Source organism: Rhodococcus sp. 15-649-2-2, from assembly GCF_002258645.1.
Classification (GTDB): domain Bacteria; phylum Actinomycetota; class Actinomycetes; order Mycobacteriales; family Mycobacteriaceae; genus Rhodococcoides.
This window is the reverse complement of sequence record NZ_NPFM01000017.1, coordinates 1-56,172: the sequence shown is the minus strand read 5'-3', so window position 1 is coordinate 56,172 and position 56,172 is coordinate 1. Positions and strand designations below refer to the sequence as shown.

At 65.5% G+C, this 56,172-nt stretch carries 62 protein-coding genes and 1 riboswitch (1 of these 63 only partly in view); of the genes, 41 read left to right on the top strand and 21 right to left on the bottom strand.

Annotated features, from left to right (window positions below):
- Positions 1-995 carry the 3' portion of an NADP-dependent oxidoreductase gene (locus tag CH305_RS09635; protein WP_094703525.1) on the top strand. 37 nt of this gene lie to the left of the window's left edge, so the window shows 995 of its 1,032 coding nt (coding positions 38-1,032); its start codon lies beyond the left edge, outside the window; the stop codon is at positions 993-995.
- A gap of 55 nt (positions 996-1,050) precedes the next feature.
- A complete protein-coding gene (gene msrA / locus CH305_RS09630; protein WP_032381071.1) occupies positions 1,051-1,563 on the top strand; it encodes a peptide-methionine (S)-S-oxide reductase MsrA in 513 nt (170 codons plus the stop codon).
- A gap of 53 nt (positions 1,564-1,616) precedes the next feature.
- Here msrA and CH305_RS09625 read toward each other — a convergent pair whose 3' ends face one another.
- A complete protein-coding gene (locus CH305_RS09625) occupies positions 1,617-2,663 on the bottom strand; it encodes an NAD(P)-dependent alcohol dehydrogenase (protein WP_094703524.1) in 1,047 nt (348 codons plus the stop codon).
- 95 nt (positions 2,664-2,758) lie between these two features.
- Here CH305_RS09625 and CH305_RS09620 point away from each other — a divergent pair, with 95 nt between their 5' ends.
- The 5 genes from CH305_RS09620 (at position 2,759) to CH305_RS09600 (ending at position 7,747) form a co-directional block, all read left to right on the top strand.
- Positions 2,759-3,385, top strand: a complete 627-nt coding sequence (locus CH305_RS09620; protein ID WP_094703523.1) for a TetR family transcriptional regulator — start codon at positions 2,759-2,761, stop codon at positions 3,383-3,385.
- Positions 3,386-3,389: 4 nt separating this feature from the next.
- The gene (locus tag CH305_RS09615; RefSeq protein ID WP_371828290.1) at positions 3,390-4,688 is read left to right on the top strand and encodes a YhgE/Pip domain-containing protein; all 1,299 of its coding nucleotides are present in this window, start codon (positions 3,390-3,392) and stop codon (positions 4,686-4,688) included.
- A gap of 19 nt (positions 4,689-4,707) precedes the next feature.
- Positions 4,708-5,451 (top strand): CPBP family intramembrane glutamic endopeptidase, encoded by a 744-nt coding sequence (locus CH305_RS09610; RefSeq protein WP_037152802.1) that lies wholly within the window; start codon positions 4,708-4,710, stop codon positions 5,449-5,451.
- A gap of 5 nt (positions 5,452-5,456) precedes the next feature.
- Positions 5,457-6,059, top strand: coding sequence for a DinB family protein (locus CH305_RS09605; protein WP_094703522.1), 603 nt, complete (start codon positions 5,457-5,459; stop codon positions 6,057-6,059).
- A 341-nt stretch (positions 6,060-6,400) separates the two neighbouring features.
- Positions 6,401-7,747: an HNH endonuclease signature motif containing protein gene (locus CH305_RS09600; protein WP_094703521.1), complete on the top strand. Its 1,347-nt coding sequence runs from the start codon at positions 6,401-6,403 to the stop codon at positions 7,745-7,747.
- Positions 7,748-7,809: 62 nt separating this feature from the next.
- On the opposite strand, the gene CH305_RS29030 is transcribed toward CH305_RS09600, so the two are convergent.
- Positions 7,810-8,436, bottom strand: a complete 627-nt coding sequence (locus CH305_RS29030; RefSeq protein ID WP_179278246.1) for a hypothetical protein — start codon at positions 8,434-8,436, stop codon at positions 7,810-7,812.
- Between the two features lie 127 nt (positions 8,437-8,563).
- On the opposite strand from CH305_RS29030, the gene CH305_RS09585 reads away from it, so the two are divergent.
- A complete protein-coding gene (locus CH305_RS09585) occupies positions 8,564-9,247 on the top strand; it encodes a response regulator transcription factor (RefSeq protein WP_094703518.1) in 684 nt (227 codons plus the stop codon).
- Positions 9,244-10,698 (top strand): cell wall metabolism sensor histidine kinase WalK, encoded by a 1,455-nt coding sequence (locus CH305_RS09580; RefSeq protein ID WP_256983639.1) that lies wholly within the window; start codon positions 9,244-9,246, stop codon positions 10,696-10,698. Before CH305_RS09585 ends, CH305_RS09580 begins: the two co-directional genes overlap by 4 nt.
- Here CH305_RS09580 and CH305_RS09575 read toward each other — a convergent pair whose 3' ends face one another.
- Both CH305_RS09575 and CH305_RS09570 read right to left on the bottom strand, forming a co-directional pair.
- Complete coding sequence (locus CH305_RS09575; RefSeq protein ID WP_094609039.1) at positions 10,699-11,184, bottom strand: GNAT family N-acetyltransferase; 486 nt, start codon at positions 11,182-11,184, stop codon at positions 10,699-10,701.
- A gap of 9 nt (positions 11,185-11,193) precedes the next feature.
- A complete protein-coding gene (locus CH305_RS09570) occupies positions 11,194-11,934 on the bottom strand; it encodes a 1-acyl-sn-glycerol-3-phosphate acyltransferase (protein WP_037152791.1) in 741 nt (246 codons plus the stop codon).
- A 101-nt stretch (positions 11,935-12,035) separates the two neighbouring features.
- Here CH305_RS09570 and CH305_RS09565 point away from each other — a divergent pair, with 101 nt between their 5' ends.
- Positions 12,036-12,914 (top strand): hypothetical protein, encoded by an 879-nt coding sequence (locus CH305_RS09565; protein WP_094703516.1) that lies wholly within the window; start codon positions 12,036-12,038, stop codon positions 12,912-12,914.
- Between the two features lie 44 nt (positions 12,915-12,958).
- Here CH305_RS09565 and serS read toward each other — a convergent pair whose 3' ends face one another.
- The gene (gene serS, locus CH305_RS09560; RefSeq protein WP_032405417.1) at positions 12,959-14,212 is read right to left on the bottom strand and encodes a serine--tRNA ligase; all 1,254 of its coding nucleotides are present in this window, start codon (positions 14,210-14,212) and stop codon (positions 12,959-12,961) included.
- Between the two features lie 11 nt (positions 14,213-14,223).
- Entirely contained in the window at positions 14,224-14,616 is a 393-nt protein-coding gene (locus CH305_RS09555) for an ankyrin repeat domain-containing protein (protein ID WP_032381061.1), read from the bottom strand.
- Positions 14,617-14,640: 24 nt separating this feature from the next.
- Between CH305_RS09555 and CH305_RS09550 the strand changes: the two genes are divergently transcribed.
- Together CH305_RS09550 and CH305_RS09545 are read left to right on the top strand one after the other, a co-directional pair.
- Entirely contained in the window at positions 14,641-15,732 is a 1,092-nt protein-coding gene (locus CH305_RS09550; protein ID WP_037175130.1) for a septum formation family protein, read from the top strand.
- 13 nt (positions 15,733-15,745) lie between these two features.
- The gene (locus tag CH305_RS09545) at positions 15,746-16,078 is read left to right on the top strand and encodes a metallopeptidase family protein (RefSeq protein WP_080734486.1); all 333 of its coding nucleotides are present in this window, start codon (positions 15,746-15,748) and stop codon (positions 16,076-16,078) included.
- A gap of 184 nt (positions 16,079-16,262) precedes the next feature.
- Here CH305_RS09545 and CH305_RS09540 read toward each other — a convergent pair whose 3' ends face one another.
- Positions 16,263-17,066 (bottom strand): CbtA family protein, encoded by an 804-nt coding sequence (locus CH305_RS09540; RefSeq protein WP_037152416.1) that lies wholly within the window; start codon positions 17,064-17,066, stop codon positions 16,263-16,265.
- The gene (locus CH305_RS09535) at positions 17,057-17,251 is read right to left on the bottom strand and encodes a CbtB domain-containing protein (RefSeq protein ID WP_032381168.1); all 195 of its coding nucleotides are present in this window, start codon (positions 17,249-17,251) and stop codon (positions 17,057-17,059) included. The genes CH305_RS09540 and CH305_RS09535 overlap by 10 nt, the downstream gene beginning before the upstream one ends.
- 46 nt (positions 17,252-17,297) lie before the next feature.
- Positions 17,298-17,453: riboswitch (cobalamin riboswitch) on the bottom strand.
- Between the two features lie 80 nt (positions 17,454-17,533).
- On the opposite strand from CH305_RS09535, the gene CH305_RS09530 reads away from it, so the two are divergent.
- The 4 genes from CH305_RS09530 (at position 17,534) to CH305_RS09515 (ending at position 20,587) form a co-directional block, all read left to right on the top strand.
- On the top strand, positions 17,534-18,100 hold the full coding sequence (locus tag CH305_RS09530) for a histidine phosphatase family protein (protein ID WP_094703624.1): 567 nt from the start codon (positions 17,534-17,536) through the stop codon (positions 18,098-18,100).
- An 86-nt stretch (positions 18,101-18,186) separates the two neighbouring features.
- Positions 18,187-18,498 carry a PE family protein gene (locus CH305_RS09525; protein ID WP_032381057.1) on the top strand — a complete coding sequence of 104 codons (312 nt, stop codon included), beginning with the start codon at positions 18,187-18,189 and terminating at the stop codon, positions 18,496-18,498.
- A gap of 98 nt (positions 18,499-18,596) precedes the next feature.
- On the top strand, positions 18,597-19,766 hold the full coding sequence (locus CH305_RS09520; RefSeq protein WP_256983638.1) for a PPE family protein: 1,170 nt from the start codon (positions 18,597-18,599) through the stop codon (positions 19,764-19,766).
- Positions 19,763-20,587, top strand: a complete 825-nt coding sequence (locus CH305_RS09515; RefSeq protein ID WP_094703515.1) for an ESX secretion-associated protein EspG — start codon at positions 19,763-19,765, stop codon at positions 20,585-20,587. Before CH305_RS09520 ends, CH305_RS09515 begins: the two co-directional genes overlap by 4 nt.
- A gap of 37 nt (positions 20,588-20,624) precedes the next feature.
- Here CH305_RS09515 and CH305_RS09510 read toward each other — a convergent pair whose 3' ends face one another.
- Genes CH305_RS09510 through CH305_RS09500 form a run of 3 tightly spaced genes read right to left on the bottom strand, consistent with a single transcriptional unit; the run spans position 20,625 to position 22,951 of the window.
- Entirely contained in the window at positions 20,625-21,290 is a 666-nt protein-coding gene (locus CH305_RS09510; RefSeq protein ID WP_094703514.1) for a histidine phosphatase family protein, read from the bottom strand.
- Complete coding sequence (pheA, locus tag CH305_RS09505) at positions 21,287-22,219, bottom strand: prephenate dehydratase (RefSeq protein WP_037152403.1); 933 nt, start codon at positions 22,217-22,219, stop codon at positions 21,287-21,289. The genes CH305_RS09510 and pheA overlap by 4 nt, the downstream gene beginning before the upstream one ends.
- Before the next feature lie 9 nt (positions 22,220-22,228).
- Positions 22,229-22,951: a hypothetical protein gene (locus CH305_RS09500; protein WP_094703513.1), complete on the bottom strand. Its 723-nt coding sequence runs from the start codon at positions 22,949-22,951 to the stop codon at positions 22,229-22,231.
- A gap of 117 nt (positions 22,952-23,068) precedes the next feature.
- On the opposite strand from CH305_RS09500, the gene CH305_RS09495 reads away from it, so the two are divergent.
- From CH305_RS09495 to CH305_RS09475, 5 genes are all read left to right on the top strand, one after another.
- Positions 23,069-23,839, top strand: a complete 771-nt coding sequence (locus tag CH305_RS09495; RefSeq protein ID WP_032381051.1) for a DUF2470 domain-containing protein — start codon at positions 23,069-23,071, stop codon at positions 23,837-23,839.
- Between the two features lie 33 nt (positions 23,840-23,872).
- A complete protein-coding gene (locus tag CH305_RS09490; protein ID WP_037152398.1) occupies positions 23,873-24,682 on the top strand; it encodes a type II CAAX endopeptidase family protein in 810 nt (269 codons plus the stop codon).
- A gap of 642 nt (positions 24,683-25,324) precedes the next feature.
- The gene (locus tag CH305_RS09485) at positions 25,325-26,602 is read left to right on the top strand and encodes an LCP family protein (protein ID WP_256983666.1); all 1,278 of its coding nucleotides are present in this window, start codon (positions 25,325-25,327) and stop codon (positions 26,600-26,602) included.
- 61 nt (positions 26,603-26,663) lie between these two features.
- A complete protein-coding gene (locus CH305_RS09480; RefSeq protein ID WP_037152396.1) occupies positions 26,664-27,224 on the top strand; it encodes a ferritin in 561 nt (186 codons plus the stop codon).
- Between the two features lie 111 nt (positions 27,225-27,335).
- Positions 27,336-27,890 carry a ferritin gene (locus CH305_RS09475; RefSeq protein ID WP_094703621.1) on the top strand — a complete coding sequence of 185 codons (555 nt, stop codon included), beginning with the start codon at positions 27,336-27,338 and terminating at the stop codon, positions 27,888-27,890.
- A 121-nt stretch (positions 27,891-28,011) separates the two neighbouring features.
- Here CH305_RS09475 and CH305_RS09470 read toward each other — a convergent pair whose 3' ends face one another.
- From CH305_RS09470 to CH305_RS09455, 4 genes are read right to left on the bottom strand one after another with little or no spacing between them, the layout of a single operon-like run.
- Positions 28,012-28,923, bottom strand: coding sequence for a DUF5926 family protein (locus tag CH305_RS09470; RefSeq protein WP_179278245.1), 912 nt, complete (start codon positions 28,921-28,923; stop codon positions 28,012-28,014).
- Positions 28,924-28,933: 10 nt separating this feature from the next.
- A complete protein-coding gene (locus tag CH305_RS09465) occupies positions 28,934-29,707 on the bottom strand; it encodes a glycerophosphodiester phosphodiesterase (RefSeq protein WP_037174835.1) in 774 nt (257 codons plus the stop codon).
- A complete protein-coding gene (locus CH305_RS09460; protein WP_094703512.1) occupies positions 29,704-30,756 on the bottom strand; it encodes a DUF4328 domain-containing protein in 1,053 nt (350 codons plus the stop codon). Before CH305_RS09460 ends, CH305_RS09465 begins: the two co-directional genes overlap by 4 nt.
- Entirely contained in the window at positions 30,757-31,107 is a 351-nt protein-coding gene (locus CH305_RS09455; protein ID WP_032381046.1) for a rhodanese-like domain-containing protein, read from the bottom strand. It abuts the gene before it with no gap.
- Positions 31,108-31,384: 277 nt separating this feature from the next.
- Here CH305_RS09455 and CH305_RS09450 point away from each other — a divergent pair, with 277 nt between their 5' ends.
- Positions 31,385-32,356, top strand: coding sequence for an LLM class F420-dependent oxidoreductase (locus CH305_RS09450; protein WP_094703619.1), 972 nt, complete (start codon positions 31,385-31,387; stop codon positions 32,354-32,356).
- Between the two features lie 92 nt (positions 32,357-32,448).
- Here the strand turns inward: CH305_RS09450 and CH305_RS09445 are convergent, their stop codons facing one another.
- Positions 32,449-33,510 (bottom strand): acyltransferase, encoded by a 1,062-nt coding sequence (locus tag CH305_RS09445; protein WP_094703618.1) that lies wholly within the window; start codon positions 33,508-33,510, stop codon positions 32,449-32,451.
- Positions 33,511-33,847: 337 nt separating this feature from the next.
- Here CH305_RS09445 and CH305_RS09440 point away from each other — a divergent pair, with 337 nt between their 5' ends.
- Positions 33,848-34,471: a superoxide dismutase gene (locus tag CH305_RS09440; protein WP_032380929.1), complete on the top strand. Its 624-nt coding sequence runs from the start codon at positions 33,848-33,850 to the stop codon at positions 34,469-34,471.
- 79 nt (positions 34,472-34,550) lie between these two features.
- On the opposite strand, the gene CH305_RS09435 is transcribed toward CH305_RS09440, so the two are convergent.
- Positions 34,551-35,471, bottom strand: a complete 921-nt coding sequence (locus tag CH305_RS09435; protein WP_094703511.1) for a sucrase ferredoxin — start codon at positions 35,469-35,471, stop codon at positions 34,551-34,553.
- Position 35,472: 1 nt separating this feature from the next.
- Entirely contained in the window at positions 35,473-35,889 is a 417-nt protein-coding gene (locus tag CH305_RS09430) for a hypothetical protein (RefSeq protein ID WP_179278244.1), read from the bottom strand.
- Between the two features lie 200 nt (positions 35,890-36,089).
- Here CH305_RS09430 and CH305_RS09425 point away from each other — a divergent pair, with 200 nt between their 5' ends.
- The 8 genes from CH305_RS09425 (at position 36,090) to CH305_RS09390 (ending at position 43,782) form a co-directional block, all read left to right on the top strand.
- Positions 36,090-36,617, top strand: coding sequence for a hypothetical protein (locus CH305_RS09425; RefSeq protein ID WP_032401443.1), 528 nt, complete (start codon positions 36,090-36,092; stop codon positions 36,615-36,617).
- A 207-nt stretch (positions 36,618-36,824) separates the two neighbouring features.
- The gene (locus CH305_RS09420) at positions 36,825-37,547 is read left to right on the top strand and encodes a TMEM165/GDT1 family protein (protein WP_032380925.1); all 723 of its coding nucleotides are present in this window, start codon (positions 36,825-36,827) and stop codon (positions 37,545-37,547) included.
- A 32-nt stretch (positions 37,548-37,579) separates the two neighbouring features.
- Positions 37,580-38,764 (top strand): sensor histidine kinase, encoded by a 1,185-nt coding sequence (locus CH305_RS09415; RefSeq protein ID WP_094609028.1) that lies wholly within the window; start codon positions 37,580-37,582, stop codon positions 38,762-38,764.
- On the top strand, positions 38,761-39,777 hold the full coding sequence (locus CH305_RS09410) for a hypothetical protein (RefSeq protein WP_094703509.1): 1,017 nt from the start codon (positions 38,761-38,763) through the stop codon (positions 39,775-39,777). The genes CH305_RS09415 and CH305_RS09410 overlap by 4 nt, the downstream gene beginning before the upstream one ends.
- 87 nt (positions 39,778-39,864) lie before the next feature.
- Positions 39,865-41,160, top strand: coding sequence for an ABC transporter substrate-binding protein (locus tag CH305_RS09405; RefSeq protein ID WP_094703508.1), 1,296 nt, complete (start codon positions 39,865-39,867; stop codon positions 41,158-41,160).
- Positions 41,157-42,062, top strand: a complete 906-nt coding sequence (locus CH305_RS09400; protein ID WP_094703507.1) for a carbohydrate ABC transporter permease — start codon at positions 41,157-41,159, stop codon at positions 42,060-42,062. The genes CH305_RS09405 and CH305_RS09400 overlap by 4 nt, the downstream gene beginning before the upstream one ends.
- Entirely contained in the window at positions 42,059-42,898 is an 840-nt protein-coding gene (locus tag CH305_RS09395; protein ID WP_032401447.1) for a carbohydrate ABC transporter permease, read from the top strand. Before CH305_RS09400 ends, CH305_RS09395 begins: the two co-directional genes overlap by 4 nt.
- Before the next feature lie 116 nt (positions 42,899-43,014).
- Positions 43,015-43,782: an SDR family NAD(P)-dependent oxidoreductase gene (locus CH305_RS09390; protein ID WP_032380920.1), complete on the top strand. Its 768-nt coding sequence runs from the start codon at positions 43,015-43,017 to the stop codon at positions 43,780-43,782.
- 36 nt (positions 43,783-43,818) lie between these two features.
- Here the strand turns inward: CH305_RS09390 and CH305_RS09385 are convergent, their stop codons facing one another.
- The gene (locus tag CH305_RS09385) at positions 43,819-45,387 is read right to left on the bottom strand and encodes a TM0106 family RecB-like putative nuclease (RefSeq protein ID WP_094703617.1); all 1,569 of its coding nucleotides are present in this window, start codon (positions 45,385-45,387) and stop codon (positions 43,819-43,821) included.
- 162 nt (positions 45,388-45,549) lie between these two features.
- On the opposite strand from CH305_RS09385, the gene CH305_RS09380 reads away from it, so the two are divergent.
- The 9 genes from CH305_RS09380 to CH305_RS09340 all read left to right on the top strand — a co-directional run bounded on the left by CH305_RS09380 (position 45,550) and on the right by CH305_RS09340 (position 53,249).
- Positions 45,550-46,200 carry a DUF6474 family protein gene (locus tag CH305_RS09380; RefSeq protein ID WP_032401476.1) on the top strand — a complete coding sequence of 217 codons (651 nt, stop codon included), beginning with the start codon at positions 45,550-45,552 and terminating at the stop codon, positions 46,198-46,200.
- Between the two features lie 14 nt (positions 46,201-46,214).
- The gene (locus CH305_RS09375; protein WP_052058564.1) at positions 46,215-46,769 is read left to right on the top strand and encodes a hypothetical protein; all 555 of its coding nucleotides are present in this window, start codon (positions 46,215-46,217) and stop codon (positions 46,767-46,769) included.
- A 47-nt stretch (positions 46,770-46,816) separates the two neighbouring features.
- Positions 46,817-47,482 (top strand): YcnI family protein, encoded by a 666-nt coding sequence (locus CH305_RS09370; RefSeq protein WP_094703505.1) that lies wholly within the window; start codon positions 46,817-46,819, stop codon positions 47,480-47,482.
- Positions 47,479-48,036 carry an MprA protease, GlyGly-CTERM protein-sorting domain-containing form gene (mprA, locus tag CH305_RS09365; protein WP_094703504.1) on the top strand — a complete coding sequence of 186 codons (558 nt, stop codon included), beginning with the start codon at positions 47,479-47,481 and terminating at the stop codon, positions 48,034-48,036. Before CH305_RS09370 ends, mprA begins: the two co-directional genes overlap by 4 nt.
- 16 nt (positions 48,037-48,052) lie before the next feature.
- Positions 48,053-48,997, top strand: a complete 945-nt coding sequence (locus CH305_RS09360; protein WP_230592271.1) for a copper resistance D family protein — start codon at positions 48,053-48,055, stop codon at positions 48,995-48,997.
- A 100-nt stretch (positions 48,998-49,097) separates the two neighbouring features.
- Complete coding sequence (locus tag CH305_RS09355) at positions 49,098-50,291, top strand: DNA cytosine methyltransferase (RefSeq protein WP_256983637.1); 1,194 nt, start codon at positions 49,098-49,100, stop codon at positions 50,289-50,291.
- A complete protein-coding gene (locus CH305_RS09350) occupies positions 50,275-51,135 on the top strand; it encodes a GIY-YIG nuclease family protein (RefSeq protein WP_143545268.1) in 861 nt (286 codons plus the stop codon). The genes CH305_RS09355 and CH305_RS09350 overlap by 17 nt, the downstream gene beginning before the upstream one ends.
- Before the next feature lie 18 nt (positions 51,136-51,153).
- A complete protein-coding gene (locus tag CH305_RS09345; RefSeq protein ID WP_094703503.1) occupies positions 51,154-52,062 on the top strand; it encodes a LysR family transcriptional regulator in 909 nt (302 codons plus the stop codon).
- A 68-nt stretch (positions 52,063-52,130) separates the two neighbouring features.
- On the top strand, positions 52,131-53,249 hold the full coding sequence (locus tag CH305_RS09340; protein ID WP_094703502.1) for a TDT family transporter: 1,119 nt from the start codon (positions 52,131-52,133) through the stop codon (positions 53,247-53,249).
- A gap of 2 nt (positions 53,250-53,251) precedes the next feature.
- Here CH305_RS09340 and CH305_RS09335 read toward each other — a convergent pair whose 3' ends face one another.
- Complete coding sequence (locus tag CH305_RS09335; RefSeq protein WP_037152660.1) at positions 53,252-53,602, bottom strand: VOC family protein; 351 nt, start codon at positions 53,600-53,602, stop codon at positions 53,252-53,254.
- A gap of 61 nt (positions 53,603-53,663) precedes the next feature.
- Between CH305_RS09335 and CH305_RS09330 the strand changes: the two genes are divergently transcribed.
- Complete coding sequence (locus CH305_RS09330) at positions 53,664-54,962, top strand: plasmid pRiA4b ORF-3 family protein (RefSeq protein WP_179278243.1); 1,299 nt, start codon at positions 53,664-53,666, stop codon at positions 54,960-54,962.
- 30 nt (positions 54,963-54,992) lie between these two features.
- Here CH305_RS09330 and CH305_RS09325 read toward each other — a convergent pair whose 3' ends face one another.
- Entirely contained in the window at positions 54,993-55,889 is an 897-nt protein-coding gene (locus tag CH305_RS09325; protein WP_179278242.1) for a hypothetical protein, read from the bottom strand.
- Positions 55,890-56,172 lie beyond the last annotated feature (283 nt).

Sequence of the window (56,172 nt, the reverse complement as noted above, 5' to 3'; positions counted from 1 at the left end):
GCCCGGTGGGACGCCCCGACGACTCGACGTGGGACCTCACCGAGGAGCCGATTCCTACCCCGGGCGACGGCGAGTTCGTCGTCACCGTCGACTACGTCTCTCTCGACCCGGCCATGCGCGGCTGGCTCAACGATGCACGCTCGTACGTGCCGCCCGTCGGCATCGGCGAGGTGATGCGCGCGCATGCCGTGGGACGGGTGTTGGAATCGCATCACCCCGATTTTGCTGTCGGAGAGATCGTTTCGGGATCGTTCGGCGTCACCGAGCATGCTCTGTCGGACGGCACGGGAGTGCAGAAGGTCGACGAATCCGTCGCACCGGCACCCACGTGGCTCGGAGCCCTCGGCTTCCCCGGATTGACGGCATACTTCGGCCTGATGGACGTCGGCAAGCTGACCGAGGGCGATACCGTCGTCATCTCGGGAGCCGCGGGAGCCGTCGGCAGCATCGCGGGTCAGATCGCGAAAGCCAAGGGAGCCATCGTGATCGGCATCGCCGGCGGTCCCGAGAAGTGCGCATGGCTCACCGAAGAACTGGGTTTCGACGCGGCGATCGACTACAAGAACGAGTCGGTGTACAAGGGCCTGAAGGCCGCAGCACCGAAGGGCATCGACGTGTACTTCGACAACGTCGGCGGCGAGATCCTGGACGCGGCCCTCTCACGTCTACGCAAGGGCGCGCGAGTGGTGTTGTGCGGAGCCATCTCCGGCTACAACGCCACCGATCCCCAGCCCGGGCCTGCGCACTACCTGTCCCTGCTGATCAATCGCGCATCGATGACCGGCTTCATCATCTTCGACTACCTCGATCGGTACCAGGAAGGCATCGAGGCCCTGTCCGAACTGCTCACCAGCGGCAAGATGACCGCACGGGAGCAGATCGAGATCGGCGGCGTCGCCGCCTTCGGATCGACACTGAACCTGTTGTTCGACGGTGCAAACACCGGCAAACTGGTTCTCGAGGTCGGCGAACGCCCCCACGACTCGGAATTATGACGGCCGCTCGTTCGTTGGACACCATGTATCGACCGATAGAGCACAAGGAGTAACGATGTCTGCAGCCACCGAAACCGCCATCCTCGCCGGAGGGTGCTTCTGGGGAGCCGAGGAGCTCGTCCGCAAGCTTCCGGGAGTGGTCTCCACCCGCGTCGGATACACCGGCGGCGAGGTTCCCAACGCCACCTACCGCAACCACGGCAACCATGCCGAGGGCCTCGAGGTCGTCTACGACCCCACCCAGACGTCCTACCGCGATCTGCTGGAGTTCTTCTTCCAGATCCACGATCCGTCCACCAAGAACCGTCAGGGCAACGACATCGGTGCCAGCTACCGATCGGCGATCTTCTACCTGAACGACGAGCAGAAGCGCGTCGCCGAAGACACGATCGCCGACGTCGACGCGTCGGGACTGTGGCCGGGCAAGGTCGTCACCGAGGTGACTCCGGCAGGAGACTTCTGGGAGGCCGAGCCCGAGCACCAGGACTACCTGCAGAAGTACCCCGAGGGATACACCTGCCACTGGGTACGTCCGGACTGGAAGCTGCCGCGTCGGGCAACCGCCTAGGAGCGGCTGCGCCGCAGGTGAGTGGAACTTCGACCCCTGCTACGAAGTTCCGCTCACATAGGTTGGCCGCGTAGATCCGACATATCGAGTACGAATCTGTACCGAACGTCGTTGGCAGCCAACCGGTCGAAAGCGTTGTTCACCTGAGCGGACGGCATCGTCTCCACGTCGGCGACGATGCCGTATTCGCCGCAGAAGTCGAGTAGATCTTGGGTGTATCGGCGTCCACCACTGCCCGCCGACGCCAGACTCTTTCGGCCGATCAGTAAATCCAGGAAATCGACCGTCGTAGAGCCGAGATAGCCGACGGTGCACAGTGTTCCGTCGAGTGCGAGGCAGCGCAGGTACGGCGCGAGATCGTGCTCGACGGGCACGCAGTCGATGATCAGATCGAGACCACCTGCCAGTGCGTTCATCGCGGCATCGTCGGTCGAGACGACAGTGTGATGAGCCCCCAACTTCTGCGCATCGGCGACTTTGTTTGCGCTGGTGGTCAATACGGTGACCTCCGCCCCGAGTGCGCGACCCAGCTTGACCGCGAGATGGCCGAGGCCCCCGATCCCAGCTATCCCCAACCTGACGCCAGGGCCGACGTTCCAGCGACGCAACGGCTCCCACACGGTGATGCCGGCACACATCAGGGGTGCCACCGCCGCCGGGTCGAGGTTGTCCGGGCGGTGGTAGACGAACCGATCGCGAACCACGTACTCGTTGGAATACGCACCGCGAGTGGTAGTTCCGTCGTGTCGGTCGCGCCCACCGTAGGTCAGTGTCGGGAACTCTCGACAGAAATTTTCCTGACCCACCGTGCACATATCGCACCGACCGCACGAGTCGACGATGTTGCCGACGGCCACCGCATCGCCGACGGCAAAGTCCGTGACGCCGGAACCGATGTCGGTCACCTCCCCGACGAACTCGTGCCCGGGCACCACCGGAAAGTCACCGGGATTCCGCGTCGAGTGCAGATCGGTGTGGCACACCCCGCAGTACGTCACCCGAACGGCAACGTCGTCGTCGCGAAGATCCCGCCGGTCGAATGTCCACCGCTCGAGTGGCGCGGTCTCGTCGACAGCTCGATATCCGGTAACTGTTCGCATGTTCGCATCCCTTCAAAAGTAACCAACTGGTTGGAAACTGTAGCGTCCGGCGAGATAGTTTTCAACCAACCAGTTGGAAATGTATGGTTTTCCGCATGGGCAATTCGGCTGCTACCCGCGCTCGGCTGCTGGCCGCCGCCACCGAGGAATTTGCGACGCACGGCATCGCCGGAGCACGGGTGGACCGAATCGCGGCGGCGGCCGCGTCGAACAAATCGTTGATCTACAGCTATTTCGGCAACAAGGACACCCTGTTCGACGTCGTCTTCGACACGCGAGTCGACACCGATATCGAGAACATCGCCTTCACTCCCGAATACCTGCCCGGGTACGCGGTGAAGCTCTACGACATGTACCTCGGCGACCCCACGCTGGTACGCCTGCTGACGTGGGCCCGGCTGGAGCGAACCCCGGCCGGGCCGCTATTCGACCGCAGACCCGGACACGACGACGAGAAATTCGCCATGATCGCCGACGCCCAACGAGACGGACTGCTGGTGGACGACGTGGACGCCGCAGACATCTGGTCGATGCTGATCGCCTTGGCCGGCACGTGGGCCCAGGCGGCGATCATCCACACCGCCGACAGCAACGAGCCCGTCGCCGACCACGACCGACGACGGGCCGCCCTTGCCGCCACCGTCGGGCGGGCGTTCTGCCACTCCCCACATCCAGCAGAGGCAGAACTACCGCGCACAGCGGAGCCGAACTTGCGACACTGATCCGGTGACCTCCGACAGAACCCCTCGGTCGATGGCCGACGTCCTTCGTTCGCCGCGTTTCTGGCTCGCGCCCATTCTGGTGGTATCGGCACTGATGTCGTTCCTCGCGGCCCTGTATCTGGGCGGCGTTCTCGATCCGCGGGGCAACTTGCACGACCTGCCCATCGCGATCGTCAACCAGGACGAGGGCGACACCCTCGCGGGCGAGCAACGCAATATCGGCAATGACATCGTCGACGGCTTGATCCAGAACGTCGACTCCGAGAAGGTCGCTTTCCGCGAGGTCGGCCCGGCACAGGCCGAATCGCTGCTGTCCACTGCGGAGGTCTACGGCTCCATCGTCATCCCCAGTGATTTCACCAAGAGAATGGGAATCCTGGCGCAGGCGAGTGTGATTCCCGGCGATGTCGAGAAGCCGGTCATCACGGTGTACACCAATCCGCGGGCGGGCAGCTTCGGTATGTCGCTCGTGACCGGAGTGGCCACTCCTGCATTCGAGTCGGTGAATCAGACCGTGGGCCAACAGATATCCGATCAGGTTCGCCAGCAACTCGGCGACACTCCGCTGGCGGGCGCGAGCGCACTGACGTTGGCGCAGCCGATCAATGTGATTGTTGCCCAGCATGATCCACTGCCCGACGGTACCGGCGGTGGCCTGTCTGCGTTCTACTACGCGCTGCTGCTCGTCTTGGCGGGGTTCACCGGTGCCACCATTGTCAGCACCCTCGTCGACGGACTGCTGGGGTTCACCCCCACCGAGATCGGCCCGAAGTACATTCACCGCGGACCCACCCAGATCAGCCGGTTCCAGACCCTGCTGGTCAAGTGGCTGGTGATGTTCGTTCTCGCCATGCTCGTATCGGGCCTGTACTTGCTGATCAGCCATCTGCTGGGCATGCCCATCACCCATGCGTGGACCCTGTGGATGTACGGCGCGTTCGCGATCACCGCCGTCGGATTCACGGCGCTAGCGGTGATGTCGGCATTCGGCACAGCAGGGTTGCTGATCAACTTGGTCGTTTTCATCATCCTGGCACTGCCGTCCTCGGGCGGCACGATTCCCCTCGAGGCGAGCCCGCCGATCTTCACGTGGCTGGCACAGTTCGAGCCGATGCATCAAATCTTCCTCGGCACCCGCTCGATCCTGTACTTCAACGCCTCGCCTGACGCCGGCCTGCTGCATTCGGTGGGAATGACGTCTCTCGGGCTGCTCATCGGGCTCGTGTTCGGCCTGCTCTTCACCCTTCTCTACGACCGCAAGGGCCTCGACAGAAGCCTCGATTCTCCGGGCGTTATCAGCTGACGCCGGTACACTCGATCCAATGCTTGCTGTTGACCCGGCCGGAAGCGTGGCACCAAGACGTGCCTTCCACGCTTACCTCGACGTCGCCATCGTCGTGCTCGTACTCGTGGGCACCAACCTCATCGCGCACTTCACCACGGCGTGGGCCAGTATCGCGACGGTTCCTATCGCCGCAGTGCTGTTGGTCGTTCTCTCGAACCGCCGTGGCCTGGGCTGGGCCGAATTGGGCCTGTCACCGAAACAGTGGAAGACGGGTTCGCTGTACGCGCTGGGAGCCGTCGGAATCGTCCTCACGGTCGTCGCGATCGGCGCGTTGCTGCCGTTGACCCGCCCGTTCTTCATGGCCGATCGGTACGCGACCGTCTCGGCCGCGGTGGTCGCGTCGATGATCGTCATTCCACTGCAGACCGTAATCCCGGAAGAGCTCGCGTTCCGCGGGGTTCTGCACGGAACGCTGGGCCGGATCTACGGCGCACGGGGCGTGTTCGCGGCAGGATCGCTGCTGTTCGGACTGTGGCATATCGCGTCCTCGCTGGGCCTGACGGCGGGCAACGTCGGCCTCAGTGGGTTCCTCGGCGGTGGCCTGTTCGGGCAGATCGTCGGCATCGGACTGGCTGTCATTGCAACGGCCGCGGCCGGCGTGGTCTTCACGTGGCTGCGCAGCCGCAGCGGAAGTCTCATCGCACCCATTGCCCTGCACTGGTCGTTGAACGGACTCGGCGCATTGGCTGCCGCCCTCGTGTGGCACGCATCGATGAACTGATACCGATGAAAGACGATCTGCACCAGTACCTTCGCATCGCACGCCAGAACATGGTGTGGAAACTCGACGGCCTGACCGAATACCAGAAGCGTCGGCCGATGACGGCGACCGGAACGAATCTCTTGGGTCTCGTCAAACACCTGGCGATCGTCGAGTACGGCTACTTCGGCCTCACGTTCGGTCGCGAGTTCCCACCTCGTTTCGCGGAACTCGAGGCATCGGCCACGGCCCGCCTCAATGCAGACATGTGGGCCACGGCCGATGAGTCGTCCGAATCCATAATCGCCTTGTACCGCGAGGCCTGGACGTATGCCGACAAGACCATCGATTCACACGACCTGGACACAGTCGGACGCGTCCTGCACTGGCCGTTGGAGAAGCAAGAAGTCACGTTGCATCGCGTGCTGGTGCATATGTGTATCGAAACGAATCGACATGCCGGACACGCAGACATACTGCGCGAATTGATCGACAACTCCGTTGGACTGCGCCTCGGCAACGAGAACATGACCGACGGCGATGCAGCGTGGTGGGCGCAATACCGATCCGAGCTGGAAACAGTTGCGCGAGCAGCTGATCCAAGCTCTTCCGACGATATGACGGATTGACCTACGAGTTCGTTCGAGACGGAGACTCCCATGGATTCCAGTCGTACCGAAGAATCTATGCGGACATCTTTTGCCGACGACTCCCCGGCTACGGATTGGCGGTTTGTGATGCAGCAGAGTCCGAGATCTGGAGCAGACCGTTCGATGACGCAAGCTTCAGCGATCGACCGCCGAAAGCGTGTGGGTAAGCCGCAAGGGCGATAGATCGCACGTGTACGACTGCGTGGCGGGTCGATACCACGGGCCACCGACAAGTTTGATCTCACGAATCCTTATGCAGGGCAATAGTTTTCGATTCGACTATCATTGCCAGTCGAACGCACGTTCGATACACTTAACCCATGACCACGGAGATCTGGCAACTGAGCGAGGCAGAACTCCTCGCCGACGCTGCTGATGTCTCCCACCGAATCCAGTTGATGGAAGCCCGACGTATCGCCCTCGTAGGCGAGATCGACACCCGCGTCTCCCGCGAAAAGCTCGGCTTCCCCGGCCCTGCCGGCTGGCTCACCTCCACCACCCTGCTCAGCCCCAGCAAAGCCACCAAAATCGTCGCCCTCGCACGCGGACTGAAGAACTTCCCCGACATCGCCGACGCCGTGAACACAGGCGTCATGTCCGTCGACCATGCCGCTCTGATCCTCGCCTTCGCCGAAACACCACCGAAGCACCTCCCCCAAGAAGGCCAGGACATCGCCCGCGCCGCCATGATCAAGGCTGCGACCGGACCACAAGCGCGCGCCGGCCGCATCCGCGAAGCGATCACCAAACTCGAGGACACCTTCGGCAGCAAGAAACCACCCCCCGAGGACACCGACCGCAACGAACTCTTCGCCTCGAAAACCTTGAACGGGCGATTGGTGCTCAAAGCCGACTTCGACGCTGTCACCGGAGAAAAACTCCTCGCCGCCCTCTCGCCGTTGACCGAACCCCGCCCCGCCGCCGACGGCACCCAAGACGAACGCAGCCCCGCCAAACGGCGCGCCGATGCATTCGGACAGATCATCGACCACTACCTCGCCTCCAGAAATCGCCCCACCGAAGGCGGAGAGAGGCCGCACCTCAACCTGCACATCCGGTTGCAGGATCTCACCGACCTCCGCAGCACCATGAACGCAGACAGCGACTCTGACTCTGACTCTGACTCTGACTCTGACTACGAGAATGGCAGCACCGCAACCGAATCCGACAACAACAGCCGGCCAGCTACCGCCGATCGTGGCGCGTATCGGGACCTGTTCGGCGACGGCACCACCGTCGGGTGGCTGCCGTGGATGGGACCACTCTCCCGCGAGACGTCCCGCCAACTGGCCTGCGACTGTCTTCTCACCGCCATCGTCATGGACGAGAACGGCTCCCCGATCAACCTCGCCCGCACCGCACGCACCGTCACCGCGAAACAGAAACGCGCGTTGACCGCCCGTGATCACGGTTGCGCGTTCCCCGGCTGCGGGAAACCCGCCGCCTGGACCGAAGGTCACCACATCTGGCACTGGACCGACGGCGGCCCCACCGACATGAACAACCTCGTCCTATTGTGCGGATTCCACCATCGACTCATCCACCACAGCGACTGGGAAGTCTTCATCGCCGCCGACAACCACCCGTGGTTCATCCCGCCGGCCACCGTCGACCCCTACCGACAACCCCGACAATCCCACGCCCGAGCCGGCCCCCACATCACATAACCACCCACACACGGAACCAGCCCCGCACCGAGAACACGGTGCGGGGCTGGAGGAGGTTGAGCTCAGGAACCCGAGGGAGCTGCCGGCGGTGCAGGAGGAGTCGCACCATCAGCGGGAGCCGGAGGGGTCGCGCCATCAGCGGGAGCTGCCGGCGGTGCGGGCGGAGTCGCACCATCACCTTCGGCGGGCGGAGCAGGCGGCGTCGCACCGTCTTCCGGTGCACACACAGCACCACCCGGTCCACCCTTACCCGGTCCACCCTTACCCGGACCGCCCTCAGCCGGGCCACCCTTGCCCGGACCACCAGCGGGCGGAGCAGGAGGAGTTGCGCCGTCACCCGGGGCCGGCGGTGTTGCACCGTCGGCCGGTGCGGGGGCCGTCGAACCGTCGGTGGACTCCGGGGCTGCCGGCACCTCGGATGCATCCGACCCGCCACCACCGTCGGTTCGCTGTCCGAGGGCGGACGACGACGCCACCGTGGACACGCCAGGCGAGACGTCGGGGCCGGTGGCTGCGAACACTGCCGCCGTCACCAGGGCTCCGACGGCCAGACCCGCTGCTGCGGTCGCTGCCAGCGGTACCCGTCCCTTCCAACGCTTCGGCTTGTTCGCCCGAGTCGGGTCGGCCTCGGCACTCGGTGCGGGCTCGGGGTTCGATGCGGCGGGAATCGGCTGAGTCTGATCGTTCACGTTCACTCCTTGTTCGGACTGTCTCGTTCGTTTCGTTCTGTCACCGACATTGCCGTCGCTAGCTGAAGTCACCCTGAAGCCGGGCGCATCTTCAGGATCACTTCAGCTCGTGGGTGACAATCGAGGCATGACATACAGTTCCGCTCCCCGGGTGATGGTGGTGGAGGACTCGTTGCCCATCCGAGAAGCGCTGGTGGCCGCGTTCGAGGACGCGGGGTTCACCGCCGCGTCCCTGCCCGACGGGGACGATTTCGAGACCACGATGGCAGGCTTCCGGCCCGATGTGGTGATTCTCGACGTCATGCTGCCCGGTGCGCGAGACGGTTTCGCTCTCATGGACGTGGTCCGGCAGAGCACCGACGCGGGCATCATCATGGTCACCGCGAAGGACCAACTGGCCGACCGACTGCGCGGACTGAGTGACGGTGCCGACGACTATGTGGTCAAGCCATTTCAGCTCGACGAGGTGGTAGCCCGCGCAAAATCCGTGTTGCGCCGCCGCGGTCGGTCGTCCGACGCAGTCCAGGTCGGCGATCTACTGGTCGACGAGCCTGCCGGAGTTGTGACTCGGGCGGGTCAGGTTCTCGATCTGACGGCGACGGAACTTCGCTTGGCCACGTTCTTGGTCGCGCAGCGCGGACGCACGGTCTCCAAAACGTCCATCCTCGAATCGGTTTGGGGCTACGGCGCGTACGACGGCAACCTGGTGGAAGTTCACATCAGTGCGTTGCGTCGGAAGATGGAAGCCCATGGGCCGCGGTTGATCCATACCGTCCGGGGCCTCGGTTATGCATTGCGGGCTCCGAAGTGAAACGCACGCCGACCCCCTCGCTGCGAATGCGGGTGGTCGCCACCGTCGTCGCGTTGTTCGCGGTGTTGCTGGTGATCGTCGGCTCTTCGGTGGATGTGGTTCTCGGTCAACAGCTTCGGCGAGACTTGGAAGCACGGTTGTCGGACCGGTCAACCCGTGCCGTCGAGCTCGTGGAGAGCGGCGTCGGATCCGAGGATCTGGTGCAGGCCCTTCAGGGTGACGCCATCAGAGTTCGCGTGACCGCTGTGGACGGCACGGTGTACGGGGCTCCCGGTGGCGAGCCGCCCGCGCAGGACGATCGGCCCGCGGGACCCAACCCTCCGTCCGGCCCGTCGAATGCTCCCACTCCCCCGGGACCGCCCGATCCGCCTGCCCCACCGTCGGATTCGCTGGAGATCACGAAACCTCTGCCTGATGGCTCGACGCTGTCGCTCCTCGGTGATACCACCGCGATCGCCGATGTTCGGCGTCAACTCCGGATCCTGATGCTGGGGGCGGGAGCCGTCACGCTGCTACTGGCCGCCGCTGCTTTGACCTTTGCCGTGCGACGCGCACTGTCTCCACTGGACTCCATGACCTCGGTGGCGCGTCGAATCACCAACGGCGACAGGGGTAGACGCCTGCTCCCCACCAAACCGAACACCGACCTCGGCCGTACGGCATCGGCCGTGGACGAGATGCTCGACGCCCTCGAGGACGCCGAACGACGCGAGGCCTCGGCCGCACGCACAGCCAAGCTCGCCGAGGAGGACATGCGCCGGTTCTTGGCCGATGCCGCACACGAGCTGCGCACACCGGTCGCCGGTATCTCGGCGTTGGCGCAGTCGCTGCAGCGCGATGCCGAGCAACGCCCCGATCGAGTCGCACGCTGGAGCGAGTTGCTGGTCGGCGAATCCGCCAGAGCATCGCGTCTTGTATCCGACATGCTCGATTCCGTTCGCGCAGAGAATACTTCGGACCTCGAGCTGACAGATTCCGACCTCGCAGACCTCACCCGCCGCACGGTGGAGAGAGCAGCTCTGCTCACCCCGCACATTCGGTTCGATATCGATGCGGCGCAACCGGTTCCGGTTCGGGTGGACGTAGGCCGCATCGAGCAGATTCTGTCCAACGTGCTCGACAACGCCAGTCGTTTCACGCCCAGAGGCGGCAGTATCACTGTCGCCGTGAATTCAGTGGGCAACGAGGCTGTCGTCACCGTCGACGACGAAGGGCCCGGTGTCCCAGAAGCAGACCGTGAGCGCATCTTCGAGCGGCTCGTCAGGCTGAACTCCGCACGCGATCGCTCCTCCGGCGGCGTCGGGCTCGGGCTCTCGATCGCACGGACGCTCGCTCGCGCACACAACGGTGAACTGGTCTGTGCCGCAGGGCCTACGGGCGCGAGATTTCGCCTGTCACTTCCTGGCCTCACGGGTCGTTCCGCGGGCTCCACTCCGGCGAGCGGCAGATAGCTACTCGACGATCAGGTCCATCAGCAGACTGTCGTGCCAGCCATCGGGACCCTTCTCGTATTTGCGCATGATCCCGACCGGCTCGAAACCGACTGCGCTGTAACACGCAATCGCCATCGCATTGTCGGCAGCCGGATCGATCACCAGGCGGTGGTGTCCCAGATCGACTGTTAGGTAGCGCACCAGTGTCCCCACGGCATCTTTTCCGACGCCACCGCCGTGCACTGCCGGATCCAAGAAGATGTCGATCGACGCATGCCGGTACATCGGGTCGGTCTCCTCGCCGTACTGAATCAATCCGACTGGCGCACCATCCAATTCGACAACCATGCGGTTCTCTTCAGGGTTGTCGGACGGCCAGTTCTCGTCGGCATCCTCGTCGCCCCACCGCGCGTACACCTCGGGGGTGTGCAGAATTCGGCGCAGCTCCGGCACATCCTCGGCGGCGACGGGCCGTAGCACGACCCGTTCACCGCGGAGGTTCATCGCACAGTTCTATTCGGCGCGCTTGGCCGCACGTGCCGCCAGGTCCTGGGCGTCGAGCTTATCGGCTTCCTCCAGGGTCGGGGCACTACCGCCGAGTCGGGCCGGCACCCAATACGCGCCGGGCTCGTGGTGGTAGTTCTCCTGCAGTTCGAGCAGCATCTTCTGCATCACCGCGCGTAGCTTGTCGGTCAGTTCGTTCGGCGGTCCGACCGGCGCAATCGGCTCACCGACGGCAATGGAGATCGGAGTGTTGGTGCGGCCCAATCGCTTCGGGTAGCCCTTGGTCCACACGCGCTGCGCGCCCCAGATGACCGTCGGGATGATGGGGACGCCGGCTTCGATGGCCATGCGCGCTGCGCCGGACTTGAATTCCTTGATCTCGAAGCTTCGGCTGATGGTGGCTTCGGGATACACGCCCACGAGTTCGCCGTTGCGCAGACTTTCCACCGCCGACTTGTAGGACTCGGCACCTGCCCCACGATCGACGGGGATGTGCCGCAGCGCACGCATGATGGGGCCTGAGATCTTGTTGTCGAAGACTTCCTTCTTGGCCATGAAGCGGATGTAGCGCTTCACTCGCCGCGGTGGCAGTCCGGCGTAGGTGAAGTCCATGTATCCGGTGTGGTTGACGGCGATGACCGCGCCACCGGTAGCAGGGATGTGTTCCTCGCCCTCGACCTCGAACTTCAGGCCCTCGAACGCGAACACGGTGCGAGCGATGCCGATGACTGATCGGTAGACGGGTTCCACAGTCGGTTAGCGTAGTCGGTGGACGGGGCCGGAGAAAGGTGCGGCAGAGTGCGGTCGGGTCGTGCGCAGTTCGGCAGAAGAGCTATGGGGGAGAGAAACACGTGAAGAACAGAGCGGCACGACCGCGGCGCAGCCGAGTCGGCCGAACCGCGCTGCCGCTGATCGCGACGATCGCACTGGTCGGTGCCTGCGATTCCGCGGTCGGGATCCCGTCCGATCAGGCCGCCTCGCCGAGCAACACAGTCGAGTCCACAGCCGACGAGTCGACCACCCAGGAATCGCCGTCGACCACAGCCACCACCCCGATGCCCCCGCCCATCCCACCGGGGCCACCCGTCGGCGAAGCGCCCGGCAATCCCGCGGCCGCGGCGGCCCTGCGGCCGTTCGTCAACGATCTCACGGGCGGCGGCATAGGTGTCGTGACGGCAAAGTGCTGGACCGTCCCGCCCACCGACATCCCGACTATGTATGTCGACACCGGTGCCATCCTCGCTGCTGTGGCTGCTCCCGCCGTCGACGGTCAGTATGCGGTGACGTGGACCGGGCCCACTGCGACGGTCGCCATCAAGCGCAGCGAGATCACGTCCGGCTACGCCTGCCCTACCGTCTACCCCACCGGCACCGCCCCCGTGTTCGACGCGGCAGACGCGGCCTATTCCGTCGATCGCTATCTGGGACGCATCGCCGGCATTCCGGTCAACCGGGACGACGTGGAGGAGCGCTACCCACTCGTGTGCGAGAGCCGCGGCACGTGGGATCCGAATGGCACCGGGTCTCCTACTGCCCCACCTCTGGCCGAGAACCCGGCGATTCTGCCGAGCATCACCTCGTTCGATCCCGACAGCGTGTTCGTCACGGCTCAGAACGGCATCTACACGCAGGTCAATGCCGACATCATCGATGCCTCGGGGGCGTACCAGAACCGGACGTTCGTACTGACCGTCGGCGGCGAGGGCTACTGCATCGGCGACATCGCCTGAGCCTGCACTACTACCGCCGGAGTAAAGCCTGCGGAACGACCCAACTAGCGCAGTACGTCGGTCCCGACGAAGGGCACGAGGGCTTCCGGGACCCGGACGGTGCCGTCGGCCTGCTGGTGGTTCTCCAGGATTGCCACGATCCACCGCGTGGTGGCGAGGGTGCCGTTGAGGGTCGCGGCGATCTGAGGCTTGCCGTTCTCGTCGCGGTATCGAACGCCGAGGCGTCGGGCCTGGAAGGTGGTGCAGTTCGAGGTCGAGGTCAGCTCGCGGTATGCCTTCTGCGTGGGAACCCATGCTTCGCAGTCGAATTTGCGCGCGGCCGATGAGCCGAGGTCTCCGCCTGCGGTGTCGATGACGCGGTACGGCAACTCGACCGCGGCGAGCATTTCCTTCTCGTACTCCAGGAGCTTCTGGTGTTCGGCGGCCGCGTCCTCGGGCTTGATGTACGAGAACATCTCGATCTTGTCGAACTGGTGGACGCGGATGATGCCGCGGGTGTCCTTGCCGTAGCTGCCCGCTTCACGGCGGAAGCACGACGACCAACCGGCGTAGCGCTTGGGGCCGTCGGCGAGGTCGATGATCTCGCCCGAGTGGTAGCCCGCGAGAGCAACTTCCGAGGTTCCGACGAGGTAGAGATCGTCGGCTTCGAGGCGGTAGATCTCGTCTGCGTGTGCACCGAGGAAACCGGTTCCCGACATGATCTCCGGCCGCACGAGCACCGGCGGGATCATCATGGTGAACCCGTTCTTGACGGCCTTCTGCGCGGCGAGCTGCAGCAGACCCTGCTGCAGCAACGCGCCGTAGCCGGTCATGAAGTAGAAGCGTGAGCCCGAGACCTTTGCTCCGCGTTCCATGTCGATCAAGTTGAGCGACTCACCGAGCTCGAGGTGGTCCTTGGGCTCGAAATCGAACTCCGGGATGTCGCCGACCGTCTCGAGCAGTACGAAGTCGTCTTCACCGCCTGCGGGTGTGCCGTCCTGAACGATGTTGGAGATCGCGCGGTGTGCCGTGTCGAGAGCTGCGTCGGCCTCGGCCTCGGCGGCCTGCGCGGCCTTGACCTTGGCGGCCAGTTCCGATGCCCCGGCGAGCAGCGCTGGACGATCCTCGGCGGAGGCCTTTCCGACCTTCTTGCCCAGTGCCTTCTGCTCGGCGCGCAGCTGATCTCCGGCGAGCACGGCGGCCCGGCGGGACGCGTCGGCATCGAGAAGCGCGTCGACGAGGGCGGGGTCCTCGCCTCTGGTGCGCTGCGAGGCGCGTACGGCGTCAGGATTTTCGCGAAGGAATTTCAGGTCGATCACGAGAGGGAACCTTACTTGCCGAGCAACCCCAGGTAGTCCTCGCGTCCGAACATCGTGGCGGCATCGATTGCCGACGGGTGACCCCCGTGCGGATCGGCTCCTCCGTCGACGAGAACTCGCACCACGTCGTCCTCCCCTTTGAAGACCGCACCCGCGAGTGGGGTCTGCCCCTTGTCGTTGGGCTTGTTCACGTCGGCACCGCGCTCGACCAGCACGCGCACCGCATCGGCATGCCCGTGATACGCGGCAAGCATGACCAACGTGTCCCCGGACTCGTTGTGGAGATTCACCGGAACTCCCGCGTCCACGTAGCTCGCCAAACCGGCCGCATCGCCGGTGCGCGCCATCGTGAACAGTCGGCCGGCAAGCTCGCTGAGGTCGTCGTCACCTGTCGGGTCGCTCATGAGGACCGAACATACTCGGGCATGATGGAGGCGATGTCCGCGAACGAAACAGACCCCCCAGAGAGCCGGAATCGGCGAACTCTCTCCGCAACCACCGCCCGACGAGGGCTCGCCATGGTTGCGGTCGGTGCAGTGCTGGCCGCGGGTGCGACGGCGTTCCTCTCCGACGGGTTCTCGGCACCCGAGAAGATCACCACCCATTCGGCGGCCAGTGGTCCGGTGACCGACGGACCCGTATCGGCATCCTCGTTCGGCGCAGCCGATCCCGGTACGTGCCTGCAGTGGACGCCCACCGACGATCCGGAGACCGACCGACAGGATCTGGCCGAAGTGTCGTGCGCCGATCCTCATCGCTTCGAGGTCGCTCGCGACATCGACATGAGCGTCTACCCGGGCGTCGAGTTCGGTCCCGGTTCGCAGTATCCCGGGTCCATTCGGTTCGGCCAGCTCCGTGACGAACACTGCACGGCCGCCGTCGACGATTACGTCGGTGCCAAGTTCGATCCCAACGGACTCTTCGGCGTCGGGCTGATGTTCCCCAGCCAGGCCGGGTGGGCCAAGGGCGAGCGGACCCTGCGCTGCGGGGTGCAGATGCCGTCGAACACCGGAGCTCTGCTGGAGATGACCGGTTCGATTCTCGAGCAGGATCAGTCCAAGGTCTGGCCGACGGGCACGTGCATTGGTATCAATCAGAACGTGCCCGCGGATCCGGTGGACTGCTCGGCACCGCACGCCTTCGAGGTCGCCTCGGTGATCAACCTGACGCAGCAATTCCCCGGCGGCCACCCGTCGGAGGGCGATCAGGACGCGTACCTGGAAGGCACCTGCACCGACGCCGTCAACGGCTATCTCGGCTCGGACACGGCACTGCGCGACAAGACGCTGACGCTTTTCTGGGACACCATCGACGTCGCGAGCTGGCTCGCCGGTAGCCGTCAGGTGACGTGTTCGGTGGGCAAGGAACTCGATTCCGGCGGATTCGCGACCATCGTCGGCAGTGCGAAGGGCGACATCCTCATCAACGGTGCAGCGCCTGTCCCACCGCCATCGGCTCCCGACGGCCGCGCGCTGCCCACTCCGCTGCCCGGTGCTGCTCCGATCACCACCGGAGGCTGACATCCCCACCCAGATGACCCGCGTCGACTTCGAGGAAGCCGTGTCCGACGCCCTCGACACCCTGCCGCGCGAGCTCACCGACTTCATGAACAACGTGGTCGTTCTCGTCGAAGAGGAACACCCCACCGAGGACATCCTGGGGTTGTACGAGGGCATCGCGCTCACCGAGCGTTACGAGTACAGCGGACACCTACCGGACGTCATCACGATCTACCGCAAGCCGATCCTCGAGATGGTCGACGACGAAACCGAGGCTCGACGCGAAATCGCCATCACCGTGGCCCACGAAATCGGACATCACTTCGGCATCGACGACGAGCGACTGCATCAACTGGGATTCGGCTGAGCACACTCGATCACCCGCCCGCGCTCACCCGCTCGCACACCCCCGGAACGCGTGAATGGACCATTACATGCGTCTGAGCAGTGCAATGGTCCATTCACCCGGACCGACCAGGCCTCCCGCACCGCGTCGATGGCACTGTGCACACGTCTCGGCGATGCAGTGGTCCATTCACGCGGACGCTGGGCTACGCCGCAACTGCCTCTCGGCGAACAGGTCGAACTGCGCGATCGGTGAGGAACGCGAAGCCCAATCCCAGGGCCAGCCACAGGGTTGCCTGCGTGGCCAGTGACGACAGTCGGAATTCCCACAGCAGAGTTGCCGGGAAGTCCGCGCCGACCTCGTTGATTCCGGGCAACAGTGCGTACCCGATGCCGACGATCAACAGGAACGCCACGATCGGTGCGCCGACGCGGACTGCCACCGAATTCTGCGACGCCACGACCTTCGCGACATAGATTCCGACTCCGACGGCCAGCAGACCGAGAATCACCGACGCCAACCACAGCCACGTGCGCTGGGTGATGGTCTCCGGATCTCCGACGGCCGGCGGATTGGCCGGGTACTTGAAGAAGGGCACCGCTTCGATGGCCAACCACCCGGCACCGGCTCCGACGAGCGCGAGGATCGAGCCCGGGAGGGAGCTGAAGCGTCGGGCATAGTGCAGTGCCGACGCGAAGATCGCGCCCAATGCCAGGCCGGCGAGTCCGGTGGCGAGGAACAGTCCGACGCGTTGTCCGTCCCGACTGACCAGCGCCTCCTCGTCGCCGTGCGAGTGCGCCGCCGGTGCGGCATCGGCATCGGCGTGATGGGCGTCGGTGCCGGCTGCTTCCTCGATGGCGATGGCCGAGTCGATGTGCGGTTCGCCGACGACGTAGGCGACTGCTCCGGCGAGCAGGCCCGCGACGAGTCCGGCGAGCAGCCCTCGTAGCAGCAACTGAACGAAGGTCCCTTGCAGCGTCGGGCGATGGGTGGTGTCGGTCAGTGGCATGGCAGACCCAGCAGGTGGCGGCCGTCGTGCATCAGTTCGTGCATGTACATGCCACTGCGGGAGATTGCGCCCTGATCGAAGCCGACCAGGTAGAGCACGACGAAAGCGAGCAGTATCGTCGCGGCGACGATGACGGCGAGGGCCGCCGACTCCGTCGTATTACTGGGGGAATGAGTGATTGCCATGGTGTCCTCCTGGGATATGCGTCCCGTAGTCCCTTCCGAAAAGAAGAGACGGCCATGCGATGTACGAGTTTTCTGGCTCTCGAATTCGGACATATGCCCGACGTCGATCACAGTGGCGCAACCGTTCCGGATTTTCACCGGATTACCTGCGTACATCGCGTCTAACCTGCGAACTGTGGCACCGAACGCGACGTTGTGTCAATCGCTGTCCTGACCGACCGCAGCTCGGTGCCTGAACAACAGCTGCGCCACAATGACACCTGGCTGCGCCACAATGACACGGTGCCTGCGTCCGTGACCCGACTGATATTGGTGAGCCACGCCAGAACCGCCGCAATGCGCACCGGCCGATTCCCGGGCGACGAGCAGCTGGACGACTCGGGAATGCGAGACCTTGCTGCGGTGACCGACATTCCCCGAGCCGACCGCGTCCTGTCCGGCCCGGAATCTCGATCGATGGCCACGGCGCAGATCTTCGGCACCGACATCTCGGTCGAGCCCGCGTTGGCCGACATCGCCTACGGCCGGTGGTCCGGTCTCGAGATGACCGATCTGCCCGACGCCGACGCGATGGCGTGGCTGAGCGATCCGGCGTTCGTGCCGCCGGGCGGCGAGTCTCTGGTCACGTTGTTATCTCGCGTGCAGAAGTGGCTCGACGATGTCGGTTCGACTCCCGGTCGCACGCTGGCGGTGACCTCCCCCGCTGTGATTCGGGCCGTGGTGGTGCTGGTGTTGGCGGCTCCGGTTCGGTCGTTCTGGCGGGTCGACGTGTCGCCGCTCAGCCGCACTTCCGTCAGTCGTCGTGGCGGCGCGTGGACGATCGGTGCGGTGGCCGAGAAGTCGATCTGAGTATTTCTCGCATCGATGGAACCAAACCGTGCACGGTGGCGTCCTACCTACCGACAGTGGAAGTTCTTCGATCGGGGGCATGGCTCATGACCGTCATCAAGGTGGATCCGGTGGCACTGCAGCTCGCTGCTTCGGAGCTCGATGCGGTCGCCGCCAGGTTGCAGGCCGCCGTCACCGCGACGGCGATTCCCGTGCGGCCACTACCGCCCGGCACCGACGAGGTCTCTCTACTCACCGAACGATTCTTCGGCACCGCGGCCGATACCTTCGGACCTGCTGCAGCACAGGGCATTTCAGAGCTACACCGCGCCGCCGAGGAACTACGGAAGCAGGCCGCGGACTACGTGGCCACCGACGACGACACGGCGGGCGGCCTACCCGGTCTACCCGGCATCTGACGCTCGCACCGAACGCGACTGCACCACAACTCGACCGCACCACAGGAAACGACAGCATCACAAGAAACGCAGGGCTCGAACATCATGGGGGCTAGAGGATGACGCTCGGAGTGACAGGTGTGGTGTGGCTGCCGCGCACGGCAACGGGAAATTCGACCCGACTGCTCGGGCCGGGTCCGGTGCCGTTGCACGTCGCCGGCGGCGCGTGGGGTTCGGTGGCTGCAGCGTTCACGGAGGCGTCGGCGAGTATCGCCGCGGTCACTGCGGCGTTGACCGCGGGGTGGGAGGGTGATTCGGCCCTCCTCGCTCAGGCCGCGCTCGCACGTTTCGCAACGTGGACCGGGGCAACGGCATTGAAAGCGGCCGCGCTGTCGGTCGAGGCTCCGGCCGCCGGGACCACCTATGGCGTGGCGCTCGCGACCATGCCGTCACTGGTGGAAATCGGCGTCGTGCAGGCCGCCAAGGTCACGGCTGCCTCCACGGGCGGCGCGCTGAACGGCAGCTACGAGGCAGCCGAGGTGGCAGACCGGTTGCTCGACATACGGGCAGCCCTGGTGATGGAGGGATTCGAGCTGGTCAACTCGCACCGCATCGTCAAGACCACCTTCGATCATCCGCCCGCGATCGTGTCCGATTCCGGGAGCGGCCTCGGAAAGTTCGCCAACGCCGTGATGACCTCGCCCGTTCAGGCTGCGATCGGCGGCCTGATGGCGGCAACACAGAATCCCGGAGTGGCCGCAGCCGCCGGACAGATCGGTAGCGTTGCCACCTCCATCGCAAGTACCGGCGTGTCCACCGTGGCCACTGCCGCGTCGAACATCGGGTCGACGGCACTGTCCGGCGTCGGCGGCGGTCACGGATTCGCGTCCAACGGTTCGGCGTCTCTCGCGGTCGGCCCGGCCTCCACGCGTCCGGTCTCGTTCGGGGCAGGAGGTGCCGGCCTCGGGGGCTTCGGCGGTGTCGGAATGCCCGGGTCTGCGCCGAGTCCTGCCGGTGGCGGTTCGACGCTCTTCGGTCCAGGCCAGAGCGGCCCTGCCAACGCGTTCGGCGCACCCACCGCCGCCGACGGGGGCCTCGCACAGCGTGGGACCGGCACGGCGGGTGCGCCCGCATCGGGCGCACGCGGGCAGGCCGAGGACGACGAACACGAGACCCCGGACTACCTCAAGCAGTTCGAGCACTTCGCCGACGGCCGTACCGTCGCACCGTCCGTCATCGGTGCGGATCCAGCCCTGCCTGTACCCGATACCAGCGGAAACGGCCGTTGATCGACTTGGGAACCGTGCCGGTGGGCCACACACTGCCGAACGCCGCGCTCGGTGTGGACGAGATGGACTTCCTGGTCGACGAGCTGTCCATCGCCGAACTACCCATCGTCCTCGACGTGTTTCCGCGCTTCGACGACGCCACTGCCCGAGATCGCGCCCTCGGTCGTGGCCGAGACGCACTGGACAACGTCGGCCTGATCACCGGCGGCCGAGTTCACGAGGATCTGCAGCAATGGATGCGGGTTCTCGAACAACCGCACTGGTACGTCTCGGCGCGAGTGTTCGACGTCGAGAGCGACGAGCCGGCTCCCACCACCCGGATCTGCGTTGCGTCCGACGACCGGATCACGGTCTCTGCGGTCCGGCGAGAGAACGTCGTCACCATCCGCGTCATCCACGGCGACCCGGCCCGAGATCTCGCTGTCACGATCGGTCCCGCTACGCCGTTCGACCCCGGCATCGTCAACGCTCCCACCGCATTGCTGGCGCAGGCCCTCGATGCCGCACCGAGCGATGTCGGAGCAACCGCTTCCCGCCTCAGCCGCATCGGGATAGCCGACGACCGCGCGTCGGCCCTGGCATCGGTCATGGCCACGTGCGCCGGCAGAACCGAGATCACGGCTGTGGCGCCCAGACACGGCACCCGGCACGTGGCCGGTAGACCCGTCGCCCTGTTCGATACCCGAGCCGGACGCATCGTCGCCACCTCCACCCTGGCCGCCGACGGCACGTCCTGGAGCTCATTGACCGGGGCAACGGACCGCAAGGTGACGGCGGCGCTGACCGAGTTGATCGAGTCGGCTCGGGAACACCGGGTCTGACGAAGACAGGGTGTGACGAAGACAGGGTCTGACAGGCTCAGCTGATCGGGTTGTCGGCCTTCTCGCTGCCCTGGCCCTCGAACGGCGGCAGGAATGTGCCCCACTTACCGCAGGCCCAACCCCCGCCGGGCAGCGGCAACAGTTCCACCGTCTGGGTGTTGTCGAGATGGTTGTCGGCTGCGAACGTGCCGTCGACGCCGGCCAGTACCGCCGCGACCAATCTGATGGCGGCACCGTGGCTCACGACGACGACATCGCCGGCAGTGTCGTCGCCGAGGTTCTGCGCGCGCAGCGCATCGAGCACCGGCACATAACGCTCCAGCACCGAATGCCCGCTGTCTCCGCCCGGCACTGTCGCCGCCAGATCGCCGGTGTGCCAGCGATGGAAGACCTCGGTGAACTCCTTGTGCGCAGCGGGGTCGTCTCGGTCTTCGAGATCTCCGGCGTAGGTCTCCTGAATTCCTTCGGTCACCACGAGGGGAACCCCGGTTGCCCGCTCTATGTAGCCGGCAGTTTGCTTCGCGCGCAACGCAATCGAAGACACGAGGACGGCAGGTGGGTGCCCCACCCAGGTCCTGGCATAGCTTTCGGCTTGCTGGTGACCCAGTTCGGTCAACTCGGCTCCGGGCGGCGCGGTATCGAGCATCTTCGCAACATTGGCTTTCGTCTGACCGTGCCGCACCAGAATCAGCTTGCCCATCACAGATCACCGCGTCCGGCGCGAATATCGTCGAGCCACTGCACGTGCTCGTCGATCGGCGGCGGCACCGATCCACCCGTTCCCGTTGCGATGGGCCACGATCCGAGGAACCGCAGCGGCATCTTGCGATGGAATGCCGTCAGTGCTTCGGCGACGAGCGGATCCTCGACATGGCCCGCGCAGTCGACGAAGAATCGGTACGTGCCGAATTGCGAACGTGTAGGACGTGATTCGATGAACGTCAGGTCGATATTGCGAATCCCGAACTCGGCCAACGCCGCAGGCAGGGTGCCCGGGTCGTTGGGCGGCTCGAGCACCACGGCAGTGCGGTCTGCACCGGTGCGGGGGGCAACCGGCCGAGGTGGTGTCACCAGCACGAAGCGGGTTCGCGCACCCTCCACGTCGATGATGCCGTCGGCCAACGTCGGCAGCGACAGGCGCTCACCGGCCAACCGTGTCGACACCGCCGCGTCGACCATTCCGGCGGCAACATCTTCTGCCGCACCGGCATTCGACGAGGCCGACTGCACTGCCGCGCCGGGCATGGTGGCCTGCAACCACTGACGCACCTGATTGAGCGCGATGGGGTAGGCGCTGATCGTGCGGGCCGAATCCAGGGTGACGCCGGGGCCCCCGAGAATGGTGAAGGCCACCTCGATCTCGGTCTCGGCGACGATCTGCAACCGGCGACCCTCGGACAACGCGTCGAGGGTCGGCGGTACCGCGCCCTCGATCGAGCTCTCGATGGGAACGACTGCCGCGTCGGCGTTACCCGAACGCACGGCCTCGAGTGCCGCGGGCGGGCTCGCTGCCGTCACGCGCTCGACGGCACCGTCCAGGCCGGCGGCGGCGATGGTTCCGAGCTTTTCGAACTGCGCCAGCGCCATCTCCGTGAACGTTCCGGATGGGCCGAAATAAGCGATGCGAGGCACGCCTCGAGGTTACGTTGTCGACGTCCGCGAAGCGATCAAACCGACCTCGACGAGCCGTTCGCGGGCAGCGACGGCGTCGGCGATCTCGATTCCGAGCAGCACCTCACGCACCGCCTCGGCGGCCTCGGGAATCAAGGCCCGCAGCGCGGCGACATTCGGGGCGGCCAGAGCTGCGCTGATGTCGTCTCCGCGCAGCGATGCCACCGTCGCAGCGAGGATCGCCAGGACGTCGTCGCCGGTGTCGGCGCGGGCGACCAGGCCCACGTCTGCATGAGAGACCACAGCCAGCACGTCGGCGATGCGTCTCGGGGTATCGGCGACGCTGATGCCCGGAGTCCGGTGCGCGAAGACGACGGCCTCCGCGGTCTCGGCCACGTCGATGGCGTCGAACACCGGGAAGACGACCAGCGGCGAGGGCAACCGCAGCGCGAGCGCATCGGCGAGATGTTCCGCGGGGGCGTCCACGTCGAATCGGACCACCTCGTAGCCGCCGGTCCGACTTGCGCGGAGTTCGTCCGGGTCGATGTCGAGGTGCACCACGATGCGCCCGAGATCGGCCGTGTCCGTCATCGCGAGCAGAGTCGACGCTCGGACCACGGGCGGGCCGTACTCGGCCCCCTGCGGGGCGGCGTTCAGCTCGACGGAATCGGAGCAGATCGGCAGCAGCAACCCGTGCACGAGTGCGTTCGGGTCGGGTCGGTGTGGCACACCGAGGGTCAACGGAATCGGCACGCCCTCACCGTAGTCCCGGGATGCTCTTGCGATCCTCGCCACACCGGTATAACTTAGGGACACATTACTTAGGTATGCCTCACCTTCTTGCCCGGCCCGATCGCATCGGAGGAGCCCATGCTCGGCGCAACCACCACCACCGGACCGTCCACTGCCGAACGCGTGCGCAGTGCCTGCATGCGCGCCGAGGGTGCCGCCCTGGCCATCGACGGCAGCGACCCGGTGGTCACGTCCCTTCATCACCTGCGACCCAACGGCGAGATGATCCTGGCCGTCCCCACCGACTCTCTCGACGACGCCAACACCTGGCAATCCTCGCGGGCGGGCATTCCTGCCGTCCTCGAACTCACCGATCACGCGCCACTCGCATTACGTGAACCAGTGCGTTCGTTGGTGTGGCTGCGCGGCGATCTGCGTCCGGTCCCGGAATCGCTGATGCGTCCCATGGCCGGAGCCGTGGCCGCAGAACACCCGCACGCGGCCCTGCTCGACGTCGGTCACACCACCTCGCTGATGCGGCTGATCGTGAGCTCCGCAGTGGTCGCAGACAGCACCGGCGCAGAACCCGTCGACGTCGAATCGCTGCTGGCGGCCGAACCCGATCCGTTCTGGGAGATGGAGACGAGCTGGCTCGAGCACCTCGATTCCGACCATCCCGATCTGCTCGCCCAACTGTCCCGACGCCTCCCGCCGTCCCTGCGGCAGGGTCGAATCCGTCCGCTGGGTATCGATCGCTACGGAATTCGGCTGCGCATCGAGAGCGACTGCGGTGACAACGACGTCCGCCTGGGATTCGCCGAGCCCGTCGACGACGTCCTCTCGCTCAGTCGGGCCCTGCGGGTACTCGCCGGTTGCCCGTTTCTGAACGGCCTACGCGCTCGCGGCTGACGCACGTTTCGACAAACAAGGCAGACTCGTGCGGTGATCGACTTCAAGAGCTGGTTGACGCCACCGCCGCCGGAGCGCACGGCTCCCCTGCCCGACGCTCGCGAGCGCACGACCATCAAAGTCGAGATCGCGATCGTGCTGCTGGTGACGTTCGGCCTCAGCGGAATGAGCAGCATCCTCTCTCTCGTCGAGGACGCCCTACAGACCGCGGCACTGTCCGATCAGACCGTGGCACTGAACTCGTCGCGGTCGAGCTTCAGCCTGATCGATCTGTTGTTCCAACTGCTCAGCATTCTGCGGTTGTGCGCCTGGGGTGGCCTGGGTTTGTACCTGCTGTGGCGAGCCGACCTGGCACCGCGGGCAATCGGACTGGCCAGACCGCGCCTGAAGATCGACCTCGGTCACGGCGTCGGACTGGCGGCGTTGATCGGGCTGCCCGGGCTGGCGCTGTATCTCGTCGGCAACGCTCTCGGTTTCAATCTGAACGTCGTTCCCAGCGCCCTCGACGACCACTGGTGGCGCGTGCCGGCCCTGATCCTGTACGCGCTGGCCAACTCCGGTGCCGAGGAGATCATCGTCGTGGCCTACCTGATCTCCCGGCTACGCAGACTCGGGCTCGGTGAAAACAAGTCACTGCTGTGTTCGGCGCTGCTGCGCGGGAGCTACCACCTCTATCAGGGGGTGGGCGGAGGCATCGGAAACTTCCTGATGGGGCTGGTCTTCGGCCGCTACTGGCAGCGCACCGGCAGGCTCTGGCCGCTGCTGATCGCGCATGCTCTGATCGATATCGTCGCCTTCGTCGGCTATGCCCTCCTGCGCGAACATCTGTCGTGGCTCCCCTGAATCCAGACCCGATCCAGGCGCGAGGAACCATGCTGTTTCCGCGCCGACAGCTACAGTCGATCCGTGAACGACGACGATCGCTACGGACGGCACGGCGCGCCGGACCGGCGCACGCCGCCTCCCGGTCGCACGCCTCCTCCAGGTCAGGCACCCCCTCCAGGTCAGACCCCGCCGGGGCGCACGCCGCCCGACCGATCGATGCCGAGTCGTCACGGCCGACCCGATCCAGCGCCCCAGCCCGGTCCAGCAGCTAGACCCAGCCCACCGCAGCCCGGTCCAGCAGCTCAGCCTCGTCGCGCCGAGGGGCAACCCCCGCAGCAGCCAACCCGCCGGCAGCCGCCCGACCAGCAGCGCCCCAATCCCCAACGCCCCAATCCCCAACGCCACAACCAACAGTCACCGAACCAACAGCCTCCTGGCCCCAACCGGCCCGGCCAACAGTCCCCCGGCCAACAGTCCCCCGGCCAACAACCACCCGGCCAGCGGCCCTTCCGACAGCCGTCCGCCCAGCAGCCGCCGCCTCCTCGCGGGTATCGCCCCGGCCAGCCGCCACCCGAGCGAGGACCGCGCCAGTACAACCCCGAGCGTCCGGCACGCGGCCTCCCCGTCCCACCGGGTCAGGTACCTGAAGGCACCGAGTTCATTCGGCGCGACGGCCGGCCTGTCGCCGGGCCGCCGCGCTCGGCCGCGGCCCAGCAGGCGTGGTCGCAGGCTCCGGAACCCGGTTCGGCACAGTCTCGTACACCCCGGTCCGATACACCCGATACACCCAATTCGACGCGTCAGTACTCACGATCCGCGGACGAGCAGCAGGGCCGCACCGGGTATGCCCCGCGCCAGCAGCCGGAGCCGTACACCGAGGAGCGCAAGCAACCCGCAGCGCCTGCACAGCGCCGGCCGGAACCCGCCAGACCACAACCGGCTCGACCACAACGAGATTCGCGCCCACCCAAGGTCGCGAAGCCGCGCAAGCGCAGACGCTGGGGTCGACGTTTCCTGATCGTGCTGCTCGTTCTCGTGCTGGGAATCGGCGGCGTCGTCTACTACGTCGACAGCTCGTTGACGCGAGTCGGCGCCCTCACCTCCTACCCTGGTCGCGTCGGAGACACTCCAGGCACCAATTGGCTTCTCGTCGGGTCGGATTCACGGGCAGGCCTCACGCCGGAGCAGGAGGCCACGCTGGCCACCGGCGGCGAGGTGGGCCCGAGCCGCACCGACACGATCATCCTGATCCACATTCCCGAGGGCAGCGGGGCGACCACGATGGTCAGCCTGCCTCGCGATTCGTACGTGTCCATTCCGGGCAACGGCGAAGACAAGCTCAACGCGGCCTTCGCATTCGGTGGACCGTCACTGTTGGTACAGACGGTCGAAGGCGCGACCGGGGTGCATATCGATCACTACGCCGAGATCGGCTTCGGCGGCTTCGCCGGGATAGTCGACGCGGTCGGCGGGGTGAACGTGTGCGTGCAGAACGCAATCGACGATCCGTTGGCGGGCATCAACATTCCCGCCGGCTGCCAGGATCTCACCGGGTCCGAGGCGCTCGGGTTCGTGCGGTCCCGCGCAACCGCGCTGGCCGATCTCGACCGAATGAACAATCAACGGGCATTCATGTCCGCACTGCTCGAAAAAGCCACCAGCGCATCGACTTTCCTCAACCCACTGAAGCTGTGGCCGCTGGTGTCCGATACGGCGTCGTCGTTGAGCGTCGACGAGGGAGACCACATCTGGAACCTCGCCGCGCTGGCCTGGGCGATGCGCGGAGGTCCGGTGACCACGACGGTACCGGTCGGCGGATTCCAGGACTCCGACGTCGGAAACGTGCTGTTGTGGGACGACACCCGCGCACCGGCATTCTTCGACGCCATCGCCCAGGATCGCGAAATTCCACCGGATCTGCTGACCGGCGGGCCCTGAGCCGCCGAATCGGTCGTTCCTGCAGGCTCCACTCCCACCCGAGACCGGTAGGTTGTGGACCATGACACTGCCGTCTGCCCAGCCCGCCGTGACGCCCGGTGCGTCGTTCCACGATCTACTGCGCGCTCAGGTGCGGCACGAGTTCACCGCATCGCAGCAGTACGTCGCGATCGCGGTGTGGTTCGACCGAAACGATCTACCGCAGCTGGCCACCCGCTTCTACGCCCAGTCCGCCGAAGAGCGTCGGCACGCCATGATGATGATCCGGTTCCTCATCGACAATCGACTCGATGTCGACGCGTCGAGCATCGGCGACGTGGTGACGGCGTTCGAGTCGGTGGTCGAGCCGGTGGAATTGGCACTGGCACAGGAAACGACGGTGACCGAGCAGATCACCGCGCTCGCGCGGGCTGCCCGGGCCGAGGGCGACTACATCGGCGAGCAGTTCACCCACTGGTTCCTCACCGAGCAGGTCGAGGAGGTGGCGGCGATGCAGAGTCTGCTCAACATCGTCCGGCGAGCCGAATCCAACCTGTTCGACATCGAGCAGTACGTCGCCCGAGAAATCGGTGGATCGGTGATCCGCGCCACCAATGCCCCGAAAGAGGCCGGGAGCGCGTAGCTTGCGCCCTGCTCAGAGCGGACATTTAGGATCCACTGTATTAGGCTACGTTCGCCTCAATAAGGTTCGACTTGGATGACAACGCCTCTGACCAGGCATATCGTCCTCGTCATGAGCATAGATATCAAAGAAACCAGCCACACCAAGTTCCATGCACTTCTTCGCGACCAGATTCGCAACGAGTTCAACGCCTCGCAGCAGTACATCGCCACCGCTGTCTACTTCGCGAATGTCGACCTGCCGCAGCTGGCCAAGCACTTCTACGCGCAGTCGGTCGAAGAGCGCAACCACGCGATGATGATCGTGCAGTACTTCCTCGATCGCGACATCACGGTCGAGCTGACCGGCGTCGACGCGTCGAAGTCCGTCTTCACCGATCCTCGTGAGGCCATCGCCCTGGCGCTGGCGCAGGAAGAGACCGTCACCGACCAGATCATCGCGTTGGCGAGCACCGCACGCGAAGAGGGCGACTACCTCGGCGAGCAGTTCATGCAGTGGTTCCTCAAGGAGCAGGTCGAGGAAGTTGCCAGCATGAAGACCCTGCTCAACATCGCAGATCGCGCGGGCCACAACCTGTTCGACCTCGAGCAGTTCGTTGCCCGCGAGATGAACACCAGCGTGGTCGCCGACGCAGGCGCACCCACCGTTGCCGGCGGATCGCTGTAAATCCCGCCGCAAGTAGCGCGCTCATACGGGTGGCCGCCCGAACAAGGATTCTTGTTCGGGCGGCCACCCGATGTAGGTTTCCGAGCAATTCGTCTCGACCGCGTATCCCGGCCGGAAGCCGTCAGCGCAACGTGACCTGACGACCGCGCAAGCCGTCACGTGAGCGCAGCTGCGCTGCAGTGAGCGGAGCGTCGACAGCGAGAGCTTCGCTCAGCTTGTCTCCGAATTCCTTTGTGGGCGAGGCCCATTCGGTGGGGTGCATCTCGGGATCGAGATCGAACACCGGCACCAGCAATCCGTGCGTACGGAACGAACCGGCGTAGCGCGATCCCTCGCCCAGGTGCAGATCGCCCGCAGCGTGCAGCCGAGCGAGAGCGAGCATCACATCGTCTTCGCCCTCCGGCCGAACCCAGCGGATGTGCGCCTTGTCGCCCGCATCCACCCACCAGGCCGCGACGACGCCGTCCGCTTCGATCCGTGCCGACGGCATGATCGCTTGATTCGCACGCTCCACAGTGGCGGTCACATCGGCTGCGGGAGTGGCACTTTCGGGAATCCACCAGTTGAAGTCCTGATGGACGGTGATCTCGAGCAGCGCGGACGCGTCGAGCACCTCGGTCAACGCTGGGGTGCTGTCGGTGATGTTCGCGGCTTCGAGCGACTCGCCCGCGGAAGCAGTGGACACCCAGCCGAGTGCGCTACTGATATCTGCTGCAACGTCTTTCGACTGCGTCTGCACCTGCAGGCCGACAAATCCCTCGACGGTGCCCGCGTCTTCGCGCACCAGTGCCGCAACGGCACCGGGCAGCACCGTTGCCAGCGTGATGGTGCGACCGTCCACCGTGATCGGCGCGGTTGCCGTTGCCGACGGGACGAACTCGCGCAGCGCTACCAGATCGCATTCGGCGGCCAGGCCCTCGAACGGGCGGGTCGACGCCGAGTCGATGCTCGCGCGCTCGGCCTCACGCTGCGCCAGCTTCGCCGCTCGGTTGCTTCCCTGCTTCGGTCCACTGTTTCTTTTGCTCTTACCCACGCCCGAAAACCTACACGTTCTTCGATTCGAGCCAGGCTCGCGTTCGGCCGGGGTGGTTGGTGGCGATCCATCCGACACCGAGTTCGCGGCACAGGTCCACGTCCTCTTTCTCGTCGACGGTCCACACGTAACTCGCCCGGCCCGACGCGGCGGCGCGGTCGATGATGCTCGGGTGCTCGCGCAGCGCACGGATGGACGGTCCGACCGCGGTGGCACCGACGGTCGTCGCCGCTCCTCCGCCGAGGTAGTGCGAACTGTCGCCGAGGAGCACCGTCGGGAGCATCGGGGCAGAGCGGCGTACCCGCCAGACCGCCGACGGTGCGAACGACATGATGACCGCTCGCGAGTGGTCTGCCGATGCGGGCGCACCGATGCCGAACTTGCCCAGCTCCTCGAGTACCGCGCTCTCGATCAGCGAGCCGTAGCGCACGGGATGCTTGGTTTCGATGAACAGCTTGACCGGCTTGCTGCTCCAGTCCAGCACGAGTGCGATGAGGTCGTGCAGTGTCAGGAGTTCGGCGGGTTCGTCGGGCTCGCCGTAGTTCAGCTGCGCAAGTTCGGCGAAATTCATCTCGCTGACGATTCCGGTGCCGTTCGAGGTTCTGTCGACACGACGGTCGTGCACGCACACGATGTGACCGTCCTTGGTCAGTCGTACATCGCACTCGACGCCATCTGCTCCCTCACGCAGCGCCAGGTCGTACGCCGCGAGGGTGTGTTCCTTCTTGGCCGCCGAGGCACCGCGATGTGCGACGACGAGCGGGCCGCGGCGATCGGGACTCACGACGCCGTCACCGCTTCGTGCTCGACGGGCTCTACCTTCGAGCGCTCGGGACCGGTCGCCTCGATGTCGGTGGCCTTCGGGGAGGTGGCCTTGCCCGCGGCCATGACCCATCGGGTAGGACGCGCCAAGGCCGATCCGCGCAGCGTGCGGCCCTCGAATCGGCGCATCACCGCCAGGGTGAGCACGGCCGAACCCGCAGCTACTGCCGCAACGACCGCCGACAGGAGAACTCCATCGGCCCGGGCTTGCAGGCTGCCCTGCAGATTCCACAGCAGTTGGACGACCACCAGCGCGTTGCTCGCGGCCCAGAGACCCCACCAGATGCGCACCAGAAACAGCTCGCGGTGTACGTCGGCCTCGGTGTCACCCCGCAGTCGGGCCAGCTCGGTCAGATACACCCCGGGCATGACGATGCGCACGAGCGGCAGCATCGACAACAGCAGCATCCACCGCACCGATCGTGGATCGGTCGCGCCCGCTGCGGCGAAAGCGAGCCGACGTTGCCGGATCAACCAGCACGACGAGCCGATGAGAGCGAACAGGCCGACGACGAGCGAACCCACCTGAGCGAAGTACACCAACGCGTCGGATACGGCCAGGGTGATCGGCGAGACGAGTCGGGTGCGGTTGTACAGCAGAATTCCGTAGCGAAACACCTCGGCGAACGCGCCGAGAGCCAGCAGCAGCGCGGTGACGAAGACGAGCAACTGCGCGTTCGCGGCGTACTGCTCGACGCGTCCCACCGGCCGACTCGCCTCCGGATCGCGCGGGATGTCACGCAAGCCCCAGGTAGGCGTCGAATCGTAGTGCGGCGTCGGCGTCGGGGCTGCGGTTCGAGTCGTGCGAGCGAACGTCGAGCGCGATGTCGCCGGTCGTGCGACCCAGCGGAAGTTGCGCCGGCCCTGCGCAGGCGCTTGGGTCGACACCGGCGAGAGCAGGACGCCGTGGCAGCGGGGGCACCACGTGCCCGGCCGTGCACCGACCGCCCAGCGAGTGCTACAGCGGGCACAGACCTGGAACGCCTGTGCGCGTCCCCGCGGTGCCGTCATCTAGATGATTCTCGGTTCGTGGGAGTCGTCGTCGCGTTCGATCGGTCGACCTGCGGCCTGCCAGGCGAGCATCCCACCGTCGACGTTGATCGCTTCGAAACCCACTCGGTTCAGGTATTCGACGACGCGGGCCGACCGACCACCGGCTTTGCAGACGACGTAGACCTCGGATTGATTGTCGATCTCACCGGCGCGGGACGGAATGTCACTCATCGGGATGTGCACGGCATCGGGCGCGTGCCCGGCCTGCCACTCCTCGGGTTCACGTACGTCGAGCAGCAGTGCCGTCTCGGGAAACGGCACCGGGAGTCGGTCGACGGTGACGGCGGGCGGCTGCTCGGGGTGAGACACACCTCGATCTTGTCACGGCCTCGCGCGGGGCTGCCACCCGTGTCCCGACGACCCGAGCAACGCGGCGCTATGACCTACGTCACTCACGCCACAGAAGTTATCCACAGTATCCACAGGTTGATGCACAGAATCGGGGCCTGTGCCGGTTTCTATCCACAGGTCAGAGCGTCGAGTCGGTCTCGCGGTGTACCGAGTACCAACGCAGGTTGTGGATCGATGGTGATTTGACACAGCGACCGTCTGCGGTCCGGTGGAGGCGCTGTTTAGGCTGGCGAACATGACTTTCCCATCCCAGGTCGTTCCGCAGGCTCCCCTCCCGTCCGTAGAACTGCGCGTCTTCACCGAACCGCAACAAGGTGCCACGTACGACGACCTCCTCCGCGTTGCGAACGCAGCCGAGGAGTTCGGCTACGGCGCATTCTTCCGATCCGACCACTACCTCGCGATGAGCGGCGACGGCGGTCCCGGGCCCACCGACGCCTGGATCACGCTGGCAGGCCTGGCCCGCGAGACGTCGACCATTCGGCTCGGCACACTCGTCACCTCGGCCACTTTCCGCTACCCGGGGCCACTGGCCATCAGCGTCGCGCAGGTCGACGCCATGAGCGGCGGCCGCGTCGACCTCGGCCTCGGTGCCGGCTGGTTCGAGGACGAGCACAAGGCCTACGGCATTCCATTCCCGCCGCTCGGTGAGCGTTTCGACCGGCTCGAAGAGCAACTCGCCGTCATCACCGGACTCTGGGACACCCCCGTCGGCGACACGTTCTCGTACGACGGCACGCACTACCCCGTCACGGACTCCCCCGCGCTCCCCAAGCCGGTGCAGACCCCGCACCCACCCATCGTCATCGGCGGCGGCGGAAAGAAGCGCACTCCGGCACTCGCCGCGAAGTACGCCGACGAATTCAACATCCCCTTCGCGTCGCTGGCCGACACCGAGACCCAGTTCGGTCGCGTCCGCGCTGCTTGCACTGCCGCCGACCGCGATCCGGACTCCCTCGTCTACTCCAACGCCCTCGTCCTGTGCTGCGGACGCACCGAAGAAGACATCGCTCGACGCGCCGCCGCCATCGGCCGTGAGGTATCGGAGTTACGCGAGAACGGTGCCGCGGGCAGCCCCGCCGAACTGGTCGACAAGATCGGCAGCTTCGGAGCCGTCGGAGCCACCCGGGTGTACCTGCAGACCATGGATCTCAGCGATCTCGATCACCTCGAACTCGTCGCCTCCGAGGTTCTCCCGCAGCTCTGACCCCCAGAAACCGGCCGCCCGAGTCCACTCAACGTGACATTGACCCCCGAAAAGGCCACCAAATGTCACATCGAGTACCCAGGGGGCCTCGGTCAGGCGGCGGATCGAGCACGTAGGCGTGCGTAGGTCGAGCTGATATGTCGAGCCGCGGGCAGTTCGATCCAGCGGTACATGATTTCGGCGAGTGCGGCTGTGCCGGCGAGGAAGGCCAGCACGGCGACGCTGGGGCCCAGGTGCGGCTCGACGGTGGCGTAGATGCGGTACAGCACGAGGGTGTGGATCAGATAGATCGCGTAGCTACGCGTGCCGATCCAGTGGACGACGGGCCAACGGGTGATGGGCCCGTCGTATCGGGCCAGGATCAGGACGATGCCGGTGATGACCAGCAGGGTCCACAGGTAGGTGTCGCCCATCCAGAAGGTGTGGACGTCGATGGAGAGTCGGATGACTTCGATCTGCGCGATGACACCGACGACCACCCATCGCCAGCCGACCAGCTTCGCCCAGCCGAGGTAGATGATCTGGCCGAGGAACAGGGTCGGTAGTACGCCCGCGACCTTCGTCAGGAACGGGATTGTGTAGGGCTGCGGCAGGTACAGGTTGTAGGCGATGACCACAGCGCACAATGCAGCTCCGACCAGCGGCACCACGATGGGCCGAGTACGCAGCGGCCCGCGCATGGCAACGCAGTAGATGTAGAACACGATTTGCACGACGAGCGTCCAGGTGACGCCGAGGACGGCAACTTCGGGTCGGAGAAAGAAGCCGCCGAGGAAAAAGCTGAGCACGGCCTCGCCGTTGGTGATTCCGGGTTGACCGCTGAACATCCCGTTGAGGCCGAGTTTGACGAGGATGACCGCCAGCGCGACGGCGAACCAGAGTGCAGGGACGAGGCGGGCGAGACGCGCGACCATGAAATCCCGACGCGAGTGCCGCATCGCCGATCGGGTGATCAGCAGGCCGGTGAGCAGCATGAACATACTGACACCGACGAAGGACAGGTGCAGGTTCAGTCCGGCGTCCTCGATCAGGACCGTGTTGACCACGTCGATCACCCACCAGCCACCGCCGATGTCGTCGATCAGATAGAACGAAATGTGTGAGTACAGGACTGCGAAAACAGCGATGACGCGGAGGAGGTCGGCACCGTTCATCTGAACTCGGGGCGCGGTGACCGGCTCCACGACGGCGGAGTCCTCGACCGTATTTCGGCTCGGTCGGTCCCCTTCCACACCCGCGAGTTTAGGTTCCGTTCAACTTCAGGACCAATCCAGACCCGCTCCGCAACTGTTTCGTGATATTCGGAGCGAATTCTCAGCCGCGAATTCCGTTGCCTTGTTCACGTGAATTTATTCCGAGAAAAGCATCTCGGTTACAACGGTTGCACAAGGGGTAGGAATGAGATTGGGTTGAACCCTACGAAAGATCCGAAGTAGGACGAACGTGCCCGCATCACGCGATGGGTACGGCGTCGTTAGAGAAGGGAACCACGTGTCCGAGTACACCTTGCCCGACCTTGATTTCGATTACTCCGCCCTCGAGCCGCACATCTCGGGCGAGATCAACGAGCTTCACCACTCCAAGCATCACGCCACCTACGTGGCAGGCGCGAACACCGCCCTCGAGAAGCTCGCCGCAGCACGCGAGAACGACGATCACGCTGCCATCTTCCTGCACGAGAAGAACCTCGCGTTCCACCTCGGTGGCCACGTGAACCACTCCATCTGGTGGAAGAACCTCTCGCCCAACGGTGGCGACAAGCCCGAGGGTGAGCTCGGTGCCGCGATCGACGACCAGTTCGGTTCGTTCGACAAGTTCCGCGCACAGTTCACCGCTGCCGCCAACGGCCTGCAGGGCTCCGGCTGGGCAGTGCTGGGTTACGACTCGCTGGGCAAGAAGCTCCTCACCTTCCAGCTCTACGATCAGCAGGCCAACGTGCCGCTGGGCATCATCCCGTTGCTCCAGGTCGACATGTGGGAGCACGCCTTCTACCTGCAGTACAAGAACGTCAAGGCCGACTACGTGAAGGCGTTCTGGAACGTCGTCAACTGGGCCGACGTCCAGGCTCGTTTCGAGGCCGCCACCTCGAAGACCCCGGGTCTGATCTTCCCGTAGGTTTCGAGATTGCCGTAAGTCGCGCAATCGCAGACAGGGCCACCGCATCCGTTGCGGTGGCCCTGTCTCGTTCGATAAGTCATGCGCTCCCGGCTGCGGGAACCGACCGAATCGACGTGACGCCGTGGTCGGGCGTCGCGAATGCTTCCGAGCGGCAGGTCGTCCTACGCGAGGTCTCGGGATCGGGCGTCACGTGTACCTGCACCGATCCCGACGCTGTCACCACGACGACATCGGACCCGCCGCTGGACGAGGTGACCTCGGCCGGGTGCACGTCGTCGATTCCGGTAAGGCCGTACTCGGTTCGTACTGCGTGTTCGGCGATCTGAGCGGCCGTGTCGTCGGTGCAGCGGCCCCGGTAGTTCTGCAGGGTGAGCTGCCCGCGGTCGTGACCGTCCACCACGGCCTGTGCGTTTGCCGGGTCGAGGTTGCCGTAGTAGCTGCCGTCCGGCAATGCCACCATGCCTGCTGCGTATCGGTCCCCGCCCAGATGCGTCGATTCCCATACCCGCCCATTCGGTCGATTCAGGGCAGCCGCTACCGGCCGACCGAGCACCGCGCAGCACGGGTCCTTCTTGCCGTGCGTGCAGACGAGGTACAGCCGCTGGTCGACGCGGATCCCGGTGCCGGGTGGGGTGCCTTCGGCGGCGGCTTCGAGCGGTAGTCGAAGTATTTGCTCGAGAGTGTCGATCGTGTACTGCTCCAGCCATGCACTGCGGCGACCCGAATGAACCAGGAACACCCGACGTGTATCGGTGGGTTCACGCCTGCCGTGAGTTTCTCGCACGAGTTGAGGGCGAACGCCGACGGCCTTGCAGCGCCGCGAGAGTTCGGTACCGATCCGGCCCAACGGACCCTCCGGATCCCACGGTTCGCGACCCCACGGGCCCCGATGTTCGATCAGTACCCAGCCTTCGGCCCTCGCTGCTGTTCCGCGGAGCGACTCGTTGCTCGCGCGCGCCACCGCAGCGCAGCCCACCCAGCGTTCGGATGCAGGCATATCAGTCTCCGATCTGCGACGCGGTGTCGATCAGAGCGCGGGCGGTCAGCACCTTGCCGAAGAGAAAATCCTTCGACGGCAGCTCGATCACCCGAGCACCGAGACCGGTGAAGAGCGGGTTCTGTCGTAGCTGTGCCACGGCATTCTCCGTCCCGGCGTCGGTCAGCAGGAGGATGTCGTCGGCCGCCAGTACATCGATCAATTCCGGACTGACGTCGAGGGTCTGCACCGCGTCCGAACCGCGGTCCTGCTGCGCGGGGGCTCGGTAGCCCAGATCGGCCAGAACCGAGTACGGGAACGATCCGTCCTGGGTCATGTATCGCAACGAGTCGGCTCGCACGCGCGCGACGGTCAACGTGCTGTTCTCGCCAGGTGCGCGCGCCGCGGATTCGTCGACCGCTCGGCGATAGTCCGCCAACAAGCCATCAGCGCTCTCGCCGAGCGGATCCTCTGTTTTTCACCGCAGCAGCGTATCGACCGCCGATCCGCCGTGGGGCGGCTACGTTTTTGGCTGGCACTCTCCCCATCTTGTGTGCCAGCCGTTTTCGGGTCATCCTTCTCCTTACCCAACGTCGTGTACCCGGCTTCTGCCTTGTACCTGTCTGGGAGGGATGCGCAATGGACGATCGAAATCTCATCGGTGTCTCGCCTTTTCACGCCGCCGGTCTGCTGCGCGGGTTCGTGATCTCCGGCCGTTGGCCGGACACCACCAAGGAGTGGGCCCAGTTTTTGGCGCTGGCCGTTCGGGTTGCGTCGATGCCGGGTCTGTTGGCGACGTCGACGGTGTTCGGGGTGCGGGAGGAGTTGCCCGAGGATCCCGAGCCGGGGACGGTCGGCCTGGTGGTGGCCGAGGGACCGGTGATCGGCGATTTCGCGTTGGCACCCGGACGATTCTCGGCCCATCAGCCGGCCGCGTTGCTGATGTTGCATCCACCGTCGGAGACGACGCCCTCACTTCCGGAGTGCGCGGGCGCTGCCTCCGGTTGTGTTCTGCTGCCGGGTCTTCCGCATCTCGGCCTCGATCACCGGGCTGCGTGGGTGGAGGCCGAATCCGACGGCACCGTGACATCGATGGTCAGTCGGGTCGGCCTCGATCCGATCAGCGATCCCGACACCGCAGTTTTGGCAATGCTCCTCGCCTCCTGACCGCTCCCCGCACACGATTTTTCGGGTGCCCAAACTTATTGGCGCATTGGACAATTCGCGAAACGGCACTTAGAGTCGTCTACAGCGAAGGGGAGTAGCCCCCAATCAACGTGTCGACATACTGGTCGTAAAACTGCGACCCGGCACCTGAACCGGTTCTTCCGGTGGGCGAGACCTTCGGTCCGTTCGACGACCGAGGAGTCTGCTGTGCTGTCCGCATTGTTGTTGAGTTTCGCTGTCATTTTCGTGGCCGAGTTGGGTGACAAATCCCAGCTCATGGCCATGACATTCGCTCTGCGCTACAAGTGGTACGTCGTCATCGGCGGCATCACGGTCGCCACCACGATCGTGCACCTCGTGTCCGTCGCGGTCGGCCACTTCCTCGGCGTGTCGATCCCCACCGAGGCCATATCGATCGTCGGCGGCATCGCATTCGTCATCTTCGGACTCTGGACGCTGCGCGGCGACTCGTTGTCCGACGACGAAGGCGCGAAGGCCTCCCGCGTCACCAAGTCCGCCTTCCTGGCGATCGCTTCGGCGTTCTTCCTCGCCGAGCTGGGCGACAAGACGATGCTGGCGACCGTCACTCTCGCTGCCGACAACGACTGGGTCGGCGTCTGGATCGGCTCGACGATCGGCATGGTCGCGGCCGATGCGCTTGCCATTGTCGTCGGTGCGGTTCTCGGAAAGCACTTGCCGGAGCGCATGATTCAGTACGGCGCTGCAATCCTGTTCTTCGTCTTCGGTGCCGTCCTGTTCTTCGAGGGCCTCATGCCGGGCACATCCGCGCCGTACATCGCAGCGGGAGTGGTCGTGGCGATCTCCGCCGTCATCGTCGCGGTGCTTCGCGCCAAGGCGTCCCGCACCGAGTCCTCCAGCTCCGACGGGTCGCACGAGATCGAGCAGCAGACCACCACCGAAGACGCCTGACCTTGGTTTACACTCCTCCCTCGGAGGGGTGAATGGACGACGAGCAGCAGGTGGCCGGAGCCGACGCGGCGCACCGTTCGACGGATCGACTGATCAGAATTTTCGGCCGTTTTGTCGGTACCGGCTATCTGGTCTATCTGCTGCTGTTGATTCCCGACATCGGGCGCAGTAGCGAAGCAGTTCCCGGTTGGTGGACCCCGGTCACCGTGGTGGTCGTGTTCGGCAGCGGTTTCGCGTTCGGAGCCTCCACCTTTCATCCGAGCATCACTGCCATCAGGATCGCCGGTTCGGTTGCGGCGTCGGCATTCCCGATCATGGCCCTGCTGTGGTGGGCCGCCTGGGACGGCACCGCCTTCGATCAGGCCGGGACATTTCTCGCGGCGTTCCCCGGCCTTGCGGCGCTCGCCGCTGCCACAGTGTGGCGTCCCGTTCCGGCGTTCGTCCACATGACCGTCAGCGTTGTTATCGTCCAACTCACCAATCAGGCTCTGCGAGAACCGTTCCCGCGCAGCAACATCGTTGCGGAGATCTTCTTCGCGATGATGTTCTGCACGGTGTTCGTGGCGGCCACACTCGCCGCGGTACGCACCGGACGCATTCTCGATGCCACCATCTCCGAAGCACACAGCGACGCGGCACGGGCGGCGGCGGCCTCCGCGCGCGAAGTCGAGCGTGAGCGGTTCGACGCGCTGATCCACGACGAGGTCATGTCCTCGCTGCTCGCCGTCGCGCGCCATGGCCGCACCCCGAGTCTGGCCCGCCAGGCCCGGTCGGCACTCGCCCATCTGGACGATCTGACCACCGGTACCGTCTCCGACAATTTCTCAGCCGACGAGGCTCTCGCTCAGCTTCGTTCCGCCGCAACGACGGTCGACGAGTCGATCGAATTCACCGTACAGGCGGAAGAGCCCGAACGATCGGAGGACTACCCGGCCGACGTCGTCAGATCCGTCGCTGCAGCTCTCGCTGAAGCACTGCGCAACAGCCGAATTCACGCACCGGCGTCGAACCGATCGGTCACTGCCCGCGTGGGCCCGTCGTCTCTGCAGGTCACCGTTCGTGACGACGGTGCGGGCTTCGATCGGCGCTCGGTGCCGCCCCACCGACTGGGCGTCGCCGTCAGCATAGAGGGCAGGATGCGTCAGCTCGACGGCGGATCGGCCGACATCGAGTCCTCCAGCGCCGGCACCATCGTGCGGTTGGGTTGGAAAGGATGAACGGCCAGGACATCCGCGACCTGCTGTCGATGAAGTCGACGGCCGCGTATGCCGTCGCAGTGTTCTTCGTTCTCGCGTGTGCCGTGTGCGCCGGCGCAACGCTCGACGGGGTCTCGCCGGTGTGGCCACCGTTCGCGGCGGTTCTCGTGTTCGCGGGAGCCGTCACCCTGTTGCTCGGCGCTTCGGGCGATCCATTGGGGGTTCGCTCGACAGCATTGCTCACCGTATCGGGTCCGGTCGCCGCGACGTCGGTCTTCGCGGTGCTACCGGTACCACTGACCGGAAGCCTGCAGACCTGGCCGTTGGGCATGTCCGTGGTGATCTACACCTTCATGTGCGTCCGCGGCCGGACACCGGCCGCGTGGCTCGGGTTGGTGCTGACCATGGCCGTCGCCATCGGGTGGGCGGCCGTGACGGGCCAGGGCGTGCTGTACGGGCTCTCGTTCAGCGCCATCAACGTCGCTCCGCTGTTGATGGCCACATTCTTCGCCTTCACCATCCGCCCCTTGGCCGCAGCAATCTTCGAGTTGCGCACGCAGTCCACGGTGCGTATCGCATCCCGAGCCGCCGCGGCTGCCGTCCTCGAGGAGCGAGACGCGCGTCTGGCCAGTCTCGACGCATTGGCCCGGCCGCTGCTTCAGCGCATTGCCGACGGCCCCGATCCCACCGACGAGGAAGTGCTCGCGTGCGTCTTGCTCGAAGCGGAGCTGCGAGACTCCCTGCGCGCCCGCGGCCTGGTGCGACCGGACCTCGCTCGCGCCGCGAGATCCGCCCGGGCCCGAGGGGTCGAAGTGATGATGCTCGACGACCGAGCCCCGGCCACGCTGAACGACGACGCACGCGACCGCATCGTGGCCGCCGCGTCGAACAGCCTGGACGGTGCCCACGCCGGGTCCGTCACGGTCCGGCTCCTCCCTCCCGGACGCCCGGTCGCGGCCACCGTTCTGCTCGACGACCTCGGCGACAGCGCACGGCGAATCGAGTACGACGACACCGGTCGAATCAGTAGCTGAACGCCGGGTTTGGGCCGAGACCGTCGTGGTTACCCTGCGGCGGACCAGTAGGTCTGTACAGCCGCTGCCGGTGAATGGAGCCCCGCCATGCCTCTCGATCGTCGATCGTTCCTGATCGGATCCGGTGCCGCCGCCGTGCCGCTGCTGCTGGCGGGGTGCGGCTTCGTCAAGTCCAGCCCGTCGCAGCAGGCCGAGGGCACACTGACGTTCACGACGTGGGGCACCGATGCCGAGTTGGCCGGCTTCCGTGCCTCGATCAGCGCATTCGAGGCGGCAAATCCCGGGTCGACGATCACCCTCAACGCGGTGCCGTACGAGCAGATGTTCACCAACATCGACGCCCAGCTGCAGGCGGGCAACCCACCCGACATCTTCCGCGTTCCGTATTACACGTTCGGCGCATACGCCGGCCGAGGCCAACTGCTGGATCTGTCGCCGCTGTTGGCGTCGGACACACGGGATCAGTTCACACCGACAGCGTGGGCCGCAGTGCAGAACGGCGGAATCCCCTACGGCCTGCCGCACCACACCGATACCTCGGCAATTCTGGTGAACCGAAACCTGTTGTCGCAGGCTGGTATCGACTCGGTCCCAACCAATCTGGACGACGCCTGGACGTGGGAGGAGTTGGCGTCGATCGGCGATCGACTGCGTTCATCGCTGCCGACCGACAAGTATCCGTGGGCCTACAACTGGCAGGGCAATGGTGTCACCCGTTGGCTGAGTCTGCTGTTCCAGGCCGGTGGATCCTTCCTGGCCGAGGATCAGAAGACTCCACTGATCGACTCCGACGAGGCGCGCCGGGCCGTCGAATTCTCGTCGTCCTTCTTCTCGAAGGGCTACGTGCCGGCCAACAACACCATCGCGTCGTCGAGTTACGCGAGCGAGGCGTGGTTCTCTCAGTCGGTGGCCATGGTGTGGTCGGGTGCGTTCCAATTGCCCGACGCCGATGCCACGGCCAGCTTCGATTGGACGGCCACCTATGCACCGCGAGATCGCCGGGGCGGCGGCGACTTCGGCGGCAACGCACTCGTCGCCACGTCGCAGACCTCGCAGCCCGAGTTCGCGGCGTCGTTCCTCGAGTTCGTCACCCAGCAGGAGCAGATGCGCAACTTCTGCAAGGCCGCCTCGCTGCTGCCCACGCGCACCGACCTTCTCAACTCCGACCTCGAATTCGACATCCGGTCGGAGCTGGCCCCGATCTTCGCGGCGCAAGCGACCACCGTGCAGCCGCAGGACGCAGCGCAGGTGGCCTCGCCGTCGATGTCGGGAATCATCCCGGTGCTGAAGGAGCAACTCGATCTCGCGTTCGCAGGCTCGCAGGACGCCGCTGCCACCGTGTCGGCATTGCAGACCGGAATCGCCGGGGTCACCGGCGCATGACGGCCACACCGAACCTCACACCCAAGCGGGCAGGTGCGCGCAAAGAAGCGTTCGCGGCCGCCGGATTCCTGGCCCCCAGCTACGCACTGTTGGCCGTGTTCGTCCTCGTTCCTCTCGTCGCCGCGTTCGTGGTCAGCCTGCAGCAGACGGACGGATTCGGTGCCGGAGAGTTCGTCGGAGCGGCCAATTACGCACGTCTGGTGGAGGATCCACTGTTCTGGCGGGCGCTGATCAATACGCTGGTGTTCACCGCGTTGGTCACTCCGCTGTCGATGCTGTTCGGCCTGATCGCTGCGGTACTGCTCAATTCCGCGTTACCTGCGCGGCCGTTGTGGCGCTCACTGGTGATCCTGCCGATGGCCGTCTCGGGCGTGGCGACCGGACTGATCGGCATTCTGGTGTTCGACCAGAACTCGGGCGTGCTCAACAATCTGATCGAATTCCTCGGGCTGCCCGCTATCGATTGGCAGTCCTCGCCCGGACCGGCTTTCGCGTCGATCGTCATCGCCACGGTGTGGTGGCGCACCGGGTTGAACATGCTGATCTACTTGGCCGGCCTCCAAGGCCTCGGTCCCGATCTGTACGAGGCGGCCAGGCTCGACGGCGCGAACGCGTTCCAACGCTTCCGGAACGTGACGGTGCCGCTGCTGGGGCCGACGTCGTTCTTCCTACTGGTGCTCAACGTCATCTACTCGTTCCAGGTGTTCGATCTCGTCTTCGTCCTCACCGGCGGTGGACCAGGTGGGGCGACGTCGGTGCTGGTCACGTACGCCTACGAGACGGGCTTCGTCACCCGCGATCAGGGTTACGCCGCGTCGATCGGCATGGTGCTGTTCCTGTTCGCCCTCACCTTCGCCGCCGCGCAGTGGCGCGCGAGCCGAACGAAGGATCTGGTCGAATGAGCGGGCCGAGGAACGCGTCCGCTCGCCGGGCAATGGTGCTGCGCACCGTGATCATCGCCGTCATCGGTCTGATCACCGTGGCGCCGCTGTATTGGATGCTCGCCGTGGCATTCTCGACTCGCGGCGAGTTGCTGGGCGGGGGCGAGCTACGGTTGTGGCCACGCCAGGTGACGTGGGAGAACGTCACCCGCGTGTTCGATTCGTTCCCGGTCGCGACGTGGCTCGGCAACTCGATCGCCATTGCCGTCGTGGTCACGATCATCACCGTGGTCACGAGCCTGCTCGCGGGATATGCGTTCGCGCACTTGAATTTCCGATTCTCCACGCCGTTGTTCTTCGTTGCGCTGGCCACCTTGGTGCTGCCGGTGCAGGTGATCATGGTGGCGCTGTTCCGCATCGTCGTGGGGCTCGGCCTGTACGGCACGTACTGGGCGGTGATCCTGCCGAGTTCGGCGTCGGCGTTCGGCCTGTTCCTCGCGCGCCAGTTCATGCTCGGCATTCCGCGTGAGCTGCTCGAAGCGGCGCGTCTCGACGGTGCGGGGCACTGGCAGATCTTCCGGCGCGTCGTGCTGCCCCTGTCGGGTCCCTTGATCGCCGTACTCGCCTTCATGAGCCTGCTGCAGTCGTGGAACGACTTCGCGTGGCCGCTGATCGCCCTGCGGGAGAACGAGCTGTTCACGCTGCCGATCGGCCTGCTGTACCTGCAGGGTCAGGCGAACAGCGACTACGGTGCCACGATGGCATTCGCGCTGATCAACGTCGTACCGATGGCGCTGCTGTTCCTGTTCTTCCAGAAGTACTTCATCGCCGGATTCGCGCGCAGCGGGATCAAGTAGGTCCCCTTCAGGGCGCCTGAGGGTGGGTGAGGTGCCCCGCCGGTTATGGTGCAAGCGACTACGAGGTCGCAGCCTGTGCCGTGGCCCGCCACCGTGAGCGAAGAGGATCGTACGACGTGGAGATTTCAGGAACAGCAGCACTTGTCACCGGTGGGGCGTCCGGCCTCGGAGCCGCAACGGCCGCTCGTCTGGCCGCCGCGGGAGTGACCGTATTCGGCCTCGACCTGCCGCAGTCGATCGAGCGCGCCGGAGACAGCGTCCCGGCCGGGGTGACTCTGCTGCCCGCGGACGTCACCAGCGAGGCCGAGGTCGAGGCCGCACTGGACACCATCGTCGAATCCGGTGTGCCCCTGCGCATCGTCGTCAACTGCGCGGGCGTGGGCTGGGCGGGTCGCATCCTGTCCAAGAAGGGACCGCACGATCTCGAGCTGTTCCGCACCGTCATCACCATCAACCTGCTCGGTACGTTCAACGTGATGCGGCTGGCCGCGAACCGGATGCAGTCGCAGTCGACCGTGGACGACGCAGGCCAGCGCGGCGTCGTCATCAACACCGCATCGGTGGCCGCATTCGAGGGTCAGATCGGCCAGATCGCCTACACCGCCTCCAAGGGCGGCGTGCACGCGATGACCATCACCGCGGCCCGCGACCTGGCCCAGGTCGGCATCCGCGTCAACACCATCGCCCCCGGCATCGTCGACACTCCGATGCTCGCCGGCGTCACCGAGGAATACCGTCAGGGCCTCGAGGCGTCGGTGCCGTTCCCCTCTCGCCTGGCTCAGCCCAGCGAGTACGCCCAGCTCGTCCAGATGATCGCCGAGCATGACTACCTCAACGGAGAGACCATCCGCATGGACGGCGCTATCCGCATGGCTCCGCGCTAGACAGCCGTCGCGTGACCCCGCTTCTCCGAGGCGGGGTCACGCACGAGCGCGCAGGTCCGCCACGGTCGGGATCTCCTTCTCGGCGCGGTCGGTCATCCACTCGCGCAACACTTTTGTTGCCAGCACGTCGTCCTCGTTGTACACGAGCAGCCGGTTGCGCTGGGTATGGTCGGGATCAGCGTCGTAGCCGACGGCCTCGCGGTACCAGCCCATCGACGCCTCCCCACCGGCCTCGTCGTCGCGCCACGCGAAACCGGCCACCGGGGCAATCTTCTTGAGCCCCTTGCCGTTCGGGCAGATGAACTGGTCACTGACGGCCTGGTAGACGTCCACCCACTGCTCGCTGTCGATGAACTCGCGAATCTGCGCCTCGGTGGGAACCCCGGGGACGTCGGCGAATCGACGAGCGGAATCGAGCAACCACTTGTCCTCGGCCTGACGCGAATAGCAGTACGCCGCAAAAGTTTTGCCGCGGGCGGCCGCGTCGGCCCTGACCTCCATCAACCAGTTCCAGAACACCGCGAACGAGCGCCCCTCGTCGAGGGTCGGCAGCGGATCCCACGTGACGAAACCCCGGTATATCGGCGGCGGCCCACCCGCCTCGGTGAGCAACGTGCCCCACAGGTAGGCGCCGTGTTCCTGGTAGCTCTCCATATCGACGTCCACCTCGACGTCGGCGCGGTGGACCGAGACGGTCTCGGAGCGCCGGAGCAGAGGGACGTCGGCTCGCCAGGCCAGCGCCGCGGACACCGCGTCGTCGAAGTTTCCGAACGGCCACTCCTCGGGAGCCGGACCGGTCCACTGCGCCAACTCGTCGATGGTGCGCACACCCGCAGCGCGGAGCACGTCCGCCCGAGAACCCGACGCGACGAGTGAGACGTCACGAACGGCTTCGAGCTGCGGCTTGCAGTCGAACCACCATGCACACGAACGACATTCACTCACCTGCGAGGGAACGGTGAACGCGCTGCCACGGGCCACGGCGAGCCGGTCTGCGAAGCGGGTGTCGTATTCACCGAGCACCGTCGTCAGATCGTGAACCAGCATGCAGTCGCCGCGATAGCCCACTGCGCCGCCGACGGGCGAGGACGCTTCCAGTCCCTCGTGCACCAGCATGCGGTAGAGGTGGGCGAGCCGAAGCTGGTCACGCAACTGACTGCGCACCTTCCGGGTCTCGTCGACGGCCGGGGACCAGTGCGTCAGCGAGGTCGTTCGAGCGCCGCGCCCCGGATCGGTGACCTTGTGGTTGACGACGATCACCGGGATGTACCCGCCCGCCGCGTCGCGCACCAGAAGTTCGCTACGTCCACGCCGACCGGTGTCGCGCTCGAGAGGCAGCACGGCGTTCCAGATTCGCTCGACTCCGGCCCGGCAAGCCGCGACAGTGGCCTCGGCCGCGGCACGGGCCGTCGGCTCGTCGATTTCGGTCCACTCCATCGGATCTGCCACGGCCAGCTGCATACGGATGTTCTCGCGGTGCGCCTGCGCTGCTTCCCGGCGCTGGCGGACGCCGGGATTCTCGGGTTCGCCGCGCAGTAACGATCCGTAGGCGGTATCGAGATAGAGCCGATGACGGCAGCGCGTCAACGATCCGGCGTCGAGCAGCACGGGAGATGACAGCTCGAGAGATGACACCGAGGCACCTCGTTGACCGTTCACACTCCAAGACACTAGGTCAGCCCTCCGACAGCCATCGCAGATCAGCGCCCGATAGGCTGTGTGGAACGCACCGTTTCCGCCGAGCAGTACATGTCAGGAGCCTTGTCGATGGGTTTGTTCCGTAAGCGTAAGGGTCGTGCCACTCGCAAGGCAGAGGCCAAGGCTCTCAAGCACAAGGCCACTCTGGAAGCGAAGCTCGGCGCGAAGAACGAGCGCAAGCAGTTGAAGTCGATCGCCAAGGCGCAGAGCAAGCTCAGCGCGGTGGAGGCGAAGTCGCAGAAGAATGTCGAGAAGGCGCAGGTGTCGGCTCTGCGGGCGCAGCAGAAGGCTGCCGCTCAGGGCACGCTCAACGTGGCGCAGATCCGTAAGTACCTCGGCATCGCTCGACTGTTGCTTCCGGTGCTCGCTCCGATTGCCTACCGCGCGGCCACCGTCGTCCGGGGGCAGCTGGACAGCCGCAAGGCGCAGCAGATGGGTATCGCGCCGGATCAGCTCAGCGAGTACACCGGCCACGGCGGCAAGCTCAGTGCCCGCATCGCCGGGGCCGAGAAGTCGCTGAGCACCATCGGTGCGCGTCATTCCGATCCCGAGACCAAGAGTTTCGGTGCCGCGATCAGCGAGCGCCTGGACGATCTGACGACCGCTGTGCGTGCATCCGAGCAGATGCCGCCCGCTCGTCGCAAGACCGCCCACGCGGCCATCTCCGCGGAGCTCGACGGCATCGAAGCCGATCTGCTGGCCCGCCTCGGCGTGCGCTGACCCCTGAACAACCGATGACCGACGCCTCCGCCGCACCACTGCGCGGCGGAGCTGTCGGTAGCGTCACCGCGGCGCTCGCAGTGGCCGCGCACGGCATGGCCGGCGGCGGTTGGCCCGACGGAGCCGCTCTGACTCTGCTTGTCGTCGTCAGCATCGGCGTCGGGGCCATGACGGCAGTACCGAGACGGTCGACGGTACTGCTCCCGGCCTTGATGGGCGGCCAACTTCTCGCCCACATCGCGCTGAGCCTGAGCGACATGTCGGGCATGCTGCACAGCCACTCGTTACTCCCCAGCACAGCGATGATTGCCTTCCACGCGGCCGCGTCCGTGGTCGCCGCGCTGTTGATCGCCGCCGCCGAACGCCTCTACGGACCGATCACATCCATCGTCCGCGCCGTTCTCGCGCTCCTCACTCCCCTGCCCGACGGTTCCGCCGTCGGTCGCGTCCGATTCTCCGTTGCGTTGCCGTCGATACACGGCACCGCGCTGGACTGGGCCATTTCTCGTCGCGGGCCCCCGATGTCGATCTACTCGTTCCGCGGGCTCCACTCGCGGTCGTCGTACTGACCGACATCCCATTCCGCACTTCTCCACACAGAAATGACCCAATACCCATGAAGAGCTCTCTTTCCCGTGCCCTGTTCGTTTCCGGGGCCACCGTCAGCGCGTTGCTGATAGGCGCAGGCGCGGCATCGGCACACGTCGTCGTCTCTGCTCCCGACGCCGAGCAGGGCGGCTACTCGGTGCTGACGTTCCGTGTTCCCACCGAGTCCGACACCGCCTCGACCAGTTCGGTCAAGGTCGCCCTGCCTGGCCTCAATTCTGCTCGTACGCAGCCCATTCCGGGCTGGACGTCCACCGTCGAGAAGGACTCGGCCGATCTCGCGGTGTCGGTGACGTGGACGGCGAACCCCGGTGCCGAGGTCGGCCCGGGCCAGTTCCAGCAGTTCTTGCTGTCGGCGGGCCCACTGCCCGAGGAGGAGACCGTCTCCTTCCCCGCCACGCAGACCTACACCGACGGTGAGGTCGTCGAGTGGAACGAGCCCATGGCACAGGACGGCAGCGAGCCCGAACTGCCCGCTCCCACTCTGACTCTCGCCGCGGCCAGCGGCGAGGCGCACGGTGGCATGCAGTCGGCGACCACCGAGACCGCCGAGGCATCGTCGGAGGCGTCGACTTCCGACAACACCGCTCGCTGGCTCGCCGGCGTCGGACTGGTGCTCGGAGCCGTCGGCGCAGGCCTCGGCATCGGCGCAACGATCCGGGCCCGGCGCTCGTGAGGGCGCTGGCCTTTTCTGCGAAGGCACTGGTTTTTCCTGCGAAAGCACTGGTCGTAGCGCTGCTGACGTTGCTGATCGCCGCCCCCATCGCGTCGGCGCACTCGCAGGTCACCGGGTACAGCCCGGCCGACGGCTCCTCTCTCGACGCGTCTCCGGCCACGGCCTCGGTGACGTTCAACGAGGTACCGCAGTCGCAGTTCGCCACGCTCAACGTCGTCGGACCCGACGGCAACATCTGGTCGAAGGGCGACGCCCGCATCGAGGGCCAGAGTGTCGTCGTCGATGTCGGCGAGCTGGGACCGACCGGCGAATACACCCTCGCCTATCGCATCACCTCGGCCGACGGTCATCCGGTGAGCGGCACTGCGACGTTCACGCTGACTCAGGAGGGTTCGGGAACGCCCGGGGCACCGGCCGACGCGTCGGGCACCTCGGACGAGTCCGAGGGCGGGTTCCTCGGCGGCTACGGGCACATCGTGTTGATCGTGGTTGCGGTTCTGGCCTTCGCAGGGGCACTGGGATTCGCCCTGCGTAAGCCGAAGACCAAGAAGTAGGACCGGCGTGGCTGCGGTGAGCGAGAGAAGCGTTCGGCTCGTGCTCGCCGCCGCAGCCGCGTCGTTGCTGGGGGTGGCGGCCGCCTTCGTACTCGCGTACCCCACCTTCCCCGGCGGGTCGTCGTGGCTGCGGGTGGTTGCGGTGGCCTCGGGTTCGGTGGTGTTGGGGTTCGGCGTTCTCGCTGTCATGGACGGCAATTCCGATTCCGGACGCCCCGCCGTCGACCCGCTGGTGATGTGGCGAGCGATCGGATTCCTGTCGGGGCTGTGGGCGGTGGCCGAGTTCGTTCTGCTCATCGCGGCCGCTGCCGATTCTGCCGGTCGCACTCCGTTGACGTTGTCGCCGAGCGCATTCACCTCGTTCGCGACCGAGATCTCGGTTGGTCGACTGGGGACGGCAACGGTACTTCTTGCGCTTGCCCTGTGCGCCATCGGAGTGGCCGGCTATCGACGCGAGGCAGACTGGTCTCCGATTCCGGTGATCGTGTTGGCGTCCCTCGCCCTTGTCGCGCGCCCGATCACCGGCCACATGTCACAGTTTGCGTTCGGCTCCATTGCCGTTGCGGTGCATGTGTTGTTTGCATCGGTGTGGCTCGGCGTTCTCGGTGCGATGGCGCTGAGTCTGCGGAGCAAGTCCGCCTGGGCGACGCTGCTGCCGGTCTACTCCAGGATCGCCTTCTGGTGCGTACTCGCAGTCGCCGGCACCGGCGTGCTGGACGCGGTCCTCAAGCTGGACAACATCGCCGCAGCGGTCGAGACCGGTTACGGCCGAATCGTTCTCGCCAAGGTTCTGATCACCGTGATTCTCGTCGCGGTGGCCCACCGAATCCGCCGGACGTGGTTGCCCAGCGCCGCCGCGCACCGATCCACCGTGGAGTACTCGCTGGGCCGCGCAGCCTCGCACGTGTGTCTACTGGCGGTGGCGTTCGGCCTGGCGGCAGCGCTGGCAACCACGGCGTGAGGCAGGAGTGGAGCCTGCGGAATGACCGAATAGGCAGGAGTGGAGCCTGCGGAATGACCGGACAGGTCAGTCTGTCGGGGGTCTGTACTAGCCTGGGTGCATGCCGAAGTTGACAGTGGTGCCGGGTGGTTCTTCGGCGTCTTCGGTCGACGGTATCCCCACGGTCGCGGAGTTCTTCGCCGGCATCGGTCTCGTCCGAATGGGCTTGGAGCAGGCCGGTTTCGAGGTGCGCTGGGCCAACGACATCGAGCGTGACAAGCACCAGATGTATCGCCAGCACTTCGGTGACGATGCGGGCCATTTTCAGCTCGGCGATGTCGCTGCCACTCGCGGTCACGATCTGCCCGAAGGCTTGTCGTTGGCGTGGGCATCGTTTCCGTGCACCGATCTGTCGCTGGCCGGTGGCCGGGCCGGTCTCGCGGGCAAGAACTCGTCGACCTTCCGGCATTTCACCCGGGTGCTGGGTGAACTCGGTGCCGCGCGCCCGAAGGTGGTCGCGCTCGAGAATGTCGTCGGCCTGGCCACCAGTCACGGCGGAGACGATCTGGCCGCAGCGGTCCGGGAGCTCAACGAACTGGGTTACTCGGTGGATGTGTTGACCATCGATGCTCGACGCTTCGTCCCGCAGTCGCGTCCACGCCTGTTCTTGATCGGTGCGCAGAATCCCCCCGAGGATGCCCGCGATCCCAACAGCGAGCTACGACCCGATTGGCTCCAGGCGGTGTACGGCGATTCGACGTTGCTGACGCATCGAGCACCGCTACCGAGTCCACCCATTCCGTTGACCAGCGGTCTCGGTGACGTGGTCGAGCGTATGGACTACCGAGACTCGCGGTGGTGGGATGCAGCCCGTACCGCGGCGTTCGTGCAGTCCTTGTCGCCGATTCAGTTGCAGCGCATCGAGATTCTGAAGAAGGCCCGCAAGGTCAGCTACCGCACCGCCTACCGTCGCACTCGTAACGGCGTCGCGGTGTGGGAGGCTCGACCCGACGACATCTCCGGGTGCCTCCGTACCGCCCGCGGCGGTTCGTCGAAGCAGGCCGTCGTCAAGATGGGGAACGGCCGCTTGCAGGTGCGTTGGATGACGCCGGTGGAGTACGCCCGGCTGATGGGTGCCGGTGGCTACACGCTCGATGGTCTGCGAAACAATCAGGCGCTCTTCGGTTTCGGCGACGCAGTGTGTGTTCCCGTGGTCGCGTGGCTCGCCGAGCACTACCTGATGCCGCTCGTCACCGGATCTCTCGTCAATTCGACGGCCCTGAATTCTGCTGCGGCACATGTCCAGTCACGGTAAGTCCTCACTGCGGGCGTCGGCCGTCGCGCCGCGAAAGAGCACCCTGCCGGCGGACGACGTGCAGTCCTTTCGCACAGCGCTACGAGAAGTGCTGAGCGAAAAGGACGATCAGGGGCGAGTGTGGTCGGCAGCCAAGTGGGGCGTGTACGCGTTCTACGATTACGACGGCGAACCGATCTATGTGGGACAGACCAAAGAGAAGCTCAGTGTCCGAGTGCAACGACATCTGACCAACCAGCGAACCGACGCCGTCGCGATGCGGGTGCTCGACGTGTTCGAGGTCGCGGAGATCGAGATCTGGCCACTGTGGCAGTACGAGGATCTCAAGAAGTCCGATGGCGCAGAGCACTTCCGGGCTGCCGAGCGCGATCTCAATGCCCACGAGTACACGGCCTACCTCGAGGCCATCGACAAATCGCGACACAAAGCAATCCTCAACGAGAAGATCCCGCCGGTCTCGCAGCCCATCGCGCTGCCCGCATCGCTGCGCCGGTCGTTGATCTCCGAACAGACGCGTCGCGAGCGCGGGCACCCCGACATCCGTATCGCGCGCCGCGCCGAGACAATCTCACGCTTGGCCGCCGTCACTCGTGAACGGGGAGAGGTGTCCGAGGGCCTGCGACGCGTCCTCGTCGTGCAGGCGGTGCGGCTGGCGTACCTGTCGGCCGAGCGACTCGCCTTCGTCGAGGGGCATCCGATCCCCGATCCCGCAGCCATCGACGTCACCGCGCTGGTGGGCTCGGTGCTGCACGAGCGTAGCGACCCTGACGACTCCGAGGACACAGTAGAGATAGAGGGCAGCACCGAACCCGACGGCGAGCTGGACCTGTTCAGCGAATACTGACGAAAGTAGGCTCACCCTGTGCCGCTTCCCCCTCACGTTGCCGATCTCACCAGCATCGATCTGTTGCTGTCGGTGGCCGAGCTCGGCAGTATCGGGCGAGCGGGTCGAGCTCACGGCATGTCGCAGCCGGCGGCAAGTTCCCGTATCCGTGCGCTGGAGCGTCGTGTCGGCGCGCCCTTACTGAAACGAGGCGCACGCGGAACGGTGCTGACCGAGTTCGGCGAGCTCGTCGCAAGTTGGGCAGCGCCGGTCGTGCGGTCGGCAGAAGACTTGGCGACGGCGATCGCCGCGCTGCATGCCGAACGCATCGGCCACGTGCAGATCGCCGCGAGTCAGACTGTCGCGGAGTATCTTCTGCCACGCTGGCTGGTCACGCTGCATGCGCATCTCCCGCACATCGTGCCGACGCTGAGTTCGGGCAATTCCACGGTGGTCGCCGAGAAGGTGCTGGCAGGTAGCGCAGACATCGGTTTCATCGAAAGTCCCGAAATACCTGCAGGTCTCGACCATCGGACCATGGCAACCGACGAATTGGTGCTCGTGGTCCCACCGGAACACCCGTGGGTCAGCACCTCGCCCACCGCCTCTGAAATCGTCGCCACCGCACTCGTCGCGCGAGAGACGGGCTCGGGCACGCGCTCGGCCTACGAAAATGCCTTGGCCACAGCGGGACTCGGGGAACCAACGGCTCCGCTCCTCGAGGTCTCCTCGACGACGGCTATCAAATCGGCGGTCGGCGCAGGAATCGGCGGAGCCGTTCTGAGCTCACTGGCCGTCGCCCCCGAGCTGGCCGCCGGAACCCTGATCCAGGTGCCGATTCCAGGGCTGACTCTGCGTCGTGAGTTGAGGGCCATCTGGCCATCCGGTCGTATCCCGACCGGTCCGGCCGCAGAGTTGCTGGCTGTGGCGGCGAAGACACAGCCATAACCCCACGTTATGACCGGTGAACAAACCGGCGCCTACCGAGCGGGCACGGCGCCGCGCAGGCTGAAGACATGACCGTGACCGTCCCCGCCCCGATCTCGACCGAGACCGATTCGCACCGCCGAACCTTCGAGCACATCACCCCCAACTGGTTCGCCGCGGTGATGGGGACCGGCATCGTCGCCACCGCAGCCGCAACGTTGCCGGTGCAGTTCCCGGCTCTACACGTCTTCGCGGTCGCTGTCTGGGTCTGTGCCACTGCGGCGCTGGTCGTCATCGGCACAGCCTTCGCACTGCACTGGATCGGGCATCGCGACCGGGCCGTCGAGTACGCACGACATCCGGTGATGGTGCAGTTCTACGGAGCCCCGCCCATGGCACTGCTGACCGTCGGTGCAGGCGCCGGTCTCCTCGGAGCCGATGTGCTCGGCCCCTCGGCGTCGACCGCACTGTTCGCCATCCTGTGGATCACGGGAACGCTCGCGGGTCTGTTCACCAGCGTCGCTGTTCCGTATCGAATGATCACCACGTCCGATCACCGCAACGTCGCCGCCCTGCCGGCCTGGCTGATGCCCGTCGTCCCGCCGATGGTGTCGGCGTCGACCGGGGCGTTGCTGCTTCCGCACCTGCCCGAGGGCCAGTGGCGGCTGGCTCTGTTGTGCGCCTGCTACGCGATGTTCGGGCTGTCGCTGATCGTCGGGATGATCACGCTGACGCTGATCTACGGACGTCTGGTGCACGGCGGTCTACCGCCCGTCGACGCGGCTCCCACCGTGTGGATCACGCTGGGACTGATCGGTCAATCGATTACTGCGGCAAACCTACTCGGCACCGATGCATCGATGGTGTTCACCGGTTCACAGGCGTCGATCGCCGTCGGACTACACGTGTTCGGCATCGGCTACGGGCTGATCATGGGCGGCTTCGGAGTGCTGATGTTCGCGCTCGCCGCCGCACTCACCGTGTACGCGGCGCGCAGAAACATGGGATTCTCGCTGACGTGGTGGTCGTTCACGTTTCCCATCGGCACCTGTGTCACCGGAGCGACTGCCCTGGGTAGTGCCCTCGATTTCGGTCTCGTTCACGCCCTCGCCGTTGTGCTGTATGCGGCACTGCTCGCAGCCTGGATCACCGTCGCCACCCGCACTGTTCGAGGTGTTCTACGAGGGAACCTGTTGCACCCCAACTGACCTCACATGTGGGCGAGCACGTTCACCACATTGCCGCCCGCATCGCGGAAGAAGAATCGGCGTACGCCCCACTCCTCGTTGGTGATCTCGTAGACGATTTCGAGGTCCGCGTCGACTGCGGCTCTATAGGCCGAGTCCACGTCGTCCACCTCGATCGACGCCGACGGGTTCACCGGTCCGGTGGGGTCGGTGGTGATCAGACTCAGTTGCGCCGAGCTGTCGCCGGCCGGAGCAAGCGTCGCGATCCAACCGTGGTTCATCACAACCTCCATACCCGTGACCTGTACATACGCATCCAGCGTCGCATCGAGATCGGTGACCGTGAGCAGGGGCATCGCGCGCACAACGTCCATGTTTGGACTGTATCGCTCCGAAAGCGTCCCCGCGGGGACGTTCTCGACGAGCATCTCGCACATGGGGGACGATGTTTCGATGCTGACGATCAAGGTGACTCTGGCCGACATCGAACCAGCGGTGTGGCGGCAGTTCACCATCAATTCCGACGCCACACTGCCCGAGCTACACGACGTCATCCAAGACGTCATGGGCTGGGAAGACCGACACCTGCACATGTTCTTCGTCGGCGACGATCCCTATCGAACCAGTCGACGCTACGAGATGAAGTCCGCGCTCGAGGAGTGGGACGACGGCACCGGGACGCTCGAGGACGGCGTTCGAGTGGACGAAGTCCTCGGTGCCGTCGGGGATCGTCTCGGGTACGAGTACGACTTCGGTGACGGATGGACACACCACCTGGTCGTCGAGGAAATATCGACCGTTGCCGGTACTGCAGCCTGCCTCGACGGCGACCGCGCCTGCCCACCCGAGGACTGCGGTGGCACGTCGGGCTACGACGAACTGCTGAAGGTTCTCGCTGATACCGATCATCCTGAGCACAACCACATGAAGCAGTGGGCGGGCAGCTTCGAGGCGCGCTTCGCGGTGGCCGACGCGAACAACAGAATCGCGTTGCGGCGCGCCGTGACGGATTTGGCCGGCCGCGTACAGGAGCGGCTACCCAAACTCGGCTCGCTTCTCGAACGCGGGTCCCTCGAGTATCACCCCGATCTGCCCGATGTCCTCGCACGCGTCGATTTCGATGTGGCACAGGTGGACCTCGCAGCGGCGGCATCGGCAATGGATAAGCTGACGTGGATGCTGGCGCGGGTGGGTGCAGACGGAATCACGCTGACTGCTGCGGGCTATCTCCCGCCCAAAGACGTTGCTGCGATGCGTGTAGAGCTCGAGTGGGGTGCCGAATGGTTCGGAAACTCCAACCGCGAGGTGGACCATCAGCAGGTGCACTGGCTTCGGGCTGCTGTGACGCAACTCGGACTGGTTCGCGTGCTGAAAGGACGGCTACTTCGCACCCGTTTGGGCAACACCCTGGCCACCGACCCAGTCCGCCTGTGGTCGCACGCCGCGGCTCGGATGCCCTTTGGCCGCGAGCAGTACGAGAAGGATGCGGGCGCGCTACTCCTGGTGTCGGTTGCAGGGAGTTGCTCTGCGACCGAACGCAATTTGCTGATCCTTCGAAGCCTCGAGACCATCGGATGGCGAATCCCCGAAAGCGAAAGACGCTACGCCCAGTACCTCGCTCGACCGACCTTGGACTTCCTCACTTTGATCGGCGCTGTGCCCTCGACTTGGGGTCGCGACGGGGCCGTATCGGATTGGGGACGCACTTTTGCCGTACACGCACTCGGCTCGTGAACCAGAATGGGCTACCGACCGCTCATCAAGTCATGCTGCACGCCCTTTGCGCCGCAGACGATCTCGATCGAGCGCCTCGAGCAGCAGGGGTGCCAGAGGGTCAGGTACGCAGAACTTGTCGTTCACCTTGACGAGCAATCCGAGGTCGAACATCGACATGAACCGGAGTGTCGCGACGGTCTGAATTACTTTACTGTCGGACATCGTTCCCAGAACGACACCGTCGGATTCCCCTACCGGATCACCGACGAGGCTGCGCACGAGCACGGTGGTCGCCAACGCCGAGCCTGCCACGAGCTCGGACTGCACGGAATCATCGCCGGAGTCGTACACAGGCGTCAAGCAGGATGCGTACGCCTCGACCACGGCGGCGCGAGTTCGGTCCGCACTCGGAGACACCACCCAAGCACAGGCTTCGGATCCGAGGGTATAAATCTGGCCCGCGTTCTCGAGGACACCGACCCTACGGGCGGTATCCAACACCGATCGATAGTTCACCATCGCCATGAAGTCAGGTTGTGTAGCGATACTGTCGAAACCAGGAATCCCAAGCGCAGCTACGATCTCGGCCGAGTCGTCCCAGTAGTCGATTCGGGCCGATGGCGCGCGGCGCTCAGTCGCAGCCCACGTTGCCAAACGTTGCAAGAGTGAGACCACTATCGGTGTACTCAGTGGGCTCGAGCGCCCCGGCGATATCGGAGAACTGGGCACCGGCGCGAATGCAGACGAGGACCCGATCTCTCTCGCGATCTCTTCGTTCTGAGATGGCGACAGCTGTTCGGCGACGACGAACTTGCCGAAAAGATCGATGGCGCGGCGAATCTCGTCGCGCTCCCACGGCGACCGTTCATACTCATCGAGGTCGAAGTACTCGTGATCTTCGAGACAGAACATGTCGATCGGAAAATCTGCGCCGTACACGCTCACGTTCCGCTCGCGGACCGACCGATCGACTGTCATTGCGGTCGCAAAAGCCGTCAACTGATCTGAGACCCAGGCATTCTCGACCAGCCAATCGGAGAAGTGAAGAAGGGCGCTCGGCCAAAAAAGAGGTTCCCTTTCACGCTGAGCCTGACTGTAGGCCTCGCGACTGGTCTTTCTGCTACGCGATCTGCGGTTGCTCATGATGTCCCCCCCCCCCCCCCCCCCCCCCCTCCCTCGAGTGCTGACAGGCGCGGTGGGCGAGCAAAGAGGACGGGCCCAACATCCG

Coding starts and splice junctions, on each gene's coding strand:
- msrA (WP_032381071.1), top strand. CDS start 1,051: ATGTCTGCAGCCACCGAAACCGCCATCCTCGCCGGAGGGTGCTTCTGG.
- CH305_RS09625 (WP_094703524.1), bottom strand. CDS start 2,663: ATGCGAACAGTTACCGGATATCGAGCTGTCGACGAGACCGCGCCACTC.
- CH305_RS09620 (WP_094703523.1), top strand. CDS start 2,759: ATGGGCAATTCGGCTGCTACCCGCGCTCGGCTGCTGGCCGCCGCCACC.
- CH305_RS09610 (WP_037152802.1), top strand. CDS start 4,708: ATGCTTGCTGTTGACCCGGCCGGAAGCGTGGCACCAAGACGTGCCTTC.
- CH305_RS09605 (WP_094703522.1), top strand. CDS start 5,457: ATGAAAGACGATCTGCACCAGTACCTTCGCATCGCACGCCAGAACATG.
- CH305_RS09600 (WP_094703521.1), top strand. CDS start 6,401: ATGACCACGGAGATCTGGCAACTGAGCGAGGCAGAACTCCTCGCCGAC.
- CH305_RS09585 (WP_094703518.1), top strand. CDS start 8,564: ATGACATACAGTTCCGCTCCCCGGGTGATGGTGGTGGAGGACTCGTTG.
- CH305_RS09575 (WP_094609039.1), bottom strand. CDS start 11,184: ATGAACCTCCGCGGTGAACGGGTCGTGCTACGGCCCGTCGCCGCCGAG.
- CH305_RS09555 (WP_032381061.1), bottom strand. CDS start 14,616: ATGAGCGACCCGACAGGTGACGACGACCTCAGCGAGCTTGCCGGCCGA.
- CH305_RS09550 (WP_037175130.1), top strand. CDS start 14,641: ATGGAGGCGATGTCCGCGAACGAAACAGACCCCCCAGAGAGCCGGAAT.
- CH305_RS09545 (WP_080734486.1), top strand. CDS start 15,746: ATGACCCGCGTCGACTTCGAGGAAGCCGTGTCCGACGCCCTCGACACC.
- CH305_RS09540 (WP_037152416.1), bottom strand. CDS start 17,066: ATGCCACTGACCGACACCACCCATCGCCCGACGCTGCAAGGGACCTTC.
- CH305_RS09535 (WP_032381168.1), bottom strand. CDS start 17,251: ATGGCAATCACTCATTCCCCCAGTAATACGACGGAGTCGGCGGCCCTC.
- CH305_RS09525 (WP_032381057.1), top strand. CDS start 18,187: ATGACCGTCATCAAGGTGGATCCGGTGGCACTGCAGCTCGCTGCTTCG.
- CH305_RS09520 (WP_256983638.1), top strand. CDS start 18,597: ATGACGCTCGGAGTGACAGGTGTGGTGTGGCTGCCGCGCACGGCAACG.
- CH305_RS09495 (WP_032381051.1), top strand. CDS start 23,069: ATGCTCGGCGCAACCACCACCACCGGACCGTCCACTGCCGAACGCGTG.
- CH305_RS09480 (WP_037152396.1), top strand. CDS start 26,664: ATGACACTGCCGTCTGCCCAGCCCGCCGTGACGCCCGGTGCGTCGTTC.
- CH305_RS09475 (WP_094703621.1), top strand. CDS start 27,336: ATGAGCATAGATATCAAAGAAACCAGCCACACCAAGTTCCATGCACTT.
- CH305_RS09460 (WP_094703512.1), bottom strand. CDS start 30,756: ATGACGGCACCGCGGGGACGCGCACAGGCGTTCCAGGTCTGTGCCCGC.
- CH305_RS09450 (WP_094703619.1), top strand. CDS start 31,385: ATGACTTTCCCATCCCAGGTCGTTCCGCAGGCTCCCCTCCCGTCCGTA.
- CH305_RS09445 (WP_094703618.1), bottom strand. CDS start 33,510: ATGAACGGTGCCGACCTCCTCCGCGTCATCGCTGTTTTCGCAGTCCTG.
- CH305_RS09435 (WP_094703511.1), bottom strand. CDS start 35,471: ATGCCTGCATCCGAACGCTGGGTGGGCTGCGCTGCGGTGGCGCGCGCG.
- CH305_RS09425 (WP_032401443.1), top strand. CDS start 36,090: ATGGACGATCGAAATCTCATCGGTGTCTCGCCTTTTCACGCCGCCGGT.
- CH305_RS09415 (WP_094609028.1), top strand. CDS start 37,580: ATGGACGACGAGCAGCAGGTGGCCGGAGCCGACGCGGCGCACCGTTCG.
- CH305_RS09410 (WP_094703509.1), top strand. CDS start 38,761: ATGAACGGCCAGGACATCCGCGACCTGCTGTCGATGAAGTCGACGGCC.
- CH305_RS09405 (WP_094703508.1), top strand. CDS start 39,865: ATGCCTCTCGATCGTCGATCGTTCCTGATCGGATCCGGTGCCGCCGCC.
- CH305_RS09400 (WP_094703507.1), top strand. CDS start 41,157: ATGACGGCCACACCGAACCTCACACCCAAGCGGGCAGGTGCGCGCAAA.
- CH305_RS09395 (WP_032401447.1), top strand. CDS start 42,059: ATGAGCGGGCCGAGGAACGCGTCCGCTCGCCGGGCAATGGTGCTGCGC.
- CH305_RS09380 (WP_032401476.1), top strand. CDS start 45,550: ATGGGTTTGTTCCGTAAGCGTAAGGGTCGTGCCACTCGCAAGGCAGAG.
- CH305_RS09375 (WP_052058564.1), top strand. CDS start 46,215: ATGACCGACGCCTCCGCCGCACCACTGCGCGGCGGAGCTGTCGGTAGC.
- CH305_RS09370 (WP_094703505.1), top strand. CDS start 46,817: ATGAAGAGCTCTCTTTCCCGTGCCCTGTTCGTTTCCGGGGCCACCGTC.
- CH305_RS09355 (WP_256983637.1), top strand. CDS start 49,098: ATGCCGAAGTTGACAGTGGTGCCGGGTGGTTCTTCGGCGTCTTCGGTC.
- CH305_RS09350 (WP_143545268.1), top strand. CDS start 50,275: ATGTCCAGTCACGGTAAGTCCTCACTGCGGGCGTCGGCCGTCGCGCCG.
- CH305_RS09340 (WP_094703502.1), top strand. CDS start 52,131: ATGACCGTGACCGTCCCCGCCCCGATCTCGACCGAGACCGATTCGCAC.
- CH305_RS09335 (WP_037152660.1), bottom strand. CDS start 53,602: ATGGACGTTGTGCGCGCGATGCCCCTGCTCACGGTCACCGATCTCGAT.
- CH305_RS09330 (WP_179278243.1), top strand. CDS start 53,664: ATGGGGGACGATGTTTCGATGCTGACGATCAAGGTGACTCTGGCCGAC.